The sequence below is a fragment of the Pseudoalteromonas sp. ABE4_541 genome (genome assembly GCF_056312285.1).
Genome location: NZ_JBSVEM010000011.1, coordinates 115,343 through 158,232, shown reverse-complemented (window position 1 = coordinate 158,232; position 42,890 = coordinate 115,343). Strand labels below are relative to the sequence as shown.

Here is a 42,890-nt window from a genome sequence, read left to right as displayed (position 1 = left end):
TTCGAATCCCCTAGGGGACGCCACTTTACTTTGGTAAAGTAACAAAAGCTCATATGGTGCGAGTTAAAACAGCCAGTCCTAGTGACACAGAGGTTAACAAACCAATTTCTGCGTCCCCTTCGTCTAGAGGCCTAGGACACCGCCCTTTCACGGCGGTAACAGGGGTTCGAATCCCCTAGGGGACGCCACTATACCTTTAATTCCTTTCTATATTTAATCTTCGTTATATTGTTTATTTAATAGATACCTAGCGTCTATATTTCTCTGATCAAGCAAATCTGATTTTTGGGTGTTTTTTGTGCGTTTTATCTATTGCGTTGATCGCAAACAAGTTCTTGGTAAATAATCTAAACACCTCAAAAAACTAATGATTTACTATTGCATTTTTACTCTTAGAGAAAAATAAATGAGCAATAGGCGATCAAATTGTACGGATAAAGAGAACGATTACCCGCAACATTACAACTTACTGTCGACCACCGATATTACGGGTAATATCACATATGCAAATAGACAATTTTGTGAGGTGGCTGGATACCAATATCAAGATCTAATAGGGCAACCACATAATGTAGTTCGCCACCCGGACATGCCAGCAGCAGCATTTAGTAATCTTTGGTCTTATATCGGTACAGGTAAACCTTGGATGGGCATGGTTAAGAACCGATGCCAAAATGGCGACTATTACTGGGTCAACGCGTATGTGACTCCAATTAAAGATTGCAACGGTAAAACTATAGAATATCAGTCGGTTAGAACTAAGCCTGAAGCATCCGTTGTTGAGAGGGCAGACAAGGTCTATCGCAGACTTAATCAGGGTACCCCTTTAGATAAAATTGTCGCTCGTTCGTGGTCGTTATCAACAAAAATACGAATTGTCTTAGCGCTTTTTTATTCGCTCACTTTGTTCTTCAGTTATTTTGCGAGTTCTTGGTTATATCTGCTCGAAACACTCCTAGTGATCTTTATATTGATCGTAACCGATAAGCTTTTGGCGCCCATCTGTAACTTGAGCCAAAAGGCGCGAGAAACCTACGATAATCCGTTAATGCAAAAAATATATTTAAATCGGGTAGATGATATTAGTGCAATTGAGCTGGCTTTATTAGCGAGAGAATCTGAGTTAAGAGCTGTTTTAGGAAGAGTGAAAGATGCCAGCGAGATGGTTACCCAAGATGCAACAATCATGGCTTCAGAGTGTCAAGGTAGTTCTGCATTATTACAAACGCAGCAAACTCAAACCGGTTCATTGGCGACAGCCTTAAATCAAATGACGCAGAGTATTTCTCAAGTAGCAACCAACACGCAATCTGCTGCTGAGCAGACTGAGAGTGCGCTACAATCGGTCGCTGAAGGAAACAATGCGGTTGAAGAGAATATTCATATCAACCAAAGTTTATCTAGTGAATTGCAAAGTACACAAAAAGACATTGAAGAGTTAAGTGAACAAACGGTAAATATAGGGCGTGTTGTTGATGTTATTCGTTCTATCTCTGAGCAGACCAACTTGCTAGCTTTAAATGCTGCAATAGAAGCTGCGAGAGCTGGTGAGCAAGGAAGTGGCTTTGCTGTCGTTGCCGATGAAGTACGTGCGCTTGCACAGCGAACACAGGAATCCACAAAGGAAATAGACCAAATAGTGGAGAACCTAAAGTTGCGAACTGAGTATGTGGTTGACGCCATTCAAAATGGGGTAGAGCAGTCTTCGCAGTGTGTGAGTAAAGCGCAGGGAATGAAGTATAGTCTAGCTAGCATTAGCGACATAGTGACTGATATATCAAGCTTGAGCTATCAAATAGCAACAGCAGCGGAAGAAATGTCTGACGTATCACATGAGCTAAACTGCAATGCCGAAAGTATTTCGCAACTTGCAGATGAGTCACTCAATAGTGCCAAACGAGGCATACAAACCATAGAGAAAACTCGAGGGTCGCTATCGGATCAGGCCAGCTTGGTGAATCAATTCATCTCTAAATTTCATTAGTTGTTCATAGTGTTCGTGCTTAATGTCGTTAAAGCAAACAATTTTAAATCAGTCAAAGAGCTATTGTGTTTCCAAATTGGTTAATTTAGAGTCATATGACCAACACTGAACTGGCTAAGGATAGTAGCGTGAAAAAAATTGTTATATCTGGAGTAACATCTGGGCTTGGGGCGGCGTGGTTGGCGGAGCTTGATAAACGCCAACAAGCTGAATTTTTTGTGCTGGCGAGAAACAAAAATAAATTGCACTCGATTATTCAGCAATATGGGCTAACTAGTAAGATTCATTTTGTAGAGTGCGATCTCAGTGTGTTGAAATCAATCGATGCGGCGTGTCAGTATATTTTTGCACAAACAGGCCGTATTGATGTGCTAGTGAATAATGCGGGCATATGGTCTGGCGATACATTAGAGCTGTCAGACGATAATATTGAAATGACATTTGCTGTGAATGTTTTGGCTCCCTATTATCTGACAGGAAAATTACTGCCTTTATTACACAGAGCAAAACGTGCGAGCATCGTTAATACTGCTTCTTTTCGGCATTCGGACGCAAAAATAAACAAACAAGATATTGAGTTAGTATCATGTTTTAATGCACAAAGGGCGTATTGTAATAGTAAACTATACACGATTCTCTTTACCAAACACTTAGCAAAGCTGCTCAGTGATAGCCAAATATTAGTAAACAGCTTTGATCCTGGCATGGTGGATACACCTATGCTAAGACAAGCATTTCCAAAGCATCTTTCTTTTTTGTATCCATTAACAAAAACAGTGATTGCACGCTCAGTTGAAAAAGCTGCGCAAACAGGTGTATTTTTGTGTGATGAAAAAAATGTAATTACATCAGGTGCATACTTTAAAGATAAGAAGATGAAGCGCTCCAGTTCACTGAGTTATGATCAGTCTGTGGCATTGTGGCTTTGGTGTGAATGTGAACGTTTATCTGGTTTTGTCTATTCACTTAAGGCAAGGTCGATGGTGGAATAAAACCACTAATTATTGAATAACGTCTTTACCTAAAAAGCGCAGATAGTGGCAGCAAGTAACTTCACTATATGCACTTTTTAGCCTGCTATGATTTATGCCCTACCTAACATGCGCTTGAGAGTGGCGTCCTTATCAACCATGTGATGTTTTATGGCACTTGCGATGTGAAGGGCGATCAGGGTGCTTAAACCATAGGCAATTAAGCTATGCGCGTTTTTGGCGATGATAAATATCTGCTCGTTAATAGGCACTACCTCATCTCCTACGATATGTTCATTCACCAAACTTAAGCCAAACACATCAATGCCATAGCCGCCAAACCCAGAATATAGCATACCGCTGATTGGCATTGCTAAGGTGCCTAAAAGTAGTAGCCAGTGGGCAATATGCGCGACTTTTTGCACATGTACTGAAACGCCCGCTACGGGCTTTGGAAAGCCGCTTTTTATACGATAAATTGCGCGTGGCAAAATAACTAATAATGCTAGCACGCCAAAGGCTTTGTGAATTGGGTAAAGTGCCCAAACTTCAAAATTTGCCATATAAAAGCCAACGATAATTAACCCTAGCATAGTAAAGCCTACCAGCCAGTGGAATGAACGCGTTGTGGTTGAAAGTGATTGTGTACTCATTTTGATAACTCCTGATGATCCTGAGTTTTTAGATTAATGAGCGTTCATGGGCATATTCTAGCGCCTTGGGGTGAATGGCGGCACTTTGTGTCTAGTCGTCTCGATCCGCCATTGGTCCCAAAGCCAATGGATTATGCACTGATCAGCATGTGGGCTTCTTTACGTTTACTCTTACTTACTGGAATTTGTTGCAGTGTGTTGAGTTCGATATGGCCATGGCCAGAACGGGCATTGATGACACTTCGGCTCGCAGCTAAGTTAACTAAATAAGAGCGATGACAGCGGAAAAATTGCGAGTGAGGTAGTCGATTTTCTAACTCCTTCATCGTTGCTCTTACCAATCGTGTTTTATGCTGGGTTATGATTTCAATGTAATTGCCTGATGCCTTAAAAAACAATATGTCATCAAAATTTACATTAATGCCATCTATAGTAATGCTGTCTGACTTTGATTTGCTATTGTGAGCATGTGGAGATGTTTGTGTCTCTCGCTGTTCATCTTTTGGTATGTCGCATTTATCAAAAACATAAGCTTTTACCTGCCAAACCAAAGCAATCGTTAGATAAGTAAGCACGTGGGTATGCCAATTGAAAAATAAGCTTTCCTGCCAAGTTACTGAGTGTAACGTGACATCAAGTAGAATATGAACGCATAAAGTAAAACCTATAGAATAAATAGCAATTACGCTAAAGTGCTTGATGCGGTTTTGGCAGGGAATGTTATTGAGGGCGTTACACAAAACTGGCGTGATAAACAGCCATCCTCCAAACCGATGTAATGACCATTCAATAGAGGAGAAAAAATCAACAGGCTCGTTGGCGATAAACATGCTATGGAAGGCGCAATTTAAACACATAATGCTGAGTACAACGACCCAACCTAATAACATAAGTTGGTAATCTTTTAGGTGGCTAACGTTATTTTTTAAGAATGTTGTCACTTTAGTTTTGCCTGCGTTAAGAGTTTTTAATTGAATCAGCTTGTGTAAGTGTGTACTTACCATGCTCTGTGTATCAATAAAAGTTAAATCTATTGAACATAAATTATGCGCTAGAATCGGTACTGATTAAAGGGCAATTGTGATGCACTTGGTAAACAGCGATTAAAAACGGATATACTCATGCTTCTAGTCCACATTATGGTCTTGAAACTATTCAAAGTGCATACTTTAAACGTTTGAACTATTTACTAAATATCCTCTTTAAGATGTTGAGAATAGGCGTTATGATGCTGCAAACCGCTAAGATATAAAAAGACAAAAGTAAGGAAAAGTAGTTCATGTTAAATGAGTTTTTATACCGCTTAGGTTGGTTTTTGAAAAGCTATGAACTTCTTTTGGTACTATGGTTTTTAGTCACTCATTTTTCAAAAATTGGCTGGTCTGAGCTGCTTCAATTTAGGCCGTCTAACTTGTCGATAAAACAGCAAGAGTTGCATTCTAGCTTTGTCACCACAGCACTTTTTTCTTTTTATCATATTGTGGCATCAGAGCAGGGGATGTACTTTTTATCGTTGATGATGGACCAAGTTGACCGCATCAAGCTATTTTACTTTTCTACCATTATCATTCACTTCATCTTTATGCTGGTTTTATATTCATTGCATAGAATATATGGATATGCCTTCTCTAAAGCTGCACGAGTCTGTATTTACACGCGATTTGCTTACATGTGGCTGTTAATGATGGAGTTGGTTACTCGAGGTTATTTTGATTACCATGAGACTGGGTTTATCTATATATTTGGTGCTTGGGTATGTAATTTATTAGCCATTGCCGCTTTATCAGAGTATCCAGTGAAAAGCATGTTAGCTTCCTTTAAAAGGCGTGCCAAAACATCCTAAACTGATGTTGTGTCAGTCGAAGCATAACAATATTGTAGAGCGTTGTGAGCAGCGCACACGAATACCTTATTTTTCAACTAAGGTAGGTAATGGTGATTGCATTTTAAAACAATAATAAAAATAAGGCTTGAAATTGCGCTACCTTCATTGTCAAAATATTGAAATTGATAAACATAATCAGCAGCTTAGTTGCGCCGGTCAGCAAGTTGCACTGGCGCCTAAAGTATATGATCTGTTGCTGTATTTTTGTCAAAACTCGCAAAGAGTGATTAGCAAAGACGAGTTAATGGACAATGTTTGGGCGGGTAGTATTGTCACTGAAAATGCCATCAGCCGCACTTTAGTTAAAGTCAGAAAGGCGTTGGGAGATGACCCCAAGGCACCCCAATTTATCGTAACCGTCCCTAGAAAGGGTTATCGCTTAACACAAAAATTTGTGGCAAGTGATTCATCAATATACGGAAGTGCACAGAGTAACAGCTTGTCATCGCAGCAATTTTCGGTCAAACCTCGTGTATTAAGTGTCGCGTTGGCGCTATCAGTGCTCGTGGTGATTGGTTTATTGACGGTGGTGGTGCCATCATCAGATAGATCAAATTCCTTATCTATAAAGCCATTAACCCGTGACGTTGGGCAGGAACTATTTCCAGCGATGTCACCGGACCTTAAGCGCATTGCCTACACTATAATTAATGTTCAGGGTCAATCCGAAATAGTGATTGAGAATTTATCGCAAGGAGAGCGTGTTAAGCTGAGTAAACCGGGCTTTAATTTATCTCGCTTGGCGTGGGCAAGTGACAGCCAACAGGTTGCCTTTTTAGCTAAATCGAAGCAAGAATGCGGTATTTACTTCGCATCACTTGCACAAATTAAAGATATACAAACGTGGCGTCAGGTAGCCACTTGTGGACGCAAAAGCACACCTCATATCGCTTTTTCACCACGCGAGCACACATTGTTCTTCAACGATAGAACCGTTGCCACGCATGGTTATCAAATCTTTAAGTTAGATCTTATAACTGGCAGCAAGGAAATTTTGAATCAACCCATCACTGCAGGCAAAGGCAATTATGCGTTTGATATTTCTCCAAGTGGTGATACTTTGCTGATGCTTAATAGCGAGTTTTCGCCGGTCACAGCCATATACACTCTGTCGCTCGATGGTGCGAAATTGATGAAAACAGGGCAGCTAAACTATTTGATGCGCTCGGCTGTATTTAGCCATGATGGTGAAAGCATTGTGCATCCCTCGCCGCATCCAGCGTATGAGCTTTGGCAAAGCACTTTGGCTGGAAAAAAGTTATCCATCGTTGCGAGTAATACCTCTCGGGTAAAGCATATGCAGCGAGTGAACAATGGGCAGGATTTTGTATTTGTGTCGTACTTGCTCAATCGAGATCTTGTTTACCATGGCTTTGATAAAGAAAACAAATCACTAATTTCTACTGTAGGGCAAAATAACTCTTCGGTGATGGACTATTTACCCGCGCTTGCCAACCATGCGGATCACTATGCTTTTGTATCAAAGCGTTCAACCGGAGCCAAAGTTTACTTGGTCAAAGAAACTGCACAGGGGCACAGTCAAGCAATTACTATTTCTTCATTTGAACATCACGTTAAGCTGTATCATCTGGCATTTTCACCGGATGATACTCAATTGCTAGTACTGGCTGATAACCAATTGTTTGTTATTGATATCAATACACATTATATGGTGAAGTTGCCATTGAATAACCAATCTATTGAGGGGGTTAGTTGGCACTCGAAAAATAAATTACTGTTTAGTTCGTTGAGTGATAACCGCTGGCATATCAAGTTGTATGATCTTTTAGCACAAGAAGTCACAGATATTGCGCAAGATTATGTGGGGGGCGTATACCTGCCTAAGCTTGGTTATTACGCTTTGATAGAACAGCAAACAGGCGAAGTGTTTTTAGTATCTGACAAAGGCGAACGCCGAAAAGCATTATCGATGAGTTGTAGGCCAGCCTTGAGTGAAAGGCAACTCAATTTGCACGTACTCGAAGATAGCACTTTACTATGCCCCAATGGCGATGGCACAAAACTACGAGAGTTAGAACTATCTGATGGCGTGCTATCAAGCAGCTATTGGGCTGTGCAACCTGAATCACTTGACTTTAGTGTTAATCAACATGGCATATTGGCGACAAAAATGACCCAAGCGATTGCCGATGTGATGACCACAATATCCGAAAAGTAGTATCATAAAAATACGTAACCCTATGTAATTTAAAGTTATAAAAGTTGTGACTGCTGGTTGGTCACAACTTATTCCAAACAAATCATCGTTAAATCACGCTTGTTTCCTTACTTTTTACCTGTGCACCAACATGCTTTAGCCAAATCAATTTGGCAGGAGGATGTATGGATAGGCCAATTTCAAAAAAAACCAATGTAGTGCCTTATTTTAAGTTGGCTGGCGTTGCGGTTGCAGCACTTGGCTTATATGGCGCAATAACGCTAGCGGGCAATGGCCCAATGCAGGGGAAAACGTACAACGTAGCAGCCAGTTCTATTTCAGTGAGCACGGCTCAACAAGCCCCTTTTATGGAATACCTCCCTTTGCGAGGCATCGTTGAGCCACAAGACACGATTTTTATAGACGCAATAGATGGTGGCCGGGTGGAGCAAGTATTTGTGCAAGAAGGTGCTTTGGTTGAGCAGGGACAAGCACTATTGCAACTAAGCAATACGAATTTACAGCTCAACGTACTTGCACGAGAAGCTGAGGTATCAGAGCAAATCAACAATATGCGCAACACTCGCTTGGCGCTTGAACAAAATCAGCTCAAGCTTAAGCGTGATGTCATAGAACTAGATTACGAAGTTTTAAAACTTGAAAAGGAGTTTGCGCGCAATAAACGTTTGGTTGAGCAAGAGTTACTTTCACAGCAAGCCTTTGAGCAAACCCAAGACGAACTTCAATACCAAATCAAATATCGGGAAACGGTTAAAGAAAGCCAGCAAAAAGAAGCGTTGTTGCAAACTCAGCAGTTAGCGCAACTGTCGCAAAGCATCAAGACATTGGAAGCTAACTTGGCTATTTCAAGAGCTAGCTTAGATAAGTTAGTGATCAAAGCGCCAAGAAGCGGGCAATTAACCTTTTTAGATGCCAAAGTTGGTGAGTCTAAAAGTAATGGCCAGCGCTTAGGGCAAGTTGACCTAATTGAAAAATACAAAGTATCAGCTCTGGTCGATGAATTTTATGTTAGCCGTGTACATAAAGCGCAGAAAGCCTCCTTCTCACTGGGTCAAGATGACATAACACTGTCAGTGGCCAAAATTTACCCTGGTATTGAGCAAGGTACATTCAAAATAGACTTCAATATTGACGATACAAATGTCATGTCTCGGCTGCGCTTAGGGCAAAGTTTGCAGCTCAAATTCAACCTGTCGGACAGCGAAACAAAGCTACAAATCGCCAATGGTGGGTTTATGCAATACACCGCGGGGAACTGGGTGTTTGTGTTATCAGAAGATGGTCAACGAGCCTCAAAACGCTCGATCACCACTGGCAGGAAAAACCCTCAGAGCATCGAAGTTCTATCTGGTTTAAATGCGCAAGAACGGGTGATCACTTCGTCTTATGCCAGCTTTGTCGATGCACAGCACCTTGCAATCATTAATAAAAATTAAAAAGGTAACATCATGATTAAATTAACTAATATTTCTCGTTCATTTATTGGAGAGCAGGTCGAAACGGTCGCAATCAACGGTATGAGTGTGCGCATTGAACAAGGGGAGTTTGTATCAATTTTGGGCCCGTCTGGGTGCGGAAAGTCAACCTTACTCAATGTACTGGGTATGTTGGACAACATTGACGAGGGGGAATTTACTTTCATGGATGTGCAGGTTGAACAGCAAGGAGAAGCAAGCAAAGCGCGGTTAAGAAAACAATATATTGGTTTTATTTTCCAAAGCTTTAACTTGTTAGATGAACTGACGGTAGAACAAAATATCGAATTACCACTAATTTACCACAAGGTTGGCAAGCAAGAACGCAAAGCGCGTGTTGAGGAGGTTATGCGCCGAGTCGATATTTTACATCGTCGCGATCATTTACCCGCAAAATTGTCAGGTGGTCAGCAGCAACGTGTCGCCATAGCAAGGGCTATTGTAAGCAAGCCTAAGCTGATTTTAGCCGACGAACCAACAGGTAACTTAGATTCCAATAACTCTTCGCAAGTAATGCAGTTGCTTCGCCAGCTTAACCAAGATGAAGGCACCACTATTTTAATGGTGACTCACGCCCCGGAGCATGTGAGTTTTGGTACGCGAGTCATTGAATTGCTTGATGGTAAAGTCCAAAAAGATTATTTGACTGAGTGTGCTCACACTATAACCACCAAGGAGAGCTTGCATGTTTAGACTCTTTTTTCTAGTGGCCTTTCGTCACTTTTACCGTGACAAGTTGACGAGTGTTATTCAACTGTGTGGTTTGGTGGTAGGAATAGCGTGTTATTTACTGATTGGGCAATATGTTGCGTACCAATACAGCTACAATACGCAGTTTACCGATGCCAATAGTATTTATCGTATTCACTTATTTCGCGATGACAATAAACCGCAAACTTTAACGCCAATTAGGTTGGCTAGCGAACTGACCAGTAATTTCCAGCAAATAGAGGATGTGACGCGAATTTCCTCATCCTCGGTATCAGTTAAGCAAAGGGGTGGGGTTTACGCTGAGCAAGCAACATTTGTCGACAGTAACTTTTTTGATTTTTTTGATTTTGAGTTACTCGAGGGTGATATTTATACCGCGCTCAATTCACCAAACAGTGTGGTATTACATCAAGCTTTGGCACAAAAATATTTTGGTCAAATAACGAATGTTATCGGTCGGTCTTTAACAATCAACGGCGAACAGTATTTGGTGACTGGCGTGATCAAAAAAAGTCTGGTTCCACACACTCTGCCTGAAACATTGTTGCTGCCTCTTAAAAGCTATTTTACCTTGTTGCCTAATATTCAGTGGACGCAGTTGTGGAACTTTAATGCCACCATTACTTTCGCCAAAATTGCTCAAGCCAAAGACGTTTCATTTTTAAATAGCAGTGTAAGCAGCTTTTACGACGACAGAGCAAAAGGGCTGACCTCTTTTAAGCGTTTTCGCGTTGAGTTTGAACCACTGCTTGATGTGTATTTAAACAATACAACCACCCGCCCACTGGTGCCTTCAGGGAGTAAGCTAATGGTTACTGCGTTTAGCATTATTGCAGTACTCATTTTATTTTTAGCCTGTGTGAACTTTACCAATTTGGCGACGGCGGCGGCAATGCGCCGGAGTAAAGATGTTGGTGTGAGAAAAGCGATTGGTGCGAGTCGTCTGCAATTAATTGCGCAGTACTTATTTGAGTCTACCTTACTCACACTCGTAGCCACAGTATTCGCGCTGTTGCTTATATCTACTTGCTTGCCTTGGTTTAATCAATTAATGAATGTTGATATTAAGCTGATATTTGGCAATCGAGAAATTGTTGAGCTAATCATTATTTGCGCGTTGGTATCCTTGCTTGCAGGTGGTTATCCTGCTTTCTTTTTGAGTAACCAACCTGCCGCACTTGTCCTGAAGGGGGTGGTTAACAGCAGCCGTAGTAACGTTCTTTTTAGACAATGTCTAATTGTATTGCAATTCTCTGTCGCCGCTTTTTTATTGGTGACAAGTCTTGTCGTGAATTGGCAAATGAACTATGTGCAAAATATGCCACAAGGCTATGAAAAAGAGGGGGTCTTGGTGGTCAACCGTGGCGCTCAGTTATATAACACATTTAAGGCACAGGCGATGCAAATGGCTGAGGTTGAAGCCGTAACCATGTCTCATACCGTGCCGACAAAAGCAACACGTACATCTCATATGGTCAGAAAACTCGGTGAGATAGACAACGAAATTTGGGTGGGAAATAATCCGGTTAGCTACGACTACTTTATGGTTTTCGGTATTGAATTGCTTGCTGGTCGTGGCTTTTCTAAAGCGTACATAAATGATGCGTATGAAGAAGATAAACAAAATGTAGGGAACAGTACTGGTAAATTGGTGATCAACCAAACGTTAGCGAATACGCTTGGTTGGGGTGCTGAGCAAGCCATTGGTAAAAGTTTAATACTCGGTGCCAGCAATGAGGGATTGCATACTCATCAAATTATCGGTGTTACACAGGATACCCATTATATTAACGCGAAAAACCAAGTGCCACCGATGCTGTATGTGCTTTCTGAGCAGCCGCAAGATTTATCGTTACGTTGGTTGTCTATCCGTCTGGCTGAAAACGCCAGTTTAGAAACAGTCAAAAATCTAGAGCGTATTTGGCTAAGCTTAGATAACAATGTGGCGTTTAAATATGACTGGTTAAGTGAGTTGTTTACGGGTTCATATCGCAATGAAATATTGCAAACTAAGCTACTGAACTTATTTACCATATTGGCATTTTTGGTTACGAGCATAGGGCTGCTTGGCTTAGCCGCATTTATAACACAACGTAAAACTAAGGAGATAGCAATACGTAAAGTGTTAGGGGCGTCTAACCGACAATTATGTTTTATGTTATTGAGCCCGTTTACTGCATTGATTGTATTGGCTAATGTATTGGTATTACCTATTGCTTATTGGCAAATGAGCGATTGGCTTAACAACTTTATTTATAGAATGGCGCTGCCAATCAGCGCATTCGCTATCAGCTTGCTTCTAAGCCTCGCGGTCGCCTACATCACGATTTTGCTGATAGCGATAAAAGCGGTACGTGCAAGGCCTGTGTCTGCACTGGCGAGCGAATAAAAGTGTAATCAGAAAAGGGGCGATATTTTATCGCCTCTTTCCAACTTTGACAGATAGGTTCTGATTAACCTCAGCTACGGATAAGAGTTTTGATAGCTCGCTATTACAAGTGGAAATAACGAAGAAAGTGAGCAAATTCGCTTATGTGCAGCTAAGGTTGATCATGCGTTGTCGAACTGAGAATCTAGGTAACGGCTTAAAGCGCCATACAAGTTATTCATATCTATTGGCTTTCCAATATGCGCAACAAATCCTTGCCGCAAATAGCGTTCGACATCTGCTGACATTACATTGGCTGTGAGCGCGATGATACGTATGTCTTTATTGATTTTACTTATTTCTCTTTGTGCTTCTACGCCGTCCATTACAGGCATTTGAATATCCATCAGGATTAAATCAAAGTTCTCTTGTTTGACTGCTTCTACTGCAAGTTTACCATTCTCTACCAGTGTTAAATCAGCTTGGGTGTCTTTGAGCATCGACTTAATCAGCATTTGGTTAATCGGGTTATCTTCAGCGACGAGTATTTTTTTACCGAGTAGCTCAGGTGCAATAACAGCTTTATGCGCTTGGGTAATGACGCTTTTATCTGATTTTTCTAATGGCAACACAACTTCAATAGTTGTGCCTTGACCTATTTGACTGTCTAAATGGATGGTACCACCCATGAGTTTTACGAGGCTTATGGTAATAGACATGCCTAAGCCAGTACCACCAAATTTTCGCGTAGTAGAGCTGTCGGCTTGTTCAAAACGCTCAAAGATCCGAGCTTGTGCTGTCTCGCTCATACCGATACCTGAATCTTTTACGCGGATACAGACCGCTTGCTTGTGCTCGTGTTCTATGCAGCTTAGTGTTATGTCGACACTGCCCTGTTCAGTAAACTTAACCGCATTTGATACTAAGTTGAGCAGTATTTGTTTCACTCGGACAATATCGCCAAGCCAGCCATCGATAAAGCTCTGATCAACAACATGAAGTAAGTTAATTCCTTTGTTACTTACCAAGGCATCGACGTCAAATTGAACTGATTTTACCACTTCAGAAAATAAGAAAGGTTGTTGCTCTAATTCTAGTTTGTTGTTTTCTATTTTTGAGTAATCAAGTATGTCGTTGATGAGAGTGAGTAGAGAATTGGCCGAAGATGACGCATTGGTAAGTATTGTTTTTAGGTCATCCGTCAGCGGCGTATTTTGTAATAGCTGTAGACCACCTAGTATAGCGTTCATTGGCGTGCGGATCTCGTGGCTCATGTTGGCCAAAAACTCACTTTTGGCGCGGTTGGCATCATCTGCTGCGAGTTTAGCTCGCTCTAACTCACGGATAGCATCTACTTTATCGGTGATGTCATAGTTAACACCAATGACTTTAAGTGCTTGACCATTGTCATCTCTAATAACTTCTGCGCTGGCTTTCATGGTTCTCACTTTGCCATCGGGATGAACCACCCGAAACTCAGGGTCATAAACGCCTTTGCCTTCGACAGCGTCGAATAACAGTGCTTTGGCGTGTTCAATATCATCTGGGTGCACGCTGTTTTCCCACGCTTCGTAAGCACCGGAAAAATCGACTTTAGCGATACCATATAGAGCGTACATCCAATCATCCCATATTAGCTCATTGGTATGTACATCCCATTCCCACACGCCAATGCCTGCAGAATCATTGGCTAACTGCATTCTGAACGCACTAAGTTCAGCTTCGTCTTTGGTAGCTTGTAGCTGCGTTTCAATGCGTTGTTGAGCGGATATGTCTTGAATAACAGACCAGATGTATTCTGTACCATCGCTTTTGGCGATTTTTACGCCGTGCAGTAAAACAGGGTAATTATGACCTTGTTTGTGTATGTACTCTTTTTTATACGGGCCATACCGCCCATCTTTAACAAGCTGCGCTAGTATCTGTTGTTCATTCTTTTCATAGGTTTTGGGTGTGAGTTGCCAATAATCCATGTTGTTAAGTTCATCTACATCATAGCCACTAAAGCGACTAAACTCATCGTTTACATATTCAAATACACCATCAGACAGGCGGTTAATGGCAATGCCGACTGGCGCTAAGTTGACGAACTGCTCAAACTTTTCTTTTTCTTCTAAGTAGGCTGATTGAAAATGTTCTATATCCGAGACGGCGTTTTCTAGTTGCGTTTGGGTTTCGCTCAGTTCACTAATGTCTCTACCAATAGCCAGAACGAGGTTTTTGTTTGCCAGCGGCAGTGCGGTCAGTGAAACCAAACACGGAAATGTTGAGTTATCAGAACGACTGTGGCGCCATTGAAATAATTGTGGCCCTTCGATAAAGGCTTTTTCGATGTATTCATTGGCCAGTTCTTCAGATAGCCGACCACAGGGTTGATATTTTGGAGATATGTCGGAGGGATACAAGTTTAAAAAATTTTCTTGAGTTCCGACATCATGAAGTGTCACGGCTGCTTGGTTGCACTCAATAAAGCGCCCCGTATCTAAATCTATGATTGACAGCGCATCGGCGGATACATCAAATAGTTTTTTATACTTTATTCGTTCGGTATTCGCTTGCGCTAGTTGGATTTCCAGCTGGTTAACCCTTTCTTCCAATTCTGTGAGTTTTTCTTGCATAGGTCCGTTAATTGTTTCAACTGGTTTCGCTAAGTATAGATGGAACTTGCCTTTTATTTATAGAGGATTTGTTGGTTTATTAAGGATTAAATTGCAGAATAGTCGAAGACAATGACCTCAACTATTCAACAGAAACGATTAACCCTTAAAAAACACCGTTGTCGTTACGAATTGTGCCACCGCTGATCAGTGAGTAAAAACGCATAAAGCCGTCTAGTGCTTGAATCGCATCCCAGTGCTCGACAATTCGCCCATCTTCAAGTCGCCACGTATCCATAATATTCATGCCCTTTTTATCGTTGCCTCTATCTTCTTTGTAAAGCGTGGCGTGAGAGTGAAACGTCACGAAATCACCATCGACCAAAATACGCTTAACATCGTAAGAGTATTCAGGGTAATCCGTGACAAAATCTTTTAAAAAATCGACTAGTCCAGCCATTTTGTCGGGCAGGTTGCGATTATGTTGCTTGTACTCGCTATTGTTGTATCTAGCCAGCACATACTCAAAGTTGTGGTTGTTCATTAGGTTTTGCACAAAATCTTTGATGATAAGCGCATTGTTTCGTTCTTGCTCTGTCCAGTTTGATTTTTGCATCGATTTAAAATCAATGTTTGGTGTATCTGTATCTTGCGCATTTGCGCCCACACTTATTAAAGCGAATAAGTAAAAGATGATGGCTTTAAACATAAATATTTCCTAAAATTACGATTGGTTACTAAGTGAGACTATGGTAATTATTAGTAACTAAGGTTGCAATTAGGTACCGAAATCTGCCCTAGGCACAAGTAAGTAACCTAGTTTCGATATATTTTTATACTTAACAATTGGTTGAGAGGAAATTGTGGTAGAAAAAAGCATCAAAGAAAGGCGAAAATTTAATAATGACGACACATGTCCAATCCGTAATGTAGTGGCTCAAATTGGGGATAAATGGTCAATGTTGATTTTATTTGCGTTAGTTGATGGCGCAGATCGGTTCAACTCTTTGAAGTCGAGAATATTAGGTATTTCACAACGGATGCTAACGCAAACGCTACGTGACTTGGAGCGAGAAGGTTACGTTAAAAGAACCGTATTCCCTGAAGTACCAGCGCGGGTAGAATATGAGCTAACAGCAATGGGCAAAGGTATCGTAAAGCCGCTGTATCAGCTAGTGAGCTGGGCTGATGAGCATCATGCAGCGATTAATAAGGCACGCAAAGTGTATGATAAAAAAATGCAATCGTGATCACAGAGTATGTGCATTAAACCAAAGTGATTATGTACTCTGAAAAGGGATTGGAATTTTATCAATAGCGATGGGGTTGTTTTCATTCACGATCACCAATTTATTTATGGTGATCGCAGTACCTTTATAAATGATAAAGCGATACATAATCCACCCACGTTTTTATTCAGGCCAACAATCATACTGAGCGTGAATACAATAAAGCATTTAGAAATATAGTGTCATTAGCCAAACTTCCATTAAATTTACATTCATTTTCAATGAGCTATAGCACCTGCTAAGTTTTTGTGGACGGTTACTGCAGTGATTGAGTTATGCTACGCCAATCTTGATTTTTGTTATATTATAACATATCTTTTGCTGGTGGTTGAGAGCGAATGTAGCGGACGCTAACCCTCAGTCGCAGTAATTTAAACTGCTAGATAGAGCTATATCACTATGCCAAACAAAAGAAATCTATTACCGGTTACTGTGCTTTCAGGCTTTTTGGGCGCGGGAAAAACAACGGTATTGAATCACATTTTAAACAACCGAGATGGGTTAAAGGTTGCTGTTATTGTGAATGATATGAGTGAGATTAATATTGATGCAACGACAGTCAAAAATGAGATAACACTGAACCGTGCACAAGAGAAACTTGTAGAAATGAGCAATGGCTGCATTTGCTGTACATTACGAGAAGATCTGTTGGAAGAAGTGAATCGTTTAGCCAAAGCAGGAAAGTATGATTATCTAGTGATTGAGTCTACGGGGATTTCTGAACCCTTACCAGTTGCTGAAACTTTTACTTTCGCAGATGAAGATGGTGTTAGCTTGTCTGATATCGCCACGCTGGACACCATGGTTACGGTGGTGGATGCCGTGAATTTTTTAAATGACTATGAACAAGCACAGTACCTGCAAGATGTCGGTGAAAGTTTAGGTGAAGAGGACGAGCGAAGCGTTGCTGATTTGCTGGTTGAGCAGATCGAGTTTGCAGATGTGTTGTTACTCAGTAAAACAGATCTTGTGTCAGAACAAGCGCTTGAGCGACTAAAAGTCATCTTAAAAACGTTAAATACAGACGCACAGCAAATAGCGATACAACATGGAAAAGTTTCTATCAAAGCCATTTTAAATACCAAAAAGTTCAGTTTTGAAAAGGCGCAACAAGCGCCGGGCTGGCTAAAAGAAATGCGCGGCGAACACATTCCTGAAACTCAAGAATACGGTATCAGTAGTTTTACATTTTGTGCAAGGCGTCCATTTCACCCTCAAAAGTTTTATGACTTTTTACATAGCAAAGAAATAGCAGGTAAGTTGATCCGCTCAAAAGGCTTCTTTTGGTTAGCAACGCGGCCTCAGTTTGCTGGTAGCTGGAATCAAGCGGGTGGGATTGCAAGATATGGTGCCGCGGGGTTATTTTGGCATGCTGTGCCAAAAGCGCAATGGCCCGATGACCCTGAGTATCTTGCGTCGATTGAAGCACAATGGGTTGAGCCATTTGGAGATATGCGTCAAGAGTTGGTGTTTATAGGGCAAGGCCTAGACAACCAGGCGATTATAAGTACGTTAAATAATTGTTTGTTGTCGAGCGAAGAGCTGGCGCTAGGAAAAGATGAATGGGCAAAGCTACCTGATCCATTTCCTCTGTGGGAGTATTGATATGGCTTGTGTTCAAAAATCAAGACAACAAAGTTGGTCATCTGGCTCATCACCTCAATCACTTACGCACATTGGCGCGCAAGATATCAGTGTTGCTATTTGGCAGCGTGATATAAACACCGATATTACAGGCTATTTTGACGAAGTATTTGACGTACTTGGGTTAGGCGTTCGTAGTGTATTTAATATGGAATCTTTCAAAGAGCACTTAGACTCGGCATTGCCCACAGGTACTGGTAAGTTGGCTGCGATTGAAGACATTTATCTGCTTTGCGACATGCTGACTTGTCTGTTTGGCTGTAGCAGCGTGGGTCTGCGTTTAGCGCCGTTATCGAGCGCGATGTGTCCTAAACTCCACGTTGATCAAATACCTGTAAGGTTGGTAAATACGTACTTAGGAAAGGGCACTCAATGGCTACCAAATGAAATGTTGAGTGCATACGCAAATACGGGTGAGGTTGAGCTAAAAACTGCCGTACATCACGGGTATTATAATGAACAAAGTATTTGTCAGCTCAATGCCTTTGATGTTGCATTATTAAAAGGCAGTGCGTGGCAAGAAGGGCATGAACATATGGCCGCAATCCATCGTTCGTGTCAGGTTGAGCCTAAAGCAAAAAGAGTGTTACTTACCTTAGATCCCATATAGTTTTTTCACTCGTCTATTGTTTGGATTTCAACTCGCCAGTTTACTATAGGGTGGTGAGTTGAATTATCGCTTTGTCTTTTCTTCGTCACTTATATAGGCTGGCAACTCATTGTTGTCTCAGGAAGTTGCGGGTTTGTCCTAGTCTGCTTCACTTCTATGTAAAAGCGTCTTACAATAGCGACGTTTTTTATTCGAGATACTTATGTTTAAACCATTGTCAAAATTACTGTTTTTAGTAACTGTTTTAATTGCCTTTACAGGGCAAGCAATGGCTTATCACTTTATGTCATCGAATAACGCAATCGCTGTTCTACAGACAAAAGTACAAACACAAAGTGTTGCTAATCACCACACAGAATCCGAACAGTTACAAGACAGTGATGATTGTTGTCAGGTTGAGTGCTGTGAGAATGACTGTATTTGTCCTGCGAATGCATGTGTTTCTTTTGTTTATTTACATACGAATTTTTTTCTTTCAGAGTCTTTGTTTTTAAGCGAGCCGTTGCAGTCGTATGCAACAAAAGGCACGTACTTTATTGCCTCAAACCCCTATCGGCCACCAATTCACTCCTCGAAGTTCATTTTTCCATAGCGAAACAACTATTAATGAGCTGCGAGCATGTCGTGGCTTTGAGCATTAATCGAGGTGAAAATGCTGAATAAATATTCAAAAATAGCACTTGCTGTGCTATTAGCCCCTTCCATGTCTTTTGCTGGTCAAGGGGAACATCATGATGACCATCATGAACATAAAGAGCAAAACATTGAAAAGATCCAAGTAACTGCATCACGACTTGGTCGAATTGTCGCGGAGTCGGCAACCCGTACAGAGATAATCAATGCTGAAGAAATCCAAGAAAAAGCCCTAATGAGACCGGGTAATATCTCTATGTTGGTTGCCGAGACTGGGGGAGTGCGGGTGCAAAATACCTCTCCAGCATTAGGCAGCGCCAATATTCGATTACAAAGTTTGTATGGTCGTTACACACAGTTACTGAGCGATGGTTTGCCTTTGTATGGAGGCCAAACCGCATCAATTGGCTTATTGCAAATACCACCTACCGATCTGGCTAATGTTGAAATTATTAAAGGTGCAGCATCATCACTTTATGGGGGCTCTGCGCTGGGTGGTGTGATTAACTTAATTTCTCGTACGCCATCAGATGAATTTGAAGGCGAAGTGTTATTAAATACCACATCAAAACATGGACAAGACATAACAACATATTTGGCCTCGCCAATTAATAGTGCGACAAGTGCATCGATCACCGCAGGCATACATAATCAAGCGCAACAAGATTTAGATCATGACGGTTGGATTGATGTGGCCAAGTTTCAGCGAGCGACTGTTCGCCCACGGCTATATTGGGAAGGTGAAGCGGGAGCTAATTTATATGTGACTCTAGGCGCAATGCGAGAAGAGCGTGAAGGTGGGACCAAAGAAGGCGCGATAGTACCCGATGGCCGCTCATTTATGCAGAACCAAGATTCGCAGCGATTTGATGGTGGTTTTATTTTTGATCAATCACTCAATGAAGTGCTAAATCTAAATGTGCGTGGCTCTGCCATGCATCAAGCGCATGATCATGTTTATGGCTCGGTTGAAGAAAACGATACCCATGAAAGCTATTTACTTGAATCGAGCATCTCGGGGTACAGTGACACAACCGCTTGGCTTATCGGTGTTGCTTATCAATCAGACAGTTTTGACTCTGAAGATTTTTCCGAGTTTAACTATCGTTATCAAGTTCCCGGGTTGTTCTCGCAAATCAATTATGAAGTCAGTGATGATACAGCCTTATCACTTAGCGCACGTACTGATTGGCACAGCGAGTATGGTACGCAATTTAGTCCACGTATGTCGATGTTGTATCATCCCGAAAACTGGACTGTGCGTGGCTCATATGGGCAAGGTTTTTTTGCGCCAACGCCGTTCATTGAAGACATTGAAGATGCTGGACTGTCTAGGTTAGCACCGTTAGACAAGCTAAAAGAGGAGCAGGCAACTACAGCATCGATTGATGTGAGTTATGTTTTTGACGGTTTTGAAGCAAGTATGACGTTGTTTGCCTCTGATGTAGATAATGTCACGGAACTTGCGTTATTGAGCCCAAATGAAGCGCTCTCTGGTAAACAGGTACGTATTGTCAATGCATTAGGTGAAAGTGAAATTCGTGGTGCCGAATTACTGCTTCGCTATCGCTGGCATGACCTAAAAATGACAGGGAGCTATTTGTATACCGATGCCACCAAGCAAAACCAAATGGGAATGGGTCGAGAGGCGCTACCGCTGACACCAAAACACAGCGCAGGTGCGGTCATTATGTGGGAAGAGCATGGGAGTCACTTGCTCGGCTTTGAGGCCTATTATACGGGAACACAACGGCTTGAGGGCAACCCATATCGAGAGCGAAGCGACGCTTATTGGCACTTAGGACTGCTTGGACAAATTACCATTGGCAACATAAGCTACTTTTTAAATGCTGAAAATCTGCTTAATGTGCGTCAGACCAAAGAAGAGTCCATATTGTTACCTGAGCAAGCAGCTAGTGGACGTTGGACCACGGATATTTGGTCACGCAATGATGGCTTTACAGTGAATGCAGGCATTCGACTGCAATTTGGCCATTAAAAGACAAGCGAGGGGATGAGGAGGTCGTTTTTACCTCCTTTTATTGTGTGCTACAACATCATCCGGTTGCCGCAGGCTGTGGCGTCCGTTATTGCGCTTTTAACACATAGATCTCGCCATCGAAACTGCCTTGGATGGTGAGGCCTTGCCCTGCCAGCTCTTTTAGGTAATCAATATGATCTTGCATGATATGCTGGCCCGGTACCAACAGAGGAATACCGGGTGGGTAAGGCGTGACTAACCCTGCACAAATGCGATTATTGGCCTTACCGATAGGCACGGATTCTCGCTCGCCATAGAACGCATCGCTTTGAATGCACGCCAAATCAATCGCGGGTAAATTCTCAGGTAAGCGTGAGCGACGAGTTGATTTTGATAGCTTTACCTTACCGCTGTCGAGTTTTCTCAGAGCGTTGTACAAACGAATGATCTTAGAACGCGTGCCACCGAGTGTCAGTAAAACTAAAATGGTGCTATGGGTATATTTTTCTATTTCCAGTCCAATTTCGTCCAATAGGAATTTATGAATGTCTTTTAATGAGTAAGGCAGTTCGCTTATGTCGATAAGAATTTTGAGCGGATCATGGCCCATGTTATCGCCACTAAAGTGTGGAAATATCTCTATAAAGTCTTGTTTAGAGAGCACTTTAATATGCTTGAGAGAAGCCATTTGTTACTTAAATTCGTCCACATGATTCAACAAGGCATTGAGCAACTTATAACCTTCCATCTCCAACTGCTTTTGGCACATATCAAGCGACGCAATGAGCGATATTTGGGCGATGTGCTGGCGTAAATGCTGTAAATTTCCCGGAAAAAGTCGGCATCGAAATCAGGGTCGTTGATATGAATGTAAGACGCTTGAGAAAATGCTGAAACGACTTTATGTGCCGAATGAGTGACATAGTCAGCGCCAGCATGAATGGTCGAGTAATAGCGTAAACTGGGGTGGAACAGCGAGTAAGCAAACCAAGCTTCGTCAATAAACACCTTAATGCCATGCTGATGGGCAAAGTCGACCACTTGTTTCAAATCGCTCAGCAGGCCATCGTAAGTACACCCCGCGAGCACTAATAATTTGGCATCGGTATTTTGCTCAATCGCGTGCTTGATATCGGCCAATGACGGTGGCGCGAATATGCCATATTTAGGATTTAAAATACTCGATAAATAAATAGGGAAACTGGCTGATTGCAAAATGCCATAGTGCACAGATTTATGGCAATTGCGGTCGATGATCACTTTGTCGCCCTTGCGAAGTAGTGTTTGCAAAATGATTTTATTCGAGGTGGACGAACCGTTCGTCACAAAATATGTGCGCTTAACTTCAAATGTTGCCGCAGCAGACTCTTGAGCGCGACCAATGGTGTTAGTGCTGTCAGACAATGAACCCAATGAATCTACTGATACCGACAAGTCACCAACAAATACATTGCGACCATAAAATTGATAAAAATCTTTGATGCAAGGCGAGTTTCTAAAGCTCGAACCACCGCTGTGACCGGGTGTATGCCACGAGTCGTTCGCTTCGCCCACATAACTACGATAGGCGGTCCAAAATGGCGTTTCAGAGCGGTCATCAAAGTCGTTGATCATGTAGCCTAAAATTGCTTCAGGGTCGGAGAACACTTCACCTTTAAAGAAGAAAGACTCAATTTCCTCCGACTCACTAACTATTTCAAGCCCTTTGGTGTCATCGCCAATAACATACACTGGCAGCTCGATACGAATGCTTTTTAACTGATCAATAAAGCGACTATAGGCTCGCTCTCCACTTTTGTTGTGTATATCCCAACTCAGCACCACTGCCTGAATATCACCATCCTCCGTGACATGCTCCAAGGCCTTAGAGAGGTCGAGACATTCAATGATATCGATATGAATATCTTCCCGTTCAAAGTTCGGAATTGTTTTTACAAATTAGTTGAAAGCGCTTGTAAAACCGATGGCTCTTGTTCAATTAACAAGATACGAAGAATAGGTAACATAACGATGGTCGCATTAAAATTAATAGACTTTCAGTAGCATAAACAAAGTGTTGATATTTGTGAAATCAATACTTTGAAAATGTTCCATTCATTGTACTTTTAGCAGGATGGCTGTTTTGCGTCCCTTGATTTAGACACTGCTTGAGGCAAGTAATTGTTGGCTAAAATTAGACGCAGGAGCAAAAAGCCAACGGTTATTTGCCCTACTGATTTGGCTTGTTAGCTACACATTTACTCAAAAACTGATTTATTATTAGAATAAAAGCGATAATAGGCTGAGTGCAAAGGTGTTTTTTGAGTTTCACACCAATAAACTTCTATTAGTGTACTCATTGTATCTATATCACTTTCTTGACCAAAAACGTTAACAAGTGGCTTTTTTACTTTTTTCTCAACAAATGATTCTATGGCTTTCTGAGCGCGTTTTTGAGCCTGAGTATGCAAAGCGGTCTTAGCCTCATTGCCAACTGACATTGCATCCCCACAGGTGATTACTTCTGATCCATAAGCAAAGTTAGAACAGATAAGAGCAAATAAAATTGAAATATAATTCATAGTTTTCCTGTGTAGCTAGCAGCTTAATAGCTCCCAAAGTGGTGTGTTTAAACACACTAAAGTGTCGAATATTATGTTCAACCAATTTGGGAACTAGGTGACTTTGTGTTTAATCAATAGGTTTGAGATTAGCGTAAATTACTTGTATGGACAAAGCACCAAAACACTGAGCGGGAATAATATATGACAATATCGAGAATATGATAAAAGTGACTGGTGCTTTAAAAGACGCTTTACAATCCGCTTGTCACCCCATCTCGGCACTTAACGGCCGTACATTGGAATGTAATTTCACTGTGCTGTTAACTTATGTCGGGTAGCGCGGCTTTGCCACTTAACTAACCTACACTCATGCATTTGTAGGTTGGAAAAGCTGAAGGCGCCTTCCAACAATCTAATGCTTGGTAATTATAAGCACCAATGGCAAAGACTTACAAAGGTTGAAACAACCGCATCGCTCCGCCTTTTCTTTAAACTCGCTCAAGTCTTGAATGAGGCATGAACCGCATTTCGGCTTGCGAGCTGTACATACGTATCGACCGTGAAGAATGAGCCAGTGGTGAACGTCTACTTTAAACTCTTTGGCACGACCTTTTCGAGTTTTTCTCCCTTTTAACGATATCTTTGCCCGTGGCAAATTTGGTGCAGTTGGAAACACGAAAAATGTGGGCGCGATGGCGATGGTCAGCCACCCAAAAAAATGATGATAGTACGAAGAGTAACCCGACTTACCGCGTTATTTGAATGTTTTTCACCCAAAACATAACCACAATCAAAAAATAACAGATTGATTTGTTTTAACATTATTGCAATAATTGAATGGATTGTTATATTTTTTAAGGAGTAAACGTGAAAATTAAATTAAAAAAGAAAAAATTAAAAACATTGAGTGCTGATAAGGAAGTAAATCATTTAGAAACCCAGAGAATCGCTGGAGGCAATCAAAATAGGTCTATTTCTTGGACATCGAAAGATGTTCTTTGCTATACAACTTCTTTGAATTGCCCACACCTTAGATAACAATAAGGTGACTGTGCATGGCCCTTTTGGGTCATTTAATGCCAGTCAGTTAAGTTGACTGGCATTGATAGAATTATGCACATATATCGAACATAATCACAACTCGCTTTTATATGAACAAATTTGGGCTATCGTATAGAGGTAATATCAAACAATTGGTTTTTTCCTACTGTCTTGACGATTCAAATGTAGCACTCAAGTGTGCACTCTAAATGGCATTGTGCCTATCGCTTACTTCATTAGCCAGATATTAAATGTCAGTCTTTTCTTTAAACTCACACAAGTCTTCAATCAAACAAGAGCCGCATTTTGGCTTGCGAGCGGTGCACACATAGCGGCCGTGTAAAATTAGCCAGTGGTGAACGTCTACTTTAAACTCTTTCGGTACGACCTTTTCAAGCTTCTTTTCTACTTCAACCACGTCTTTGCCCATGGCAAACTTGGTGCGGTTAGAAACGCGAAAAATGTGGGTGTCAACGGCGATTGTCGGCCAGCCGAAAGCGGTGTTAAGTACCACATTAGCGGTTTTACGGCCAACCCCAGGTAGGGCTTCAAGCGCTTCTCGGTTTTCGGGTACTTCGCTGTTGTGCTTGTCAACTAAGATTTGGCACATTTTGTAGACGTTATTGGCTTTAGAATTAAATAAACCAATGGTTTTGATGTAATCACGTAGGCCTTCTAAACCAAGGTCTAAAATACCTTGGGGTGTATTGGCCACGGGGAATAATTTACGAGTGGCTTTGTTTACGCCTACATCAGTGGCTTGCGCTGATAGCGTGACAGCAACAAGCAACTCGAAAGGGGAGCTGTATTCCAGCTCCGTTTCAGGGTGTGGGTTGTCATCGCGCAGGCGCGTGAGTATTTCTATACGTTTGGCTTTATTCATACTGTTATTGTTTTTAGTTAAGCTAAGCTGGTGACACGTGCTCTAGGCGCTTTTTCAGTGTCTTCTACAGGTGCGGCATTGGCTTTAATGCGCGCATCAATCATATTCTTTGCGGCGATAAGTAAGCCCATGCCTAAGAACGCACCGGGTGGTAAAATGGCCACCAAAAATTGGCTATCAAAGCTAAAAATCTCTATACGTAGGCTCGCGGCCCAAGAGCCGAGCAGTAAATCGGCACCGTCAAATAGGGTACCTTGACCAATTAGCTCTCGCATTGAGCCAAGTACTACGAGTACTGCCGTAAAGCCCAAGCCCATCGTGATGCCATCCCAAGCCGATAGCAGTGCATTATTCTTTGATGCAAATGCTTCCGCACGGCCAATAATGGCACAGTTGGTCACAATCAAAGGGATAAAGATGCCAAGCGCTTGATATAAGCCGAAGGTATACGCGTTCATCAGTAGCTGGATCACGGTTACAAATGCCGCAATGATCATCACAAATACCGGGATACGAATGTCTTTAGGCACCCACTGGCGAACAAGCGACACCGTAATGTTTGAACCCACAAGCACTAATAAGGTCGCGATGCCTAAACCAAGGGCGTTGGTGATGGTGCTGGTTACCGCAAGTAATGGGCAAAGGCCAAGTAGCTGAACAAGGGCAGGGTTATTGGTCCACATGCCATCTTTAAACAGGGTTTTCATATCACTCATAGTGCATCTCCGTCACACTCATTTGCCCGTGCAAATAAGGTCTCAAAGTTTTCTTGGGCATACAGGGTGGCTCGTTTTACAGAGCCAACAACGGCGCGAGGGGTAATGGTTGCGCCAGTAAACTGATCAAATTGACCGCCATCTTTTTTCACTGCAAAATGGCTGGCATTTTCCTTACTGACCTTTGTGCCGTTAAATGTCAGCATCCATTGCGATTTAGCAAGCTCAACTTTATCGCCCAGTCCTGGCGTTTCTTTGTGACGAGTAACGCGTACACCTGCAATATGCCCGTCTGCTTTCACTGCGGTTAAAATATCAATATTACCGCTGTAGCCACGAGGTGTAATGTGGCGCAGCAACAAGGCGGAGGGTTGACCATTTTTCATCGCGCGATAAATAATATGCGGCCCATTAGGCCCAAGTTCAGGTGCGTTACTGCGAATGCAATCTAAGTAAAGCTTATTGTCGTATTCGTCCTGCGGTAGAACTTGAGAGAGCAACTGCATCAGGTTTTGTTTTTCATTGACGGCGATTCTATCGGCGGTCATTGAGTGGATCAACGCAACACCACCAGTACTTGCCAGTGCAAATATGGCCAGTAAGGCACCATTTTTATACATAGATTGTGCAATCATTTCGCTGCTCCTTGCCCGTATGTACGTGGCTGAGTGTAATGATCAATCAAAGGGACGGCCATATTCATGAGTAGTACCGCAAAAGCCACAGCATCAGGGTAGCCGCCATAGTTGCGAATAACATAGACCAACAAACCGATACATGCACCATAAATTAATCGGCCTTTATTGGTTGTGGAGGCAGATACCGGATCGGTGGCGATAAAGAACGCGCCCAGCATAGTTGCCCCGCTAAGTAGGTGGAAAATACTCCCTGCATGAGAACCCGGCGATGCAATAAAGCCGATAGCCGCGCAAAACGCCAAACTGGCTAACATCGCCACTGGAATATGCCAATTGATCACTTTGCTTTTGATTAAATATAAACCGCCTGCTAAAAAAGCAAGATTTACCCATAGCCATCCAATACCAGCATATTCACCAAATTGAGCACCACTCATAGCTTCTGACACCGTCAGGTTTTGCGATACGGCGGTTTTCACTTCATCCAGCGGTGTGGCCATGGTTGTGCCGTCAATAGAGGATGTTGCCTGTAAGATGTCTTTTCCGCTATTAGTCACTTCGAAGAACACGAGCGAGAGTTGATCGGCAATGCTCAGGGGCTCAGCAATAAACTGGCTGACCGGCACCCAGTTAGTCATTTGCACAGGAAAAGAAATAAGGAGTAAAACATAGGCTGCCATAGCTGGATTAAACAAGTTAAATCCTAAGCCGCCATAAAGTTGTTTCACCATTGAAATCGCAAAAGTGGTACCGATGACAATGATCCACCAAGGTGCTAAAGGTGGAATACTAATGGCTAATAACACGGCTGTTAGCCAAGCGCTGCCATCACTTAAGGCAGGCCACACAGAGCGGTTACGCACTTTGAGCATAAAGGCTTCGGTTAGGCTTGCAACAATAAGTGCTAAACAAAGTTGGATAATGACGCCAAGTCCAAAAAAGTAAACTTGCGCGATAATGCCCGGAATACATGCAGCGATGACAGTAAGCATGAGCTTGCTAACGCTTTTATGGCTGTGATTATGGGGCGATGAGGCCATGGTTAGTTTCATGACGGATCATTTCCTTCTTGTTCTTTTGCTTGCTTTTTGGCTTTAGCCTTAGCTATTGCCGCTTTAATCGCCGCTTGTTTCTTTTGTTCAGGCGTCATTTGTGCAGGAGCTAACGACTCATCTGTATTCGCAGGTGCAGTATCATCCTGCTTGCTTTGTTCATCCTGCTTGCTTTGTTCATCCTGAACAGTGTCTTGCTCTGCCTGTTTTGCCGCTTTTTTCGCTTTGGCGCGCGCGATGGCCGCAGCTACAGCGGCCTTTCGTGGGTCTTCGGGCGTGTCAGTTTGTTGCTCTTCAACCGACTTGGGCCGCTCTGGCTCATCCGTTGCTTGTTCAGCCTTTGCAGCTTTCTTTGCTTTTGCTCTGGCAATTGCGGCTGCAACTGCGGCCTTGCGTGGATCGTCAACTGTGTCAGCGTCTTGAGCTGTTGCATGCTCCGGCTCATCCGTTGCTTGCTCGGCCTGTTTCGCAGCCTTTTTGGCTTTGGCACGAGCAATTGCTGCTGCAACTGCAGCCTTGCGTGGATCATCGCTGGTATTATTGTCTTGCTCAACTGCTTGTTTCTGCTCATCTGCTGTTGACTCATCTTGTTGAGCGGCTTTTTTGGCTTTGGCACGAGCAATTGCTGCGGCAACAGCGGCCTTTTTAGGGTCTTGAGTGCTATCAGCGCTGTTCGACTGCGTGCTATTTTCTTCGGCTTGCGCCGCTTTTTTGGCTTTAGCACGGGCAATAGCTTGCGCGACTGCATCTTTCTTATCGGAGGCAGGCTCATTACTGGTTTGTTTTTGCTCTTTGTATTGACGCGCTTGCTCTTTACGTTTTGCTCTTTCTAATGCAACTTCGCTGTTATCCGGCTCTAAGCTGCCATCGGCGGCTTTTTTCGCTTTAGCCCGTTCTATGGCAGCTTGTACCGCTGATTTATCGCCTTGCTTTTGTTTTACGCGGGCGAGGGCATCGGCCACCTTGGCTTTTTCAGCATCAGGCTTCGCCGCGCGAGATGGGCTGCGCTTATGTCTGTTTTGACGTTCTTCTTGCTCTTTTTCAAGGCGTTCTTTGCGCGCTTCAAAGCGCTCTTTCGCGCGCTCAGCCTTTATTTGATCCAGTTTTTGTTCACGGATCTGCGCTTTTGCAACGCGGTAATATTGCACAAGAGGAATTTCACTTGGGCAAACGTAAGAACAAGCACCGCACTCAATACAATCGAATAGGTTGTACTCTTCAAGTTTTTCAAACTCTTTACTTTTTGCAAACCATTGCAGTTGCTGCGGTAACAGGGTTTGCGGACATGCGTCAGCGCATGCACTACAACGAATACAGGCTTTTTCTTCTCCAGGGTCTGCCAATTCTTGGTGATCTGGTGCCAATACACAGTTAGTGGTTTTCACTACCGGAATGCGCACGGTGGGTAGTGTAAAGCCCATCATCGGGCCGCCCATTACAACGCGCTGTTCAGCAACGGGTGTAAAGCCTTGGCTATCCAGTAAGTGTTTAATTTCAGTGCCAATCAAAGCCCAGACATTTTGTTTTTGAGTAATGGTATTACCCGTGACGGTCACGACACGCTCAATCAGTGGCTTACCTTTGATGATGGCTTCACTGATGGCAAAAAGTGTTCCCACATTCTGTACTAACACACCAATATCGGCTGGGATCCCTGCGCTAGGGACTTCTTTTGATGTGAGTATGCGAATAAGCTGCTTTTCACCGCCCGATGGATATTTGGTAGGTACTGAGCGCACGAGCAGGGCATTGTTGTGTGCACAGGCTTGTTGCATCGCGGCGATGGCTTCAGGTTTATTGTCTTCAATGCCGATGAGCACCCGTTTTGGCTGTAACAGCTGCTGCATAATTTCAATGCCTTGCACAATGTCTTTGGCATGCTCACGCATTAATAAATCGTCAGCGGTGATATAGGGCTCACACTCAACACCGTTAACAATCAGGTATTCAATCGGCTGGTGGCTGTCTGCTTTTACATAAGTTGGGAAGCCTGCACCACCCATACCTGCAATACCGGCGTCATGTAAAATATCAACAAGCTGTTGGTGACTTAATGTGGTGATATCTTCAACGGGATTGAGTTCACACCAAGTGTCGTTACCATCAGGCGTAATGATCACGCTTAACTCTGGTAATGCAGAAGGATGCGCTGATGGCATAGGCTTGATGTCAATCACTTGCCCTGAAGTAGGGGCGTGAACGGGCAACGACCAGTTGCCACTAGGCTTGGTTAGCGGCTGACCTTTCAGTACATTATCACCAATGTTTACCAGTAACTGTCCATTTGCGCCAATGTGCTGCTTTAATGGCAGTACGATTTTTTCAGGTATGGGTAAACGCGCAATGGGTAACTGATTAGACAAGAATTTTTGTTCAGGTGGGTGTATGCCGCCTGGAAACTGCCACAGGGTGCCTCGCTCAATTTGTTCGAGTAACGGATCCACTTAAACCTCTTAATCTATCTGTTTTACGGCAATGGCGTCTAGTTGCCATTTCCAAGTTTGTTTGGTTTGCTCAACGGGCAGCATGTCGATACAGTCGACCGGGCATGGATCGACACAGAGATCGCACCCTGTACATTCAGCTTCAATAACCGTGTGCATTTGCCTAGTCGCACCCACAATGGCATCAACCGGACAGGCTTGAATACATTTAGTGCAACCAATACATTCATCCTCGCGAATATAGGCTACGGTTTTGATTGGTTCAGCTTGTTGCTCTCCACCAATTGGTTTGGGGTCGACGCCCATTAGGTCGGCGAGCTTTTTCATGGTTGCTTCGCCGCCTGGCGGACATTTGTTTATGTCATCGCCATTGGCTATGGCCTCCGCATATGGGCGACAGCCTGGATAACCACACTGTCCACATTGTGTTTGCGGTAAAATAGCGTCTACTTGCTCGACGATTGGATCGCCTTCAACCTTATATTTGATTGCGGCGTATCCGAGGAGTAGACCAAAAATAAGCGCCAGTGAGCCTAGCGCGATCAAAGCATAAAATACGGTCATGACTACAACTTCACCAATCCTGTAAAGCCCATAAAGGCGAGTGACATTAATCCAGCAGTGATCATTGCTATCGATGCCCCTTTAAATGGGGTGGGTACATCGGCAGCTGCAAGGCGTTCTCGCATCGCTGCAAATAAAACAATGACCAAAGAAAAACCAACTGCAGCTCCGAAGCCAAATACGGCTGAGCCAATGAAGGTGTGGTCGTTGTTGATATTCAGTAGTGCAACACCTAAAACGGCGCAGTTGGTGGTGATAAGCGGCAAGAAAATACCAAGTAAACGATACAGGGTAGGGCTGGTTTTACGCACCACCATTTCAGTAAATTGCACCACAACAGCAATGACTAAAATGAAGCTCATAGTTCTTAAAAAAGTGAGATCAAGCGGCAGTAAAATATATTGATAGACTAAATAACTGACAACCGAAGCGAGTGTGAGTACAAACGTGGTTGCCAAAGACATACCTACAGCAGTATCGAGCTTGCCAGATACGCCCATAAATGGACACAGCCCCAAAAATTTTACCAGCACAAAGTTGTTGACTAGCACCGTGCCAATAAGCAGCATGATATATTCGGTCATTACAGTCCTAAGGTGATTGAGTAAGGTGCGCTAAATGTTGGTAATTTTAACAAGTTTTCATCGTTAGGTCATAGTAAAAATAAAAACTACTGAGCTTTACCTTTGCGTAATTGCTTAGATTTGTTGACACTTTCAAACGATGTTCAGAGTTTTAGATAGGCAGGGGGATTTGTTGGTGCCCCCCGCTCAAATTCATAGGATTAGATTTCTTTCGGTTTTTCGATGTAATAGCCTTGTACACCATCTAAACATAAGGTTTCCACAATATGTTTTTCTTCTTGTGTTTCAACACCTTCTGCGAAAACATTAACACCGATTCTATGCGCTAAATCAACCATTAGACGCATAAAGTACTGATTGTTTTTGTCTTCTTCTAAACCTCGAGTGTAGCTGGCATCCATTTTTATAAAATCAGGCTTTAAGTCTCTAAAGAACTTAAATGAGGTTAGGCCAACACCAAATCGTTCTACAGTGACGCGGGCGCCAACACGGTGAACCATATCGATAAAGCGTTTACTTGCTTTGATATTCTGCTGTAAACCAAACTCGCTAACCTCAAATACCAGTTTTGACGCAATATTGGCATCTTTTAATAAGCGACGTTCAAGCCAGATCACAAACTGATCACTGTGAGCACTTGAAGCTGTCACATTGATACCAAAATATTTTTCAGTAAAGTTACGAGTTTTAATCAATTCTAGCGATGTATCTATAATAAGCCTATCAATGTCGATAGCCATTTCTAACTTTTCAGCCATGGCTAAGAAAGAGGCTGTGGGCAACATTTGATTTTCTTCGGTTTTAAAGCGGGCTTGGATCTCGGCGTAAGCCTTGGTGTTTTTACCAACAGGCATGATGTTTTGCATCATCAATGCAACACGCTTTGAGCTGATCACTTCGGTGATCACTTTACGCCAGTTTTGATTACCAAATCCTGCGCCTACGTTGTTAACTAAATCAGATTCACGCTGAATGTGCCATGCATTCGCTTGTTTACTTTGCGCCATGCTCATTGCGTTATCAACAATGGATAATACCTCACCAAGTGGCTTGCCTGTTTCATAAGGCACAATGCCAGTGTTGGCCACGGAGCTTAACTCTTGGTTTTGTTGGAACTGAGTAAAGCGCGCTTGTAGGGTTTCACCAAAATGTTCTGCCTCTTTTGAAGGTACGTTTGGTAAAATAACCGCAAAATCTGAGCTGTTTAACCGAAAGGTTTGACTGGCGGTGTAAGTACCGCTGACATGTTTGATGATATCAGACACAGACTTAATATATTCGTCACCTTTTTGGTAGCCACGAGTTTGGTTAATGATTTGCAATTCACTACAACGCACCATGGCGAGGCTGCCAAATGCTTTCTTTGTAGATGATTCAACATGATGCTCATAATATTCAACAAACATGTTTCTGTTACCTAGGCCAGTGATAACATCCTTATAGGCTTCTTGTTTAATGCTTTGCGCAGCACTTTTTATATCGTGCTCTTTGCTTTTTAGGAAATGCGCCAAGCGCTTAAAAGAAGGGGTGAGATCGGCACCCAAAGACTGCATTTCTTCTGTATCAAATTCACTGTCAATGTTATTGCTGGCCTGGTTGCGAGTGATATATACATCTACTGCGTCGGCAACCGTCGTGCTTACATTACGGATCAACCTTTGATAAATGACACGCATATAAAAGATGGGTATAAATGCAAGCAGGGCAGTAACAGCGAACGTTAATAACATGGCCTGTTGCAGCAATTGGCCTTGGCTTTGCGCATTAATAACAAACTCAATTTTGATGTCTTTGCTTTTATTCACAGCAAATTGTGGTCGTACGGCATTAATAAACGACTCTATAATTTGTGCTAGCAAAGGCAGGGGATCTGGTTCACTAATGTTGAGAATAGTTTCGCCACTAAAATCTCTAACAATAAATGTAGAAAACACGTTGCCATCATCAAGAGCTGCCTGAATATGCTGAGGCGTTACCTCAGCCATGGTTTTGTCTTCGATGTAGTGCGTAACCATTGATTGGGCGCTTTGCTGGGCTGTGCTTATGGCTGAATCAAAGCTAGCCGCAAAAAATAGTATGCCTAAAAATGAAAACACCAACCAAGAAAAAAATTGTAATAGTACAAGCTTTTTAAAACTAGCCATTATTTAGCCATCAATTTATCTGTGAATGAGGTAAGAAAGTTACCTTAAATCAAACTACTTTTGTTTGTATTCAAGCAGTTATAGAGTAGTGCAAAAGCGTGAGAAAGTCTATATTAATATGATATTGGCTCCCCCTCCCCGACTCGAACGGGGGACCTGCGGATTAACAGTCCGTCGCTCTAACCAACTGAGCTAAGGGGGAGCAATAATAAAGAAATGTAGTAATTTGGCTCCCCCTCCCCGACTCGAACGGGGGACCTGCGGATTAACAGTCCGTCGCTCTAACCAACTGAGCTAAGGGGGAACAATTACTAAAACGATTTGGCTCCCCCTCCCCGACTCGAACGGGGGACCTGCGGATTAACAGTCCGTCGCTCTAACCAACTGAGCTAAGGGGGAATCGTTTTTATCAAGAAACTTGGCTCCCCCTCCCCGACTCGAACGGGGGACCTGCGGATTAACAGTCCGTCGCTCTAACCAACTGAGCTAAGGGGGAAGCGTGTGTCTCTCAACGGGGCGAAATATTAATGACCCCATTGCAAGGTGTCAACAAATAAAACGTCATAAAATTAAAAAACTGTGTCATTCGCTGCTTTTATACTCGATTTGTTGAAATTTATTCCAAAAAGATTGGCTTTGGCGGGTGCTTATAGTGAATTTCAATCAAAGCAGAAAACTGCTAGGGAATACAAAAAGTGTAATAAATAAGCATTTAAGCTAGAAATTGGACGAACTGTAATTTTTTTGTGCTTTTCTTTTCGATCAATATGACCGTTATTTGATCCAGATAAAAAGATCGCGCATCAATGGGCTATTTTTATTGCTCATCATCGAGGTTGTAGGGGAGGTTAGGCTTATTTATTACGGGTTATTTGCATATATTTTCCCTTTTTTATAATTAACCCTTTAAAAACATGGGTTTATTATTTTGTTCTTATTTTCTGAATAAAGTTGTCTCTAGCTTGGGTTAGGACTTTGTTCCAATAAAACCCCTTTTAAAGGGAAGATCCAGCCTTTGAGTTTGTCAAGATCATCAATTAATTATTCCTACACAAGAAACGATCTATCTGCAGGCCCTTATTTTATTGGTGTTTATCAACTTATCCACGGAATCTGTGGATAACATTGTTTATTAATATTTGAGAAGTGTGTCAAAGCTATGAAAATAGCGCACTACAAGCATTTCAACATGTTTCTTAAAATTATTTTTCTACTTAAAAATCAACACTTTAATAAATTGATGTAGAATTGGCGTGGTTTTTGATAAAAGTGAACTTTTTATGACCATAACGCCCTTTTGTTGTGCAAAAAAAATACTGCTATCTGTTAAAAATGTAATTAATTTGTCATTTAAGGGGTTTTAGTGTGTTTTTGCTGTATATGCCAATCTAGTGAAGGTAACGTGTGTTTTATACCCTATTTTAAAGAGAATCGACACCGTTAAAATTCGTTACGAAATTGGCTGGGTTTCAAGATTGGGATGATCTAAAATGCCTAGCTCATAAATGAAGGTCACAACTATGTCGTCTATAAACACTTCAAGCAAAGAGAATGATATTTTAAGCGGGGATATTGCCGCCACACTGAAAAGAATGACCGTTCCAATGATATTCGGCATGATCACGCTCATGATGTTCAATATTGTGGATACTTTCTTCATTAGTATGCTAGGAACGGAACAGCTCGCTGCGGTGAGTTTTACATTCCCTGTTACGTTCACAGTCATCAGTTTAGCGATTGGTTTGGGGATTGGCACATCCGCAGTTATTGCCAAGGCGCTCGGAGCCAACAACATAGAAGAGGCGCGTTTTGATGCAACCATCGCTTTATTGATATCCGCTGTATTTGTTTTTTCGCTCTCAGCCATAGGCTTCATGTTTATTGAACCGATATTTTATTTATTGGGTGCCAATGAGCAGGTGATGCCATTTATCTATGACTATATTTCAATTTGGTTTTTAGGCAGTGTTTTTCTTATCACGCCTATGATTGGCAACTCGGTATTGCGTGCCAGTGGTGATACCAAAACGCCCAGTTTTATTATGGGCTTTGCCGGTTTGATTAATGCAGTGCTTGACCCTTTACTGATATTTGGTATTGGTCCATTTCCAGAGTTGGGCATAAAAGGAGCAGCAATCGCGAGTGTGATTGCTTGGTCTGTGGCGGTGGCTATCATTCTGTATCTATTAGCCATTAAAAAACGCTTACTCAGTTTGCACGGTGGCCAGCAAGGGGTGCTAAGTGCCAGTAAAAAAATACTCAAAATTGGTTTTCCAGCTGCTGGTGCAAATATGCTTACCCCGTTAGCGATGGCGGTGATGACTGCGATTGTGGCAGGCTACGGGCCTGAAGCTGTTGCCGCATTTGGGGTGGGTAGTCGAATTGAGTCGATAGCGAGTTTGGTTGTATTAGCATTATCGATGACGTTACCTCCGTTTGTGAGTCAAAACTTTGGAGCGGGTAAATATGAACGTGTTCAAGATGCCTACAAGAAGACATTACAGTTTGTCATGATCTGGCAGCTGTTAATTTATCTGGTTTTACTGCTATTCTCAGGCTTGATCAGCCGTACATTTGGTAACGAACCCGAAGTGGTACGTGTGATAGAACTATTTATTTATATCATGCCGCTGAGCTATGGCTTACAAGGGGTCATTATTCTATCTAATTCCTCTTTTAATGCGCTTCATAAACCAATGAATGCGCTAGCATTAAGCATTGTTAGGTTGTTTATTTTCTATGTACCTTTTGCATATGTCGGATCACTGATCGGTGGGCTTACAGGATTATTTATTGGTGCCATCATTGGCAACTTTGTAACCGCCTTGGTTGCTTTTAATTGGTTTAACTCAAGTGTTGCGAAAATGCACAGTGCTTCGGCTAGGGAGTATGCGTAATGAGCGATGAATTTAAACTCGTTTCAGAATTTTCTCCAAGTGGTGATCAGCCAACCGCAATCGCTCAGTTATGTGATGGTCTAGAGGCGGGTCTTGCACATCAAACCCTACTAGGGGCTACTGGTACGGGAAAAACGTTTACCATGGCCAATATTATCAGTAACCTGAATCGCCCAACCATTATTATGGCGCATAACAAAACCTTGGCCGCACAGCTTTATGGGGAAATGAAAGAGTTTTTTCCTGATAATGCAGTTGAATATTTTGTGTCATATTATGATTACTATCAACCTGAAGCGTATGTTGTTGCCAGTGATACTTTTATTGAAAAAGATGCTTCGATTAATGAACACATTGAGCAAATGCGTTTGTCAGCCACTAAAGCATTATTAGAACGGCGAGATACGATTATTGTTGCGTCCGTTTCTGCTATTTATGGATTGGGTGATCCCGATTCATACATGAAAATGATGCTGCTGCTCAAGGTTGGCGAGACCATTAATCAGCGAGATATGCTGCGCCGTTTAGCTGAGTTGCAATATACCCGTAATGATATGGACTTTAGCCGAGGTACTTATCGTGTACGTGGTGAAGTCATAGATATATTCCCGGCGGAATCAGATTCATATGCCATTCGTGTCGAAATGTTTGATGATGAAATCGAACGCATTAGTATGTTCGACCCACTAACTGGTGCTGTAGAAAAACATCTGATCCGTGCCACCATTTATCCGAAAACTCACTATGTCACCCCACGAGAAAAAATTCTCGATGCAATCGATAGAATAAAAGAAGAGCTGAAAGAGCGTCGAGCGCAACTGCTTGAGAATAATAAACTGGTTGAAGAGCAACGTGTTGCGCAGCGAACTCAGTATGATATTGAAATGATGACCGAGCTTGGTTATTGCTCAGGCATAGAAAACTACAGTCGCTATTTGTCAGGCAGGGCACCGGGCGAGCCACCTCCTACTTTACTGGACTATTTACCCGATGATGCCTTGATGATCATTGATGAGTCTCACGTCACGGTCTCGCAAATTGGTGCCATGTATAAAGGCGATAGAAGCCGTAAAGAAAACTTAGTGGAGTATGGCTTCAGATTGCCATCTGCGATGGATAACCGGCCGTTAAAATTTGATGAATTTGAGGCCATTGCTCCGCAGACAATTTATGTGTCGGCAACACCAGGAGATTTTGAGCTTGAAAAATCCAACGGGGATGTAGCGGAGCAAGTCATTCGTCCAACGGGCCTATTAGATCCACAATTGGAAGTGCGCCCTGTTTCTACGCAAGTTGACGATTTACTCTCTGAAATATATTTGCGTGTTGAAAAACAAGAAAGGGTGTTGGTGACTACGCTGACCAAACGCATGGCAGAAGACCTGACTGACTACCTCAATGATCATGATGTCAAAGTGCGTTATCTTCACTCTGATATCGACACTGTAGAACGTATGGAGATCATTCGTGACCTGCGTAAAGGCGTGTTTGATGTGCTAGTGGGTATTAACTTACTTCGTGAGGGTTTGGATATGCCAGAAGTGTCTTTGGTGGCTATTTTGGATGCCGATAAAGAAGGCTTCTTACGTTCTACGCGTTCCTTAATTCAAACAATAGGCCGCGCTGCTCGACACCTAAACGGTAAAGCAATTTTATACGGCGATGTTGTTACTAAATCGATGAAAAAGGCCATTGAGGAAACAGAGCGTCGCCGTGCTATCCAACAAGCTTACAACGAAAAACACGGTATTGAACCACAAGCGCTAGTCAAGAAGATCACTGATGTGATGGATGTGGGTGAGGAGGTCACTGATAATCAAGTGGCAGAACCTAAGCCGAGCAAAGGATCTAAACGCGCAGTCGTAGCGAGTGATGATCCAAAACAATTGGCAGCACAGATAAGTGAATTGGAAGCGAAAATGATGCAGCATGCCCGTGAACTCGAGTTTGAGCAAGCCGCGAAAGTACGAGACCAAATACATGAGTTGCAGCAGCAGTTGTTAGGATTGTGATAAGTTAAATGTAGCTTCAGCGTTATGTTTCTTACTGTATTTTTTTATTGTTTTGAAGCTTTAGAAGGGTAAGAGAATAGTTACCCTTCTCATTATTTTTTAATACCTGTGATGAATTAACAGATAAAAGTACAGACTTGCGTATAGTAATCAGGGCAGGCTTGTGGATCGCCAGTGATGTTAGGTGGTGCTGTGACAGTTCCTCCTGCAATATTATTCGTTTGTTGCTTACTTAAGGCTTTTGAGAGTTTCGCTAGCTTTTTCTTTTTTAATTGTAATTTCATTTTTATTTTCCTTATTGATGAATTTTCGTTCCGTTCATTATCTAACATGATAAATCATGGGATGTAAAGTGGCCGATTTAGACCTTGTCCGTATCTAGGTAATACCATAGTGCATCATAAAATGCGCTGTTTTGTTGTTTTAATTGCAAAAAATCGATTTTTTGTTTTGCTTCGTTTGCTTTATCGATTCAATGTGTAATTATCGGAACATTGGCTTCATATAGGTATAAATAATAATGAAAAACAAAATGTTAAATGGAATTTTTGCTGGGGCTTTAGCTTTGGAGTTATGCGCTTGTCAGCAAGCGTCGATACAAAACGCATCTCAGGATTTTAATGCAAATGTGGCATGGTTGGAGCTAAAAAGCACCCTTGAGCAGCAGTACGCGTACCTCGATAGAGCCTGGGTTGATAAGGATGCATTGTTTGCATTATTTACACCAAAGCTTTTAGCGGCGCAATCAAAGCAAGCTTTTGCTGATACTGCACAGCAGTTATTACGCAACTTTTACGACCCGCACCTAAACCTTGGTCCATACAACGAACAGGATTTTAGTGTATACCCGACCGGCTCGGATATTTATGTTAATTACCAAAATCAGCAATTTATGGTGGTTGATGTTAAAGCGGGCTCTGCCGCAGATATGGTTGGTATTCGTCCAAATATGATAGTGACAGCAGTGAATGGCTTACCTATGAAACAGGCTGTTGAACAAGTGCTTGGACGAGATATCTCACAGTTGATGTTAGAGCAAATCAACTTTGCAGCCAATGTCAGCTTAGGAGGTTTTAGAAATGTTGCGCGCACAATTACGATTGAGCATCAAACTGGTGGTAAACAATATCGTCTTGCTGCAAGTTATGAGGCGATAAATGCTTTTCGAGAGGGCCCGACTGTCAGCTTTAAACAAATAGATAAGCTGGGTTATATCCGTTTCAATAATGCACTTGGCAATATGGCAACCGTTGATGAGTTTAAACAAGCTTTAATTGAACTCAGCGACACTAAAGCGTTGATCATCGACTTACGCAATACGCCTAGTGGCGGAAATACGGGGGTAGCTGAACCTATTCTGGGCCACTTTGTCACACAAAAAACGGCCTATCAGCGTTATCGAACCCAACAAATCGGTGTACCTTATGCGCAAGCTGATAAGGAAAGCGCCTATGTCGAACCCACCTTACCGCACTACGGCAAACCGTTTGTTGTATTGGCCGGACATTGGACGGGCAGTATGGGAGAGGGAATGACAATTGGTTTTGACGCGATAGGCGCTCACACTGTGATCGGTGCACCTATGGCAGATTTACTGGGTGGAATTAAAACGGTGCAACTTGAACACAGCGACACTTGGCTAGAGTTAGGTTTTGAGCGTTTGTATCATATTAACGGCAGCTTTAGAGAAGATTTTGTACCACATGTTCGCATAGATTCGGCGGATAGAGATGAGCAGGGACAAGATCCTGCGTTAGTTAAGGCGTTGTCGGTATTGAATCAAAAGTAGCGACGAGCCGAGGGCGTTGGAGTTTACGTCCTATAAAAAAACCGCCAGTTTTTAGCAGGCGGTTTTTTATAATTTTTCAATTGATAAGAAGTATTAACTTACTTAATCGATCATTTAGATTTACGCTTTTCTATTAAATCTTCGCAAAGTGACTAATAAAGCTAAAAGACTCATAATATAACCAAAAGAGCCAGAGCTAGATGACTCAGTTTTATTATTTTCAGCATTCGCTGTTTGCCCTGTAACTTTGGTATATTGCGCAGTGACTGAAAGTGCACTCGTTATTTGCTCAAATGATTTATCCCATCCTGTGAATACGTGGTTTACACGTGTAGGTGACTCTGGCGCAACAGCGGCAGAACCGTGTTCAACTTCAAGCTTGGCTAGTTCTTTTCCGTCCCAGTCTTTGAAAGTTACTTGATACTTGTTTATCTCGTATTGCGCAGTAATTGTTAGGTTTTCAGTGATGTTATCGAGTGCATGATCCCAGCCGGTAAATGTATAGCCTTCTCTTGTGATCTGCCTATCAAAGTCAGCTGCCGTTTGGCCATGGTTGACCACCACTTCTTTGAGTACAGTGCCATCCCAGTCTTTGAAAACTACCTGATATTTGTTGATCTCATATTGTGCAGTAAAGGTTGTATCAATAGCTATTTTTGATAAAGCCTGATCCCAACCGGTAAAAGTGTATCCGCTACGCGTGGGTGTGCTTGATGGTGCTGAGGGCGTTTCTCCTTCCTCCACTTGCGCTGTAGCAAGCACGGTACCATCCCAATCAACAAATTTTACGGTGTAAATCTTTGGTTCATAACCGACAATTGAGACGTTAAATTGATTATTATCTAATTTAAGTTCTGGCTCATCGGATACAAACCTAAATTGTACCGTATTTTGCTCTGTTGTTGTGGCGGTGAGATTAAATGTTATGTCGCTCTCCAGTACCTGTTTAGGGATGTTGAATTTACAGTTACCGCTACCGTTTAAGAACTCACAATTTGAAGCCGCAGTACCGCTGATACTCTCGAAATTAACTTCCGTCTGCTCATTACCAAAAACTGAAATAGAAAACGCTTCTGGGAGTGTTTTACCCGTTAGATCTTTTAAATTCAAAGTGATTGACTCAGCCTTATTAAGACGTCCTTTCATCTGCGTAGTGGTAGCTGCAATGTGAAAATCTTTTATATCTTGATGTGCAACATTCACAAAAATATATGGGTTGATTCCTTTGGCAACATACTCAGCGATATTTGTACTATCAAATAGGTTTTTGTATTTATCTTCAACAAGCCAACTTCTAGCCAACCATGCGCCAGCGTGAGCGGTTTTATCAAAAGTAAATGTAGCTTCAGCTATAAAAACATTCTTTTCATCAGTTGATTGCCACTCATTTATACGTATGACCTTGTCATCTGTGTAATTCCCTGTTGGTGAAACGAGGCTAATATAACCATTTTGCAGCCCTGACGGGTCAGTAAACTTCACTTTTACCGTTACTTGTTGTTGTTCTTCGGTACTATTGAGTTCACTTTTCGATACAGTAAGGTCCACTAATTCTGGAGGAGTTGTGTCTACATCATTTGAGTTGATGACTTCAATATTGGCAGTAAAGCCATAGTCTTGTATTTCTCGATTTGAAATAATGGTGCTGTTTTTGCCATCGGTATCTGAGGCGTATGAAATAGATGAACGCCAAGACCCTGGCACATCATTGGGATTAAATGCCAGTTCTGCAGTCGCTTTATAGACGTCGGTTTGCTGCGTTGCTTGCCAGTCAGTTAAGGTTACATTTCTAGACAAGGCTGAGCGATACTCTTCTGGCGGGATCACATTTATGATCGCTTGTTGAATACCGGATTCATCATGTAGTAAGACCTCTAGGTTCACTGTTTTTTGGCCCGCGCTGACGTCGACAGATGAGCGTGATAAAGCGTAGCCCCTCAATTGTGGGGCCATTACATTCACCATTGCGTCATTAGTGATCGCAATATAAGGGTCAAAACCCATTTCTTTTAGGGCTGCGGCGGATGTATAGTGACTGTAATAGCCATTTTTATCTCTCAAAAACATCATCGTTGAACGCCAAATCCCACCAATATCTCTATCAGTTTTAAGTGTGAGACTGCCCGATGCTTCATAAACATGTTCTTCACTGGTGGCTGTCCAGTCCTCTAATTTTATTCTGTTTGAGGGGATCGGATAGCTTCGATTTGGTGGAAGGATACCGAAGTAAACTGAGTCGATGCCACTTTCATCATACGCTCTTATTGTTAGCGTAACAGTTTGTTCTCCTGTGCTAATGTTTACTTCATTGCTGGACAGTTGCCATGCAGTGATTTTGGGGGCTTGGCGGTCTTCTTGTGGCGTCGATTGTAAACGGTCATGTGTGGGCTGACACTGTGTATCAAGAGAACTTAATTCATTATTTAAGTGCTCCCCCCCCAACTGAGTAAAATGTGATAACTCAGTATTTAGTTGCGACTCATTCAACAGACAAAGTTGTTGTGTGTCATTTTGTGCATAGGTATGACAGGATATACCTAATGCGGCAATAGCTACATTGCTTGCAAATAGTTTGAGTATGCTTTTCATTTTTGCAGTCCTTT

General features: G+C 42.3%; 31 protein-coding genes, 5 tRNA genes and 2 pseudogenes. 17 read left to right on the top strand and 21 right to left on the bottom strand.

Annotated elements, in window-relative coordinates:
- Nucleotides 1–112: 112 nt before the first annotated feature.
- The 3 genes from ACW689_RS12650 to ACW689_RS12640 all read left to right on the top strand — a co-directional run bounded on the left by ACW689_RS12650 (nucleotide 113) and on the right by ACW689_RS12640 (nucleotide 2,976).
- Nucleotides 113–188 (top strand) — tRNA-Glu (locus ACW689_RS12650).
- Between the two features lie 218 nt (nucleotides 189–406).
- Nucleotides 407–1,984, top strand: a complete 1,578-nt coding sequence (locus ACW689_RS12645; RefSeq protein ID WP_476291856.1) for a methyl-accepting chemotaxis protein — start codon at nucleotides 407–409, stop codon at nucleotides 1,982–1,984.
- Between the two features lie 128 nt (nucleotides 1,985–2,112).
- Entirely contained in the window at nucleotides 2,113–2,976 is an 864-nt protein-coding gene (locus ACW689_RS12640; RefSeq protein ID WP_476291854.1) for an SDR family NAD(P)-dependent oxidoreductase, read from the top strand.
- Nucleotides 2,977–3,068: 92 nt separating this feature from the next.
- Here ACW689_RS12640 and ACW689_RS12635 read toward each other — a convergent pair whose 3' ends face one another.
- Nucleotides 3,069–3,608 (bottom strand): cytochrome b, encoded by a 540-nt coding sequence (locus ACW689_RS12635; RefSeq protein ID WP_476291852.1) that lies wholly within the window; start codon nucleotides 3,606–3,608, stop codon nucleotides 3,069–3,071.
- A 131-nt stretch (nucleotides 3,609–3,739) separates the two neighbouring features.
- Nucleotides 3,740–4,549, bottom strand: a complete 810-nt coding sequence (locus ACW689_RS12630; RefSeq protein ID WP_476291850.1) for a LytR/AlgR family response regulator transcription factor — start codon at nucleotides 4,547–4,549, stop codon at nucleotides 3,740–3,742.
- Nucleotides 4,550–4,887: 338 nt separating this feature from the next.
- Here ACW689_RS12630 and ACW689_RS12625 point away from each other — a divergent pair, with 338 nt between their 5' ends.
- The 5 genes from ACW689_RS12625 (at nucleotide 4,888) to ACW689_RS12605 (ending at nucleotide 12,247) form a co-directional block, all read left to right on the top strand.
- Nucleotides 4,888–5,451 carry a hypothetical protein gene (locus tag ACW689_RS12625; protein WP_476291848.1) on the top strand — a complete coding sequence of 188 codons (564 nt, stop codon included), beginning with the start codon at nucleotides 4,888–4,890 and terminating at the stop codon, nucleotides 5,449–5,451.
- Between the two features lie 133 nt (nucleotides 5,452–5,584).
- Nucleotides 5,585–7,672 (top strand): winged helix-turn-helix domain-containing protein, encoded by a 2,088-nt coding sequence (locus ACW689_RS12620; RefSeq protein WP_476291846.1) that lies wholly within the window; start codon nucleotides 5,585–5,587, stop codon nucleotides 7,670–7,672.
- A 164-nt stretch (nucleotides 7,673–7,836) separates the two neighbouring features.
- Entirely contained in the window at nucleotides 7,837–9,108 is a 1,272-nt protein-coding gene (locus tag ACW689_RS12615; protein WP_476291844.1) for an efflux RND transporter periplasmic adaptor subunit, read from the top strand.
- Nucleotides 9,109–9,120: 12 nt separating this feature from the next.
- A complete protein-coding gene (locus ACW689_RS12610) occupies nucleotides 9,121–9,840 on the top strand; it encodes an ABC transporter ATP-binding protein (RefSeq protein ID WP_476291842.1) in 720 nt (239 codons plus the stop codon).
- The gene (locus tag ACW689_RS12605) at nucleotides 9,833–12,247 is read left to right on the top strand and encodes an ABC transporter permease (protein ID WP_476291840.1); all 2,415 of its coding nucleotides are present in this window, start codon (nucleotides 9,833–9,835) and stop codon (nucleotides 12,245–12,247) included. Before ACW689_RS12610 ends, ACW689_RS12605 begins: the two co-directional genes overlap by 8 nt.
- Nucleotides 12,248–12,408: 161 nt before the next feature.
- On the opposite strand, the gene ACW689_RS12600 is transcribed toward ACW689_RS12605, so the two are convergent.
- Nucleotides 12,409–14,844 (bottom strand): PAS domain-containing hybrid sensor histidine kinase/response regulator, encoded by a 2,436-nt coding sequence (locus ACW689_RS12600; protein WP_476291838.1) that lies wholly within the window; start codon nucleotides 14,842–14,844, stop codon nucleotides 12,409–12,411.
- Between the two features lie 145 nt (nucleotides 14,845–14,989).
- Nucleotides 14,990–15,532, bottom strand: coding sequence for a nuclear transport factor 2 family protein (locus ACW689_RS12595; RefSeq protein ID WP_476291836.1), 543 nt, complete (start codon nucleotides 15,530–15,532; stop codon nucleotides 14,990–14,992).
- 154 nt (nucleotides 15,533–15,686) lie between these two features.
- Between ACW689_RS12595 and ACW689_RS12590 the strand changes: the two genes are divergently transcribed.
- From ACW689_RS12590 to ACW689_RS12570, 5 genes are all read left to right on the top strand, one after another.
- A complete protein-coding gene (locus tag ACW689_RS12590; protein ID WP_476291834.1) occupies nucleotides 15,687–16,073 on the top strand; it encodes a winged helix-turn-helix transcriptional regulator in 387 nt (128 codons plus the stop codon).
- A gap of 438 nt (nucleotides 16,074–16,511) precedes the next feature.
- The gene (gene zigA / locus ACW689_RS12585; RefSeq protein ID WP_476291832.1) at nucleotides 16,512–17,717 is read left to right on the top strand and encodes a zinc metallochaperone GTPase ZigA; all 1,206 of its coding nucleotides are present in this window, start codon (nucleotides 16,512–16,514) and stop codon (nucleotides 17,715–17,717) included.
- A gap of 1 nt (nucleotide 17,718) precedes the next feature.
- Nucleotides 17,719–18,366, top strand: a complete 648-nt coding sequence (locus ACW689_RS12580) for a DUF1826 domain-containing protein (RefSeq protein WP_476291830.1) — start codon at nucleotides 17,719–17,721, stop codon at nucleotides 18,364–18,366.
- 202 nt (nucleotides 18,367–18,568) lie between these two features.
- Nucleotides 18,569–18,958 (top strand): hypothetical protein, encoded by a 390-nt coding sequence (locus ACW689_RS12575; protein ID WP_476291828.1) that lies wholly within the window; start codon nucleotides 18,569–18,571, stop codon nucleotides 18,956–18,958.
- Between the two features lie 60 nt (nucleotides 18,959–19,018).
- Nucleotides 19,019–20,998: a TonB-dependent receptor plug domain-containing protein gene (locus ACW689_RS12570; protein WP_476291826.1), complete on the top strand. Its 1,980-nt coding sequence runs from the start codon at nucleotides 19,019–19,021 to the stop codon at nucleotides 20,996–20,998.
- 88 nt (nucleotides 20,999–21,086) lie between these two features.
- On the opposite strand, the pseudogene ACW689_RS12565 reads toward ACW689_RS12570, so the two are convergent.
- From ACW689_RS12565 to ACW689_RS12555, 3 genes and pseudogenes are all read right to left on the bottom strand, one after another.
- Nucleotides 21,087–22,986, bottom strand: a pseudogene (locus ACW689_RS12565) (aminotransferase class I/II-fold pyridoxal phosphate-dependent enzyme).
- 231 nt (nucleotides 22,987–23,217) lie between these two features.
- Entirely contained in the window at nucleotides 23,218–23,541 is a 324-nt protein-coding gene (locus tag ACW689_RS12560) for a hypothetical protein (RefSeq protein ID WP_476291824.1), read from the bottom strand.
- A 457-nt stretch (nucleotides 23,542–23,998) separates the two neighbouring features.
- Nucleotides 23,999–24,238, bottom strand: a pseudogene (locus ACW689_RS12555) (endonuclease III); the annotation flags it as partial.
- Nucleotides 24,239–24,390: 152 nt separating this feature from the next.
- Between ACW689_RS12555 and ACW689_RS12550 the strand changes: the two are divergent.
- Nucleotides 24,391–24,561: a hypothetical protein gene (locus ACW689_RS12550; RefSeq protein ID WP_476291822.1), complete on the top strand. Its 171-nt coding sequence runs from the start codon at nucleotides 24,391–24,393 to the stop codon at nucleotides 24,559–24,561.
- A gap of 250 nt (nucleotides 24,562–24,811) precedes the next feature.
- On the opposite strand, the gene nth is transcribed toward ACW689_RS12550, so the two are convergent.
- The 12 genes from nth to ACW689_RS12490 all read right to left on the bottom strand — a co-directional run bounded on the left by nth (nucleotide 24,812) and on the right by ACW689_RS12490 (nucleotide 34,085).
- Nucleotides 24,812–25,447, bottom strand: a complete 636-nt coding sequence (gene nth / locus ACW689_RS12545) for an endonuclease III (protein ID WP_476291820.1) — start codon at nucleotides 25,445–25,447, stop codon at nucleotides 24,812–24,814.
- Nucleotides 25,448–25,464: 17 nt separating this feature from the next.
- Nucleotides 25,465–26,163 (bottom strand): electron transport complex subunit E, encoded by a 699-nt coding sequence (locus ACW689_RS12540; protein ID WP_476291818.1) that lies wholly within the window; start codon nucleotides 26,161–26,163, stop codon nucleotides 25,465–25,467.
- Nucleotides 26,160–26,798 carry an electron transport complex subunit RsxG gene (rsxG, locus tag ACW689_RS12535; RefSeq protein ID WP_476291816.1) on the bottom strand — a complete coding sequence of 213 codons (639 nt, stop codon included), beginning with the start codon at nucleotides 26,796–26,798 and terminating at the stop codon, nucleotides 26,160–26,162. The genes ACW689_RS12540 and rsxG overlap by 4 nt, the downstream gene beginning before the upstream one ends.
- Complete coding sequence (rsxD, locus tag ACW689_RS12530; RefSeq protein ID WP_476291814.1) at nucleotides 26,795–27,853, bottom strand: electron transport complex subunit RsxD; 1,059 nt, start codon at nucleotides 27,851–27,853, stop codon at nucleotides 26,795–26,797. The genes rsxG and rsxD overlap by 4 nt, the downstream gene beginning before the upstream one ends.
- On the bottom strand, nucleotides 27,850–30,297 hold the full coding sequence (gene rsxC / locus ACW689_RS12525) for an electron transport complex subunit RsxC (protein ID WP_476291812.1): 2,448 nt from the start codon (nucleotides 30,295–30,297) through the stop codon (nucleotides 27,850–27,852). The genes rsxD and rsxC overlap by 4 nt, the downstream gene beginning before the upstream one ends.
- A gap of 9 nt (nucleotides 30,298–30,306) precedes the next feature.
- A complete protein-coding gene (gene rsxB, locus ACW689_RS12520; RefSeq protein ID WP_476291810.1) occupies nucleotides 30,307–30,861 on the bottom strand; it encodes an electron transport complex subunit RsxB in 555 nt (184 codons plus the stop codon).
- 2 nt (nucleotides 30,862–30,863) lie between these two features.
- Nucleotides 30,864–31,445, bottom strand: a complete 582-nt coding sequence (gene rsxA, locus ACW689_RS12515) for an electron transport complex subunit RsxA (protein ID WP_476291808.1) — start codon at nucleotides 31,443–31,445, stop codon at nucleotides 30,864–30,866.
- A gap of 200 nt (nucleotides 31,446–31,645) precedes the next feature.
- Nucleotides 31,646–33,589 carry an EAL domain-containing protein gene (locus ACW689_RS12510; protein WP_476291806.1) on the bottom strand — a complete coding sequence of 648 codons (1,944 nt, stop codon included), beginning with the start codon at nucleotides 33,587–33,589 and terminating at the stop codon, nucleotides 31,646–31,648.
- Between the two features lie 125 nt (nucleotides 33,590–33,714).
- Nucleotides 33,715–33,791 (bottom strand) — tRNA-Asn (locus ACW689_RS12505).
- Between the two features lie 25 nt (nucleotides 33,792–33,816).
- Nucleotides 33,817–33,893: transfer RNA gene (locus tag ACW689_RS12500), tRNA-Asn, on the bottom strand.
- A gap of 18 nt (nucleotides 33,894–33,911) precedes the next feature.
- Nucleotides 33,912–33,988, bottom strand: a tRNA-Asn gene (locus ACW689_RS12495).
- Between the two features lie 20 nt (nucleotides 33,989–34,008).
- Nucleotides 34,009–34,085: transfer RNA gene (locus ACW689_RS12490), tRNA-Asn, on the bottom strand.
- A 1,024-nt stretch (nucleotides 34,086–35,109) separates the two neighbouring features.
- Between ACW689_RS12490 and ACW689_RS12485 the strand changes: the two genes are divergently transcribed.
- Nucleotides 35,110–36,486 carry an MATE family efflux transporter gene (locus ACW689_RS12485; RefSeq protein ID WP_476291804.1) on the top strand — a complete coding sequence of 459 codons (1,377 nt, stop codon included), beginning with the start codon at nucleotides 35,110–35,112 and terminating at the stop codon, nucleotides 36,484–36,486.
- Nucleotides 36,486–38,498: an excinuclease ABC subunit UvrB gene (gene uvrB, locus ACW689_RS12480; RefSeq protein ID WP_476291802.1), complete on the top strand. Its 2,013-nt coding sequence runs from the start codon at nucleotides 36,486–36,488 to the stop codon at nucleotides 38,496–38,498. Before ACW689_RS12485 ends, uvrB begins: the two co-directional genes overlap by 1 nt.
- Before the next feature lie 116 nt (nucleotides 38,499–38,614).
- Here uvrB and ACW689_RS12475 read toward each other — a convergent pair whose 3' ends face one another.
- Nucleotides 38,615–38,782, bottom strand: coding sequence for a hypothetical protein (locus ACW689_RS12475; protein WP_476291800.1), 168 nt, complete (start codon nucleotides 38,780–38,782; stop codon nucleotides 38,615–38,617).
- A gap of 236 nt (nucleotides 38,783–39,018) precedes the next feature.
- Between ACW689_RS12475 and ACW689_RS12470 the strand changes: the two genes are divergently transcribed.
- Entirely contained in the window at nucleotides 39,019–40,287 is a 1,269-nt protein-coding gene (locus tag ACW689_RS12470) for a S41 family peptidase (protein WP_476291798.1), read from the top strand.
- A 120-nt stretch (nucleotides 40,288–40,407) separates the two neighbouring features.
- Here ACW689_RS12470 and ACW689_RS12465 read toward each other — a convergent pair whose 3' ends face one another.
- On the bottom strand, nucleotides 40,408–42,876 hold the full coding sequence (locus ACW689_RS12465) for an InlB B-repeat-containing protein (protein WP_476291796.1): 2,469 nt from the start codon (nucleotides 42,874–42,876) through the stop codon (nucleotides 40,408–40,410).
- Nucleotides 42,877–42,890: the final 14 nt, after the last annotated feature.

Excerpts from the sequence above, each read along its gene's own strand:
- ACW689_RS12645 (WP_476291856.1), top strand. The coding sequence starts at position 407 with ATGAGCAATAGGCGATCAAATTGTACGGATAAAGAGAACGATTACCCG.
- ACW689_RS12635 (WP_476291852.1), bottom strand. The coding sequence starts at position 3,608 with ATGAGTACACAATCACTTTCAACCACAACGCGTTCATTCCACTGGCTG.
- ACW689_RS12625 (WP_476291848.1), top strand. The coding sequence starts at position 4,888 with ATGTTAAATGAGTTTTTATACCGCTTAGGTTGGTTTTTGAAAAGCTAT.
- ACW689_RS12615 (WP_476291844.1), top strand. The coding sequence starts at position 7,837 with ATGGATAGGCCAATTTCAAAAAAAACCAATGTAGTGCCTTATTTTAAG.
- ACW689_RS12610 (WP_476291842.1), top strand. The coding sequence starts at position 9,121 with ATGATTAAATTAACTAATATTTCTCGTTCATTTATTGGAGAGCAGGTC.
- ACW689_RS12605 (WP_476291840.1), top strand. The coding sequence starts at position 9,833 with ATGTTTAGACTCTTTTTTCTAGTGGCCTTTCGTCACTTTTACCGTGAC.
- ACW689_RS12600 (WP_476291838.1), bottom strand. The coding sequence starts at position 14,844 with ATGCAAGAAAAACTCACAGAATTGGAAGAAAGGGTTAACCAGCTGGAA.
- ACW689_RS12595 (WP_476291836.1), bottom strand. The coding sequence starts at position 15,532 with ATGTTTAAAGCCATCATCTTTTACTTATTCGCTTTAATAAGTGTGGGC.
- zigA (WP_476291832.1), top strand. The coding sequence starts at position 16,512 with ATGCCAAACAAAAGAAATCTATTACCGGTTACTGTGCTTTCAGGCTTT.
- ACW689_RS12580 (WP_476291830.1), top strand. The coding sequence starts at position 17,719 with ATGGCTTGTGTTCAAAAATCAAGACAACAAAGTTGGTCATCTGGCTCA.
- ACW689_RS12575 (WP_476291828.1), top strand. The coding sequence starts at position 18,569 with ATGTTTAAACCATTGTCAAAATTACTGTTTTTAGTAACTGTTTTAATT.
- ACW689_RS12570 (WP_476291826.1), top strand. The coding sequence starts at position 19,019 with ATGCTGAATAAATATTCAAAAATAGCACTTGCTGTGCTATTAGCCCCT.
- ACW689_RS12560 (WP_476291824.1), bottom strand. The coding sequence starts at position 23,541 with ATGAATTATATTTCAATTTTATTTGCTCTTATCTGTTCTAACTTTGCT.
- nth (WP_476291820.1), bottom strand. The coding sequence starts at position 25,447 with ATGAATAAAGCCAAACGTATAGAAATACTCACGCGCCTGCGCGATGAC.
- ACW689_RS12540 (WP_476291818.1), bottom strand. The coding sequence starts at position 26,163 with ATGAGTGATATGAAAACCCTGTTTAAAGATGGCATGTGGACCAATAAC.
- rsxG (WP_476291816.1), bottom strand. The coding sequence starts at position 26,798 with ATGATTGCACAATCTATGTATAAAAATGGTGCCTTACTGGCCATATTT.
- rsxD (WP_476291814.1), bottom strand. The coding sequence starts at position 27,853 with ATGAAACTAACCATGGCCTCATCGCCCCATAATCACAGCCATAAAAGC.
- rsxB (WP_476291810.1), bottom strand. The coding sequence starts at position 30,861 with ATGACCGTATTTTATGCTTTGATCGCGCTAGGCTCACTGGCGCTTATT.
- rsxA (WP_476291808.1), bottom strand. The coding sequence starts at position 31,445 with ATGACCGAATATATCATGCTGCTTATTGGCACGGTGCTAGTCAACAAC.
- ACW689_RS12510 (WP_476291806.1), bottom strand. The coding sequence starts at position 33,589 with ATGGCTAGTTTTAAAAAGCTTGTACTATTACAATTTTTTTCTTGGTTG.
- ACW689_RS12485 (WP_476291804.1), top strand. The coding sequence starts at position 35,110 with ATGTCGTCTATAAACACTTCAAGCAAAGAGAATGATATTTTAAGCGGG.
- uvrB (WP_476291802.1), top strand. The coding sequence starts at position 36,486 with ATGAGCGATGAATTTAAACTCGTTTCAGAATTTTCTCCAAGTGGTGAT.
- ACW689_RS12475 (WP_476291800.1), bottom strand. The coding sequence starts at position 38,782 with ATGAAATTACAATTAAAAAAGAAAAAGCTAGCGAAACTCTCAAAAGCC.
- ACW689_RS12470 (WP_476291798.1), top strand. The coding sequence starts at position 39,019 with ATGAAAAACAAAATGTTAAATGGAATTTTTGCTGGGGCTTTAGCTTTG.
- ACW689_RS12465 (WP_476291796.1), bottom strand. The coding sequence starts at position 42,876 with ATGAAAAGCATACTCAAACTATTTGCAAGCAATGTAGCTATTGCCGCA.